The sequence below is a fragment of the Polaromonas sp. P4_F6 genome (assembly GCF_056401275.1).
Genome location: NZ_JBFUJQ010000003.1, coordinates 220429 through 275701 on the forward strand (window position 1 = coordinate 220429; position 55273 = coordinate 275701).

At 66.1% G+C, this 55273-nt stretch carries 52 protein-coding genes and 1 riboswitch (2 of these 53 running past the window's edge); of the genes, 26 read left to right on the forward strand and 26 right to left on the reverse strand.

Annotated elements, in window-relative coordinates; genetic code table 11:
* Together AC1DUN_RS10475 and radA are read right to left on the reverse strand one after the other, a co-directional pair.
* Nucleotides 1–256, reverse strand: partial view of a metallophosphoesterase family protein gene (locus AC1DUN_RS10475; RefSeq protein ID WP_477713885.1) — the beginning only. Its footprint begins 533 nt before the window's first position; only the first 256 of its 789 coding nucleotides appear in the window; its start codon is at nucleotides 254–256; its stop codon lies off the left edge, out of view.
* 20 nt (nucleotides 257–276) lie between these two features.
* Nucleotides 277–1656 carry a DNA repair protein RadA gene (radA, locus tag AC1DUN_RS10480; RefSeq protein ID WP_477713886.1) on the reverse strand — a complete coding sequence of 460 codons (1380 nt, stop codon included), beginning with the start codon at nucleotides 1654–1656 and terminating at the stop codon, nucleotides 277–279.
* Between the two features lie 195 nt (nucleotides 1657–1851).
* Between radA and AC1DUN_RS10485 the strand changes: the two genes are divergently transcribed.
* From AC1DUN_RS10485 to AC1DUN_RS10495, 3 genes are all read left to right on the forward strand, one after another.
* Nucleotides 1852–2838: a Bug family tripartite tricarboxylate transporter substrate binding protein gene (locus tag AC1DUN_RS10485; RefSeq protein ID WP_007873854.1), complete on the forward strand. Its 987-nt coding sequence runs from the start codon at nucleotides 1852–1854 to the stop codon at nucleotides 2836–2838.
* Between the two features lie 79 nt (nucleotides 2839–2917).
* On the forward strand, nucleotides 2918–3892 hold the full coding sequence (locus tag AC1DUN_RS10490; RefSeq protein ID WP_477713887.1) for a 2-dehydropantoate 2-reductase: 975 nt from the start codon (nucleotides 2918–2920) through the stop codon (nucleotides 3890–3892).
* A gap of 47 nt (nucleotides 3893–3939) precedes the next feature.
* Nucleotides 3940–4833, forward strand: coding sequence for an NAD(P)-dependent oxidoreductase (locus tag AC1DUN_RS10495; RefSeq protein ID WP_477713888.1), 894 nt, complete (start codon nucleotides 3940–3942; stop codon nucleotides 4831–4833).
* 13 nt (nucleotides 4834–4846) lie between these two features.
* Here the strand turns inward: AC1DUN_RS10495 and AC1DUN_RS10500 are convergent, their stop codons facing one another.
* Genes AC1DUN_RS10500 through alr form a run of 3 tightly spaced genes read right to left on the reverse strand, consistent with a single transcriptional unit; the run spans nucleotide 4847 to nucleotide 6903 of the window.
* Complete coding sequence (locus tag AC1DUN_RS10500; protein WP_477713889.1) at nucleotides 4847–5311, reverse strand: N-acetyltransferase family protein; 465 nt, start codon at nucleotides 5309–5311, stop codon at nucleotides 4847–4849.
* A gap of 10 nt (nucleotides 5312–5321) precedes the next feature.
* A complete protein-coding gene (locus AC1DUN_RS10505) occupies nucleotides 5322–5783 on the reverse strand; it encodes an RDD family protein (RefSeq protein ID WP_477713890.1) in 462 nt (153 codons plus the stop codon).
* A 25-nt stretch (nucleotides 5784–5808) separates the two neighbouring features.
* Nucleotides 5809–6903, reverse strand: a complete 1095-nt coding sequence (alr, locus tag AC1DUN_RS10510) for an alanine racemase (RefSeq protein WP_477713891.1) — start codon at nucleotides 6901–6903, stop codon at nucleotides 5809–5811.
* 188 nt (nucleotides 6904–7091) lie between these two features.
* Here alr and lplT point away from each other — a divergent pair, with 188 nt between their 5' ends.
* The 3 genes from lplT to AC1DUN_RS10525 are packed head-to-tail and all read left to right on the forward strand — an operon-like array spanning nucleotide 7092 to nucleotide 9842.
* A complete protein-coding gene (lplT, locus tag AC1DUN_RS10515; RefSeq protein WP_477713892.1) occupies nucleotides 7092–8372 on the forward strand; it encodes a lysophospholipid transporter LplT in 1281 nt (426 codons plus the stop codon).
* On the forward strand, nucleotides 8372–9307 hold the full coding sequence (locus AC1DUN_RS10520) for a DMT family transporter (RefSeq protein WP_477713893.1): 936 nt from the start codon (nucleotides 8372–8374) through the stop codon (nucleotides 9305–9307). The genes lplT and AC1DUN_RS10520 overlap by 1 nt, the downstream gene beginning before the upstream one ends.
* A 49-nt stretch (nucleotides 9308–9356) precedes the next feature.
* On the forward strand, nucleotides 9357–9842 hold the full coding sequence (locus AC1DUN_RS10525) for a glutathione peroxidase (protein ID WP_477664183.1): 486 nt from the start codon (nucleotides 9357–9359) through the stop codon (nucleotides 9840–9842).
* A gap of 23 nt (nucleotides 9843–9865) precedes the next feature.
* Here AC1DUN_RS10525 and AC1DUN_RS10530 read toward each other — a convergent pair whose 3' ends face one another.
* The gene (locus AC1DUN_RS10530; protein WP_477701137.1) at nucleotides 9866–10558 is read right to left on the reverse strand and encodes a helix-turn-helix transcriptional regulator; all 693 of its coding nucleotides are present in this window, start codon (nucleotides 10556–10558) and stop codon (nucleotides 9866–9868) included.
* 173 nt (nucleotides 10559–10731) lie between these two features.
* Here AC1DUN_RS10530 and AC1DUN_RS10535 point away from each other — a divergent pair, with 173 nt between their 5' ends.
* From AC1DUN_RS10535 to AC1DUN_RS10550, 4 genes are all read left to right on the forward strand, one after another.
* A complete protein-coding gene (locus AC1DUN_RS10535) occupies nucleotides 10732–11064 on the forward strand; it encodes a GNAT family N-acetyltransferase (protein ID WP_477713894.1) in 333 nt (110 codons plus the stop codon).
* Between the two features lie 50 nt (nucleotides 11065–11114).
* Nucleotides 11115–11933 carry a class I SAM-dependent methyltransferase gene (locus AC1DUN_RS10540; RefSeq protein WP_477713895.1) on the forward strand — a complete coding sequence of 273 codons (819 nt, stop codon included), beginning with the start codon at nucleotides 11115–11117 and terminating at the stop codon, nucleotides 11931–11933.
* 207 nt (nucleotides 11934–12140) lie between these two features.
* Nucleotides 12141–12734, forward strand: coding sequence for a helix-turn-helix domain-containing protein (locus AC1DUN_RS10545; protein ID WP_477713896.1), 594 nt, complete (start codon nucleotides 12141–12143; stop codon nucleotides 12732–12734).
* A gap of 5 nt (nucleotides 12735–12739) precedes the next feature.
* Nucleotides 12740–13270, forward strand: coding sequence for a GNAT family N-acetyltransferase (locus AC1DUN_RS10550; protein ID WP_477713897.1), 531 nt, complete (start codon nucleotides 12740–12742; stop codon nucleotides 13268–13270).
* A 69-nt stretch (nucleotides 13271–13339) separates the two neighbouring features.
* Here the strand turns inward: AC1DUN_RS10550 and AC1DUN_RS10555 are convergent, their stop codons facing one another.
* A complete protein-coding gene (locus tag AC1DUN_RS10555; RefSeq protein WP_477713898.1) occupies nucleotides 13340–13564 on the reverse strand; it encodes a DUF6356 family protein in 225 nt (74 codons plus the stop codon).
* A gap of 144 nt (nucleotides 13565–13708) precedes the next feature.
* Between AC1DUN_RS10555 and AC1DUN_RS10560 the strand changes: the two genes are divergently transcribed.
* A complete protein-coding gene (locus AC1DUN_RS10560) occupies nucleotides 13709–14176 on the forward strand; it encodes an Lrp/AsnC family transcriptional regulator (RefSeq protein ID WP_477664191.1) in 468 nt (155 codons plus the stop codon).
* 13 nt (nucleotides 14177–14189) lie between these two features.
* Here AC1DUN_RS10560 and AC1DUN_RS10565 read toward each other — a convergent pair whose 3' ends face one another.
* From AC1DUN_RS10565 to glnK, 8 genes are all read right to left on the reverse strand, one after another.
* On the reverse strand, nucleotides 14190–14639 hold the full coding sequence (locus AC1DUN_RS10565) for an EVE domain-containing protein (protein ID WP_477713899.1): 450 nt from the start codon (nucleotides 14637–14639) through the stop codon (nucleotides 14190–14192).
* The gene (locus AC1DUN_RS10570; RefSeq protein WP_477713900.1) at nucleotides 14636–15010 is read right to left on the reverse strand and encodes a VOC family protein; all 375 of its coding nucleotides are present in this window, start codon (nucleotides 15008–15010) and stop codon (nucleotides 14636–14638) included. Before AC1DUN_RS10570 ends, AC1DUN_RS10565 begins: the two co-directional genes overlap by 4 nt.
* Before the next feature lie 214 nt (nucleotides 15011–15224).
* Nucleotides 15225–16469 carry a glycolate oxidase subunit GlcF gene (gene glcF, locus AC1DUN_RS10575; protein WP_477713901.1) on the reverse strand — a complete coding sequence of 415 codons (1245 nt, stop codon included), beginning with the start codon at nucleotides 16467–16469 and terminating at the stop codon, nucleotides 15225–15227.
* Nucleotides 16470–16473: 4 nt separating this feature from the next.
* Nucleotides 16474–17244 carry a YoaK family protein gene (locus AC1DUN_RS10580; RefSeq protein ID WP_477713902.1) on the reverse strand — a complete coding sequence of 257 codons (771 nt, stop codon included), beginning with the start codon at nucleotides 17242–17244 and terminating at the stop codon, nucleotides 16474–16476.
* Nucleotides 17245–17251: 7 nt separating this feature from the next.
* On the reverse strand, nucleotides 17252–18346 hold the full coding sequence (gene glcE, locus AC1DUN_RS10585) for a glycolate oxidase subunit GlcE (protein ID WP_477713903.1): 1095 nt from the start codon (nucleotides 18344–18346) through the stop codon (nucleotides 17252–17254).
* A gap of 69 nt (nucleotides 18347–18415) precedes the next feature.
* Nucleotides 18416–19330, reverse strand: a complete 915-nt coding sequence (locus AC1DUN_RS10590) for an SMP-30/gluconolactonase/LRE family protein (RefSeq protein ID WP_477713904.1) — start codon at nucleotides 19328–19330, stop codon at nucleotides 18416–18418.
* Nucleotides 19331–19486: 156 nt separating this feature from the next.
* Nucleotides 19487–21040 (reverse strand): ammonium transporter, encoded by a 1554-nt coding sequence (locus tag AC1DUN_RS10595; RefSeq protein ID WP_477713905.1) that lies wholly within the window; start codon nucleotides 21038–21040, stop codon nucleotides 19487–19489.
* A gap of 31 nt (nucleotides 21041–21071) precedes the next feature.
* Nucleotides 21072–21410, reverse strand: a complete 339-nt coding sequence (gene glnK / locus AC1DUN_RS10600; protein WP_007873831.1) for a P-II family nitrogen regulator — start codon at nucleotides 21408–21410, stop codon at nucleotides 21072–21074.
* A 311-nt stretch (nucleotides 21411–21721) separates the two neighbouring features.
* Between glnK and AC1DUN_RS10605 the strand changes: the two genes are divergently transcribed.
* Nucleotides 21722–23272 carry a YifB family Mg chelatase-like AAA ATPase gene (locus AC1DUN_RS10605; protein ID WP_477713906.1) on the forward strand — a complete coding sequence of 517 codons (1551 nt, stop codon included), beginning with the start codon at nucleotides 21722–21724 and terminating at the stop codon, nucleotides 23270–23272.
* A gap of 12 nt (nucleotides 23273–23284) precedes the next feature.
* Here AC1DUN_RS10605 and AC1DUN_RS10610 read toward each other — a convergent pair whose 3' ends face one another.
* From AC1DUN_RS10610 to AC1DUN_RS10635, 6 genes are all read right to left on the reverse strand, one after another.
* Complete coding sequence (locus AC1DUN_RS10610) at nucleotides 23285–24613, reverse strand: HdeD family acid-resistance protein (RefSeq protein ID WP_477713907.1); 1329 nt, start codon at nucleotides 24611–24613, stop codon at nucleotides 23285–23287.
* 55 nt (nucleotides 24614–24668) lie between these two features.
* Nucleotides 24669–25886, reverse strand: coding sequence for a M23 family metallopeptidase (locus AC1DUN_RS10615; RefSeq protein WP_477713908.1), 1218 nt, complete (start codon nucleotides 25884–25886; stop codon nucleotides 24669–24671).
* A 157-nt stretch (nucleotides 25887–26043) separates the two neighbouring features.
* Nucleotides 26044–26859, reverse strand: coding sequence for a glycine zipper 2TM domain-containing protein (locus tag AC1DUN_RS10620; RefSeq protein ID WP_477713909.1), 816 nt, complete (start codon nucleotides 26857–26859; stop codon nucleotides 26044–26046).
* Between the two features lie 184 nt (nucleotides 26860–27043).
* On the reverse strand, nucleotides 27044–29797 hold the full coding sequence (metH, locus tag AC1DUN_RS10625) for a methionine synthase (protein WP_477713910.1): 2754 nt from the start codon (nucleotides 29795–29797) through the stop codon (nucleotides 27044–27046).
* 15 nt (nucleotides 29798–29812) lie between these two features.
* Nucleotides 29813–29904, reverse strand: a riboswitch (S-adenosyl-L-homocysteine riboswitch).
* 71 nt (nucleotides 29905–29975) lie between these two features.
* Complete coding sequence (locus AC1DUN_RS10630) at nucleotides 29976–30953, reverse strand: Bug family tripartite tricarboxylate transporter substrate binding protein (RefSeq protein ID WP_477713911.1); 978 nt, start codon at nucleotides 30951–30953, stop codon at nucleotides 29976–29978.
* Between the two features lie 178 nt (nucleotides 30954–31131).
* Complete coding sequence (locus AC1DUN_RS10635; RefSeq protein ID WP_477713912.1) at nucleotides 31132–32178, reverse strand: homocysteine S-methyltransferase family protein; 1047 nt, start codon at nucleotides 32176–32178, stop codon at nucleotides 31132–31134.
* Nucleotides 32179–32338: 160 nt separating this feature from the next.
* Between AC1DUN_RS10635 and AC1DUN_RS10640 the strand changes: the two genes are divergently transcribed.
* From AC1DUN_RS10640 to AC1DUN_RS10670, 7 genes are all read left to right on the forward strand, one after another.
* Nucleotides 32339–32731, forward strand: a complete 393-nt coding sequence (locus AC1DUN_RS10640; RefSeq protein WP_477713913.1) for a rhodanese-like domain-containing protein — start codon at nucleotides 32339–32341, stop codon at nucleotides 32729–32731.
* A 52-nt stretch (nucleotides 32732–32783) separates the two neighbouring features.
* Complete coding sequence (gene recQ, locus AC1DUN_RS10645) at nucleotides 32784–34667, forward strand: DNA helicase RecQ (RefSeq protein WP_477713914.1); 1884 nt, start codon at nucleotides 32784–32786, stop codon at nucleotides 34665–34667.
* Between the two features lie 386 nt (nucleotides 34668–35053).
* Nucleotides 35054–36028, forward strand: a complete 975-nt coding sequence (locus AC1DUN_RS10650) for an amino acid ABC transporter substrate-binding protein (RefSeq protein WP_413330019.1) — start codon at nucleotides 35054–35056, stop codon at nucleotides 36026–36028.
* A 96-nt stretch (nucleotides 36029–36124) separates the two neighbouring features.
* Entirely contained in the window at nucleotides 36125–37327 is a 1203-nt protein-coding gene (locus tag AC1DUN_RS10655; RefSeq protein WP_477713915.1) for an amino acid ABC transporter permease, read from the forward strand.
* 3 nt (nucleotides 37328–37330) lie between these two features.
* Nucleotides 37331–38434, forward strand: a complete 1104-nt coding sequence (locus AC1DUN_RS10660) for an amino acid ABC transporter permease (RefSeq protein WP_477713916.1) — start codon at nucleotides 37331–37333, stop codon at nucleotides 38432–38434.
* A gap of 14 nt (nucleotides 38435–38448) precedes the next feature.
* Nucleotides 38449–39192 (forward strand): amino acid ABC transporter ATP-binding protein, encoded by a 744-nt coding sequence (locus AC1DUN_RS10665; RefSeq protein WP_074578347.1) that lies wholly within the window; start codon nucleotides 38449–38451, stop codon nucleotides 39190–39192.
* Between the two features lie 9 nt (nucleotides 39193–39201).
* Nucleotides 39202–40035, forward strand: a complete 834-nt coding sequence (locus tag AC1DUN_RS10670) for a class II glutamine amidotransferase (protein WP_477664217.1) — start codon at nucleotides 39202–39204, stop codon at nucleotides 40033–40035.
* Nucleotides 40036–40065: 30 nt separating this feature from the next.
* Here the strand turns inward: AC1DUN_RS10670 and AC1DUN_RS10675 are convergent, their stop codons facing one another.
* Nucleotides 40066–42432 carry an ATP-binding protein gene (locus AC1DUN_RS10675; protein WP_477713917.1) on the reverse strand — a complete coding sequence of 789 codons (2367 nt, stop codon included), beginning with the start codon at nucleotides 42430–42432 and terminating at the stop codon, nucleotides 40066–40068.
* A gap of 267 nt (nucleotides 42433–42699) precedes the next feature.
* On the opposite strand from AC1DUN_RS10675, the gene AC1DUN_RS10680 reads away from it, so the two are divergent.
* On the forward strand, nucleotides 42700–43902 hold the full coding sequence (locus AC1DUN_RS10680; protein WP_477713918.1) for a threonine ammonia-lyase: 1203 nt from the start codon (nucleotides 42700–42702) through the stop codon (nucleotides 43900–43902).
* 19 nt (nucleotides 43903–43921) lie between these two features.
* Here the strand turns inward: AC1DUN_RS10680 and AC1DUN_RS10685 are convergent, their stop codons facing one another.
* Nucleotides 43922–44386, reverse strand: coding sequence for a glycine zipper family protein (locus AC1DUN_RS10685; protein ID WP_477713919.1), 465 nt, complete (start codon nucleotides 44384–44386; stop codon nucleotides 43922–43924).
* A gap of 135 nt (nucleotides 44387–44521) precedes the next feature.
* On the opposite strand from AC1DUN_RS10685, the gene AC1DUN_RS10690 reads away from it, so the two are divergent.
* Nucleotides 44522–44689, forward strand: a complete 168-nt coding sequence (locus AC1DUN_RS10690; protein WP_007873808.1) for a hypothetical protein — start codon at nucleotides 44522–44524, stop codon at nucleotides 44687–44689.
* A 510-nt stretch (nucleotides 44690–45199) separates the two neighbouring features.
* Nucleotides 45200–47062 carry a phosphoenolpyruvate carboxykinase (GTP) gene (locus tag AC1DUN_RS10695; protein WP_477713920.1) on the forward strand — a complete coding sequence of 621 codons (1863 nt, stop codon included), beginning with the start codon at nucleotides 45200–45202 and terminating at the stop codon, nucleotides 47060–47062.
* 145 nt (nucleotides 47063–47207) lie between these two features.
* Here the strand turns inward: AC1DUN_RS10695 and AC1DUN_RS10700 are convergent, their stop codons facing one another.
* Nucleotides 47208–47726: a hypothetical protein gene (locus AC1DUN_RS10700; RefSeq protein ID WP_477713921.1), complete on the reverse strand. Its 519-nt coding sequence runs from the start codon at nucleotides 47724–47726 to the stop codon at nucleotides 47208–47210.
* Between the two features lie 149 nt (nucleotides 47727–47875).
* On the opposite strand from AC1DUN_RS10700, the gene AC1DUN_RS10705 reads away from it, so the two are divergent.
* The 3 genes from AC1DUN_RS10705 (at nucleotide 47876) to AC1DUN_RS10715 (ending at nucleotide 52910) form a co-directional block, all read left to right on the forward strand.
* Nucleotides 47876–48847 (forward strand): LysR family transcriptional regulator, encoded by a 972-nt coding sequence (locus AC1DUN_RS10705; protein WP_477701139.1) that lies wholly within the window; start codon nucleotides 47876–47878, stop codon nucleotides 48845–48847.
* Between the two features lie 128 nt (nucleotides 48848–48975).
* Nucleotides 48976–51825, forward strand: a complete 2850-nt coding sequence (locus AC1DUN_RS10710) for an autotransporter outer membrane beta-barrel domain-containing protein (RefSeq protein ID WP_477713922.1) — start codon at nucleotides 48976–48978, stop codon at nucleotides 51823–51825.
* Nucleotides 51826–51923: 98 nt separating this feature from the next.
* Entirely contained in the window at nucleotides 51924–52910 is a 987-nt protein-coding gene (locus tag AC1DUN_RS10715) for a Bug family tripartite tricarboxylate transporter substrate binding protein (RefSeq protein ID WP_477713923.1), read from the forward strand.
* A 33-nt stretch (nucleotides 52911–52943) separates the two neighbouring features.
* On the opposite strand, the gene AC1DUN_RS10720 is transcribed toward AC1DUN_RS10715, so the two are convergent.
* Nucleotides 52944–53132: a hypothetical protein gene (locus AC1DUN_RS10720; RefSeq protein WP_139201030.1), complete on the reverse strand. Its 189-nt coding sequence runs from the start codon at nucleotides 53130–53132 to the stop codon at nucleotides 52944–52946.
* Between the two features lie 170 nt (nucleotides 53133–53302).
* Between AC1DUN_RS10720 and AC1DUN_RS10725 the strand changes: the two genes are divergently transcribed.
* Nucleotides 53303–54832, forward strand: coding sequence for a sensor histidine kinase (locus AC1DUN_RS10725; RefSeq protein ID WP_477713924.1), 1530 nt, complete (start codon nucleotides 53303–53305; stop codon nucleotides 54830–54832).
* A 24-nt stretch (nucleotides 54833–54856) separates the two neighbouring features.
* On the opposite strand, the gene AC1DUN_RS10730 is transcribed toward AC1DUN_RS10725, so the two are convergent.
* Nucleotides 54857–55273 carry the 3' portion of a VOC family protein gene (locus AC1DUN_RS10730; RefSeq protein ID WP_477713925.1) on the reverse strand. Its footprint extends 6 nt past the window's final position, so the window shows 417 of its 423 coding nt (coding positions 7–423); its start codon lies off the right edge, out of view; it ends in the stop codon at nucleotides 54857–54859.

A 55273-nucleotide genomic window follows, 5' to 3' on the forward strand; every position in this document is an offset into this window, starting at 1 on the left:
TGTAGCCGTCGGTGCCCAGGGGGTCCAGGTACTGGCCCTGGTCGATCAGCTCCAGCACCTGCCGTTCATGGTTGCCGCGAATCGTGGGAAAGCCGCGCGCCATCAGCAAATCAGCCGTTTCGGCCGGCTGCAGTGGCCCGCTGAGGATGTCGCCGAGGTTCACCACCTGGTCCACGCCCTGGCCTTCGATGTCGGCCAGCACGGCCTCAAGCGCCGGCAGGTTGCCGTGGATGTCGGAGATGGCGGCGAGTTTCATGCCACTGATTGTGCAACGCCTCAACCCAGGCCGCGCACCACGTTCATTGCCTCTTCCACCCGCTCCACCGCGTGGATGGTCAGGCCCTCGATGGGCTTTTTGGGCGCGTTGGCCTTGGGCACCACGGCCACGCTGAAGCCCAGCTTGGCGGCTTCTTTCAGGCGCTCCTGGCCGCGCGGGGCCGGCCGCACTTCGCCGGCCAGGCCCACTTCGCCAAAGGCGATAAAACCCTTGGGCAGCGGCTTGCCGCGCAGGGACGAGGTGATGGCCAGCATCACGGACAGGTCGGCGGCCGGCTCGCTGATGCGCACGCCGCCCACGGCGTTGACAAACACGTCCTGGTCCATGCAGGCCACGCCCGCATGGCGGTGCAGCACGGCCAGCAGCATGGCCAGGCGGTCGCGGTCCAGGCCCACCGAGAGGCGCCGCGGGCTGGGCCCGCCGTTGTCGACCAGCGCCTGGATTTCAACCAGCATGGGGCGCGTGCCTTCCAGCGTGACCAGCACGCAGCTGCCGGGCACCGGTTCGCTGTGCTGGCTCAAAAAGATGGCGCTCGGATTGGCCACGCCCTTGAGGCCTTTTTCGGTCATCGCGAACACGCCGATCTCGTTGACCGCACCGAAGCGGTTCTTGATGGCGCGCACCAGGCGAAAGCTCGAATGCGTGTCGCCTTCAAAGTAGAGCACGGTGTCCACCATGTGCTCGAGCACGCGCGGGCCGGCCAGCGCGCCCTCTTTGGTCACATGGCCCACCAGCACGATGCACACGCCGCTGGACTTGGCGGCGCGCGTGAGGTGGGCCGCGCATTCGCGCACCTGCGCGACCGAGCCGGGCGCGGAAGTCAGCTGGTCGGAATACACGGTCTGGATGGAGTCGATGACGGCGATCGCCGGCTGGGTGGCTTCCAGCGTGGCGAGGATTTTTTCAAGCTGGATCTCGGCCAGCACCTTGACCTGCGAACCGTCCAGCCCGAGCCGGCGCGAGCGCAGCGCGACCTGCGCGCCGCTTTCTTCACCGGTGACATACAAGGTGTTGAGCCCGGCGCGTTGCAGCGAATCAAGCGCCTGCAGCAGCAGCGTCGATTTGCCGATGCCCGGGTCGCCGCCTATCAGCACCACGCCGCCTTCCACGATGCCGCCGCCCAGCACGCGGTCCAGTTCTTCGTGGCCGGTGGGCGTGCGCTCCATGTCGGTGGCTTCGATATCGGACAGGGCGGTCACGTCGGAGGCCTTGGCCAGCGACTGGAACTGGCTGCTGTAGCGGTTCTTGCCCGGCGCGCCGCTCTCGGCGGCCGATTCGACCAGCGTGTTCCAGGCATTGCAGTGCGGGCATTTGCCCAGCCACTTGGGGCTGCTGCCGCCGCATTCGCTGCAGGTGTAAATCGTCTTGTCTTTGGCCATACCCGATATTACTGTACAAATAACCAGGTTTTGGGTTTTGATCATGATGCAGGTCGCGCCCGCCCAACCAGCCGGCCGCCTGCCTTGGTCCCGCCTGCTCAGCATAATTGCGCGCTTGCACAGACAATGGCTTTTTGCTTTTCGTGTATTTCCCCGCCGACCCGACTCCCATCGCCTTCTTGAGGACACCGCACCATGAACATCTCGCGCCGCCAGCTCATACAGTCTTCCAGCGCCGCCGCCCTGCTCGCCGGCATAGGCCGGCAGGCCTGGGCCCAGGCCCTTGACAGCACCAAGGTCATCGCCGGCTTCGCGCCCGGCGGCACCGCCGACATCGTCTCGCGCCGCGTGGCCGACAAGCTGCACCCCGGCTATGCCAAAAGCGCGGTGGTCGAGAACAAGACCGGCGCGGGCGGCCAGATCGCCGTGCAGTTCGTCAAGACGGCCGCGCCCGACGGCGCGACGGTGCTGCTCACGCCCATGTCCATGCTGGGTATCTACCCGCACACCTACAAGAAGCTGCCCTACGACCCGGTGGCGGACCTGACCCCGGTCTCGGCCGCGGCGATTTTTGACTACGGCTTTGCCGTCGGCCCCATGGTGCCGGCCAGCGTCAAGACCGTGCCCGACTTCCTCGCCTGGTGCAAGGCCAACCCCGGCCAGGCCAACTTCGGCTCGCCGGCGGCCGGCTCCTCGCCGCACTTCATAGGCGCGCTGCTGGGCCGTGCCGGCAACGTCGACCTGCGCCACGTCGCCTTCCGCGGCACCCAGCCCGCGGTACTCGACATGGTGGGCGGGCAGATCGCCGCCGTGTCGGGCCCCACCGGCGAATTCACCCAGCATGTGGCGGCCGGCAAATGCCGCCTGCTTTCCACCAGCGGCCCCAAACGCAGCCGCTTCACGCCCAACACGCCCACGCTCGTGGAGCAGGGCTTCAAGGACATGGCCTTCACCGAATGGTTTGGCTTTTTCCTGCCGGCCAAGGCGCCGCAGGATGTGGTGCAGCGCCTGAACGCCGGCATACGCGGCGCGCTGGCCTCGCAGGACGTGATCGACGGGCTGGCCGTGTCCTTCCTGGAGCCGGCGCCCACCTCGCCGGCCCAGCTCGCCGCCATGCTCAAGGCCGACACCGAGCTCTGGGGCCCGCTGGTCAAGGCCGTGGGCTTTACTCCGGAAGGCTAGGCCCCCCGCTAGTGGGCAGGTGCCGCCCTTTACGCCGGGCGGCCGTTTTGTTGTGATCAAGAGAACCATGGGCAACAGCATGAAGGTTTGTATTTACGGCGCGGGCGCCATAGGCGGCTGGATAGGCATGGGGCTGGCACGGGTCGGCTGCAGCGTCAGCGTGGTGGCGCGCGGCGGCACGCTCGAGGCCTTGCAGCTGCACGGCCTCAGGCTGAACCAGGGCGGCACGGTCAGCTCGCAGGCCGTGGCCTCCAGCGCCCGGCCGGCCGAGCTTGGCGTGCAGGACATGGTGGTGCTGGCCGTCAAGGCGCCCTCGCTGCCTGAGGTCGCGCGCCAGATCGCGCCGCTGTTGGGCCCGGACACCCTGGTGCTGACCGCCATGAACGGCGTGCCCTGGTGGTTTTTGCAAGGCTTTGGCGGCGCGCKGGCCGGCCAGCGCCTCAGCTCGGTGGACCCAGCGGGCGAGATCGCCGAGGCGATTCCGGCGCGGCACATCGTGGGCTGTGTGGTGCATGCGAGCTGCTCGCTCGACGAGCCCGGCCAGGTGCACCACCACTTCGGCAACAAACTCATCATTGGCGAGCCTTCGGGCGAGAAGACCGCCCGCGTGCTGCAACTGGCCGCGCTGCTCGAAAAAGCCGGCTTCGAGGCCCCGGTGTCGGACCAGATCCAGAAAGACATCTGGTTCAAGCTCTGGGGCAATATGACGGCCAACCCGATCAGCGCCCTGACCGGCGCGACCATGGACCGCGTGCTCGACGACGAACTGGTGACGGCCTTTACCCACAGCATCATGCTGGAGGCCAAGGAAATCGGCGCGCGCATAGGCATCCCCATCCACCAGACCCCCGAGGAGCGCCATGTCATCACCCGCAAGCTGGGCGCCTTCAAGACCTCCATGCTGCAGGACGTGGAGGCCGGCAAGCCTGTCGAGCTCGACGCACTGGTGAGCGCCGTGCGCGAACTGGGCCAGTTGACGGCCGTGCCCACGCCCTCTACCAACGCCCTGCTGGGCCTGGCGCGGCTGCAGGCGCGGGTCAAGGGCCTGTACTGAGGCCCGCCGCTTCATTCCATTCACCCCCCCTTTTTCCAGGAGACAACATGAAACACATAGGCGTCATAGGCGCATCGGGCATGATGGGCCACGGCATCGCGCGCAACCTGCTGGCCAAAGGCTTCACCCTCAGCCTGACCGTGCACCGCAACAGGGAGCGCGTAGCCGACCTGCTGGCCGCCGGCGCCAAACAGGCGTTCGGCCCGGCCGAACTCGGCACCTGCGACGCCGTCGTGATTTGCGTGACCGGCTCGCCCCAGGTAGAAGAAACCTTGCTGGGCCCCAACGGCGTGCTGTCCAAGGCCAGGGCCGGCCTGGTCGTGATCGACACCTCGACCAGCGAGCCCGAGTCCACGCGCCGCCTGGCCGCTTTGTGCGCGCAGCATGGCGCCATCCTGGTCGATGCGCCGCTGGCGCGCACGCCGGTGGAGGCCGAGCTCGGCAAGCTCAACACCATGGTGGGCGCCGAGCAGGCGGTGTTCGACAAGATCCGCCCGGTGCTGGCGGCTTACTGCGAAAACATCTTCCACGTGGGCGGCCCCAGCGCCGGCCATGTGGTCAAGCTGCTCAACAACTTCGTTGCCCAGGCCATCTGCACGGCCACGGCCGAAGCCTTTGCCGTGGGCGCGCTGGCCGGCATTGAGCCGCAAAAACTGGTCGACGTGGTGTCCGCCGGCGCGGTGAACTCGGGCCTGTTCCAGGCCATGGCCAAAACCCTGGGCGGCGATTTCGCCGGCCTCAAGTTCGAGCTCGACAACGCGCGCAAGGACTTGCGCTACTACACCCACCTGGCCGAACTCATGAAAGTGCCGTCCCTGGTCGGCGAGGCCGTGCACCAGAGCCTGGTGACCGCCAGCGCGCTGGGCTACGGCAAGGAGTTTGTTCCGGCGCTGGTGAAGGCGCAGGAAAAGCTGACCGGCGCGAAGATCACGCCGCAGTAAAGAGCGCAGCCCGCTACAAGGCCTTGGCGTACACCACAAAGCCGGATTTTTCGGCCACCTGGTCGTACAGCCGCATGGCCGTGGTGTTGGTTTCGTGGGTTTGCCAGTACACCCGGTCGCAGCCCGCCGCCCTGGCTTGTTCATAGACGGCCTCGATCAAGGCCTTGCCGACGCCGCGGCCGCGCACCGATTCGGCAGTGAACAAATCCTGCAGGTAGCAGACCGGAACAATGCGGGTGCTGCTGCGGTGATACAGGTAGTGCGTGAGGCCGACAAGCTCGCCATTCCCCGTTTCGGCGACCAGCGCATGCACCGGCTCATAGGCATCAAAAAACCGCGACCAGGTCATGGCGGTGATCTCATCAGCCAGCGCGGTCGGGCCGGAGCGGCCGTAAAAGCGGTTGTAGCCGGCCCAGAGCGGGAGCCAGGCGGTGAAGTCCGCTTTGCAGACGGGACGGATGGTGACAGCGGAAGTCATGGGTGATCGATCAGGCATTCAATTCCACGGACCGGGTGGTTCCGGATTTTTTGCGCACCACCACCGTGCCGGCCATCTTGTCGTGCCAGCCCTGCTTGCGCGCGTCAAAAGCCACCCAGAAAATGCCCAGGCCCAGCGGGATGCAGGAAACAAAGTAACCGAGGTAGCGGATCAGCAGCTGGCCGGTGCTCGGGTTGTGGCCGGTGTTGGCGTCAACTATGCGCGCGGCAATCGCCATCTTTCCGGGCGTGGCCTGGCGCGCCACCCAGAACGCGATCACCGCCGCCGCGGGCAGCACCCAGGAGATCAGGAAATCCAGGGGGCCGTGGACGAAGCTCGTGCCCGCCCAGTAGGCATCGCCGTAAATCGCCGTCAGCAGCGGGTACACCACGATGCCCAGCAGCAGGGTGTCGATGATGGACGCCCAGACGCGGATCCAGAAACCCGCGTATTCCAGTTCTTCCGATGCCATGGAAAACTCCAGTTGGAGAGGTTTTTCATTCGACCTGTACGGGCACGCGCTGCGCGAGCGCGCACATCAATTCATAGCCCACGGTGGCGCCGGCCTGCGCGACTTCGTCGATGGACAGCTCGGCGCCGCCTCCAGCGCGGCCCCACAGGGTGACTTCGCTGCCCATGCCCGCGGCGGGCACGGGCGTGAGGTCCACCGTGATCATGTCCATGCTGACGCGGCCCACCATGCGGGTGCGCACGCCGTTCACCAGCACGGGCGTGCCGGTGCTGCAGTGGCGCGGGTAGCCGTCGGCGTAGCCGCAGGCCACGATGCCTATGCGCAGCGGGCCGTCGGCGGTAAAGCTTGAGCCATAACCCACGGTGTCGCCGGCCTTGAGGTCCTGCACGCCGATGATTTTTGACGACAGCGTCATGGTGGGCTGCAAGCCCCAGCCGGCCGCCGTGTGTTCGGGGAAGTCGGGCGCGCTCCCGTAGACCAGGATGCCGGGCCGCACCCAGTCGGAGCGGCCGGCCAGTACGTCGCGGTGGCGCAGCGTGGCGGCGCTGTTGCTCAGCGTGCGCTCGCCGGGCAGGTCGTGCGTGACGGCATCGAAGGCTTGCAGCGCCGCGCTGATGCCCTTGGGGCCGTCGGCGTCGGAGAAGTGCGTCATCAGCGTGATCTCCTCGACCTGCGGCAGCGCATTGAGGCGCGTCCAGGCGGCGCGGTAGCGCTCAGGCGGAAAGCCCAGGCGGTTCATGCCCGAGTTCATCTTGAGGAACACGCGGTGCGGCAGCTGCGTCTTGTGGGCGGCCAGCATGTCGATTTGCTCATTGCAATGGATCGAGTGCCACAGGCCCAGGCGCGAGCACAGCTCCAGGTCGCGCGCGTCAAAGCAACCCTCCAGCAGCAGGATGGGGCCGCGCCAGTCGAGCGCGCGCAGGCGCTGGGCCTCGGCCAGGTCCAGCAGCGCGAAACCGTCGGCGCTGCGCAGCGCGTCGAAGACGCGTTCTATGCCGTGCCCGTAGGCGTTGGCCTTGACGACGGCCCAGACCTTGGCGTCGGGCGCGGCGGCGCGCGCAACGCCCAGGTTGTGGGCAAGCGCCGCGGTGTGGATGGTGGCAAGAATGGGACGTGGCATGGTGCAAAGAAGAAGTTGGTGCGGGCGGCGGCCTCAGCGGCCCGGTTGATGCGGTGAACCGGTTCTAAGGGCTTTCTGCATTCTGACACCGCCCCCCATGCTATAAACCGGAATCGTCCGGAGACATTCATCCATATCTTGCAGCATCAGATCGGCTGATGCAGTGCCGCAATGACCACAACAGTTTAATGAAGCGCGGTTTTTACACCATCATGGCGGCCCAGTTTTTCAGCTCGCTGGCTGATAACGCGCTGTTTGTGGCCGCCGTGGAGCTGCTCAAGACCAGCGGGGCGCCCAAGTGGCAGCCGGCGGCGCTGGTGCCCATGTTTGCCTTGTTTTACGTGGTGTTGGCGCCTTTTGTGGGCGCTTTCGCCGACGCGCGGCCCAAGGGCAACGTGATGTTCGTGAGCAATGCCATCAAGGTCATCGGCTGCCTCATGATGCTGTTCGGCTCGCACCCGCTGCTGGCCTACGCCATCGTCGGGCTGGGCGCCGCCGCTTATTCGCCGGCCAAATACGGCATCCTCACCGAACTGCTGCCGGCCTCGCAGCTCGTCAAGGCCAACGGCTGGATCGAGGGGCTGACGATTTCCTCCATCATCCTGGGCGTGCTGCTGGGCGGCCAGCTGGTCGGCCACACGGTGTCCAGCCTGCTGCTGTCGTTTGACTTCCCGGTTTTCGACACCGGCATAGACACCGCGCCCGAAGCGGCGATCGCCGTGCTGATCCTGCTGTACATCATCGCGGCCTGGTTCAACACCCGCATCCCCGACACCGGCGTCGAGATGCGGCCCATGCCGCGCAACAAGCTCGAGCTGCTGCCCGACTTCTGGAACTGCAATTCGGCGCTGTGGCGCGACAAGCTGGGCCAGATCTCGCTGTCCACCACCACCTTGTTCTGGGGCGTTTCCGGCAACCTGCGCTACATCGTGCTGGCCTGGAGCGCCGCGGCCCTGGGCTACAGCACCTCGCAGGCCTCCTCGCTGGTCGGCGTGGTGGCCATAGGCACGGCCGTGGGCGCCGTGATGGCCTCCATGCGCATGCGGCTGGACCAGGCCACCAGCGTGATGCCGCTGGGCATTGCCATGGGCCTGCTGGTCGTGCTGATGAATTTCATCGGCAGCGTCTGGGTGGCCGCCCCCTTCCTGATCCTGCTGGGCGGCCTGGGCGGCTTCCTGGTGGTGCCCATGAACGCGCTGCTGCAGCACCGCGGCCACAACCTGATGGGCGCGGGCCGCTCCATCGCGGTGCAGAACTTCAACGAACAGGCCTGCATCCTGAGCCTGGGCGCTTTCTACAGCCTGTCCACCGGCATGGGCCTGTCGGCCTTCGGCGCCATCACCGCCTTCGGCATCGTGGTGGCCGGCTTTATGTGGCTGATCCAGCGCTGGCACCAGCACAACCTTGTCAAACACAAGGAACAGGTCGACCACCTGCTGAGCATCGCCCGCAGCGATAAATCGCACTGATGGCGGCCGACGCAACAGGCGCCGCCGTGCGCAGCGGCACGCCCAAAGCCGTGCTGGCTCTTACATTCAATGCCTTCGTCTGGGGCGTGTCCTGGTGGCCGCTGCGCCAGCTGCAAAGCCTGGGCCTGCACCCGCTGTGGACCACGGCGCTGGTCTATGCGATTGTGGTGGCCGGGCTGCTGGTCTTGATGCCGAAAGCCTGGCGCGGCTTTGCCGCGCATCCGCAGCTGTGGCTCCTGGCGGCGGGCGCGGGCCTGACCAATGTCGGCTTCAACTGGGCCGTGACCGTCGGCGACGTGGTGCGTGTGGTGCTGCTGTTCTACCTGATGCCGGCCTGGTCGGTGCTGGTGGCCTGGGCCATGCTGGGCGAAAAACCCACGCCGGCCTCGCTGCTGCGCCTGCTGCTGGCCATGGCCGGCGTATTGATTGTGCTCAAGACGCCCGACTCCCCCTGGCCCGTGCCGCAAGGCGGGGCCGACTGGCTGGCCATCATGGGCGGCTTCAGCTTCGCGCTGACCAACGCCATGCTGCGCAAATCCAGGCACACGCTCGGTGAATCGCGCATGCTGGCCATGTTCGGCGGCAGCGGCCTGATGGCGGCTTGCGCCGCATTGGTCGGCATGTCGCAAGCCGCGGTGCCCGCGCCGGCTTTGGCGCTGGCGGGCATTCCGGTGGCGCTGGGGCTGGCGCTGGCTTTCATGGCCAGCAACGCCTGCCTGCAGTACGGCGCGGCGCGCCTGGCCGCCGGCACCACGGCCATCGTGATGCTGACCGAAATCCTGTTCGCCAGCCTGTCCTCGGCCGCGCTGGGCGCCGCCGAGCTCACGCCGCGCATCCTGCTGGGCGGCAGCCTGATCGTGCTGGCCGCGCTGCTGGCGGCCATGGCGCCATCGGCGTCTGCCCAAACCGCGCCGGGCGGTGCAGAATCGCGGTAAACCGGCAACCGGGACGGCGCCGGCAACAACCGCACCAGGAGACACCCCCATGAGCACCGTCTACGATTTCGAAGCACGCCAGATCAACGGCCAGGACATCTCGCTGGCCGGGTTCAAGGGCAAGGTCATGCTGATCGTCAACACCGCCAGCAAGTGCGGCTTCACGCCGCAGTTCGGCGGCCTCGAAGAGCTGCACAAGCAATACGCCGGCAAGGGCCTGGCGGTGCTGGGTTTTCCCTGCAACCAGTTCGGCTCGCAGGACCCGGGCGCCGACGGCGAGATCGAGTCTTTCTGCCAGGTCAACTACGGCGTGAGCTTTCCCATGATGTCCAAGATCGATGTCAACGGCCCGGCCGCGCATCCGCTCTACAAATGGCTGTCGGCCGAGGCGCCCGGCCTGCTGGGCAGCAAATCCATCAAATGGAACTTCACCAAATTCCTGGTCGGCAAGGACGGCAAGGTGATCCGGCGCTACGCGCCCACCGACAAACCGGCCGACCTGGCCAAGGATATCGAGGCCGCACTAGCCGCCTGAGGCAGAGCCGCCCTGCGTGTAACTCAAGGAGGCTTGGGGCCGGCTTTGACGGTGCGCAAATAATCCGCCAGCGTGCGGCCCGCCTCGTGGCCCACGCGCTCGTCCAGCACGTCGATCTCTGCCATGCGGTCCACGCGAAAGCTGCGAAAGTCCTGCCGGGTCTCGCACCAGGCGCCCAGCGTCCAGACGCTGCCCCAGTAAAAACAGCCCAGCGGCCAGAGCACGCGCCGGCTTTCGCGCCCGGCCGCATCGAGGTAACGCACATCCACCTTGCAGCGCGCATGCACCGCCTCGCGCAGCAGCTGCAGGCTGCGCTGCGTGGCTTCATCGGGATTGATCACCACCGCATACAGCGGCACACCTTCGGCCGCCGCACGCGCCGTGGGCGGCAGCACCGAAAAAATCTTGCTCCAGGCCGCCTCCGCATCGCCCGCCATGGCCGGGTCCAGCCAGGCCTGGGCCAGGCGCACCGAGGCGGCCAGTGCATTGGCTTCCTTTTGCGTGAACATCAGCGGCGGCAGGTCAAAGCCCGCGCCCAGCCGGTAACCCACACCGGCCTCGCCTTCAATCGGCACCCCCTGGTGCTGCAGGTCGGCCACATCGCGGTAAATGGTGCGCTCAGACACCTCCAGCCGCTTGGCCAGGAATTCCGCCGTGCTCAGGCGGCGGCCGCGAATCAGCTGGACTAGATGGAAAAGGCGGTCGGCGCGGCGCATGGTGTGTTGAGTGATTTGAATGACCGCAGCTTAACGCGTGTCGAAATGGCCAACATACGCGATGCGCGGCTATAGTGCAGGCATCCATCTGCGCGCGTATTGCCCTCCGACAAACTGAGGAGACATCGTGGTGTTTCGTGGAACTTCCATACCCGTATAAATGAGTCGGCTGGGTGTCGCTGGGGCCGCGCGAGGACTACGCAAAGCTCCAGCGCTCACCGGTGATGAAGCCGGTCGATGACAAGCCCGTCTGGTCCATCATCTGTTTTGTCGTGCCCGCGGAGCATCGCGGCCAGGGCGTCGCGCGGGCGCTGCTGGACGGGGCGATTGCCTACGCCAAAAAACAGGGCGTGACGCTGCTGGAGGCCTACCCGGTGGACAAGCCCGGCCGCGCCCAGGACGACACCATGTGGTTCGGCGCCAAGTCCATGTACGACGACGCCGGCTTTGAAGAGGTCGCGCGCCGCAAGCCGCAGCGGCCCGTGGTGCGCATCAAGCCCGTCTGAGCTGCCGATAAGCGTTGGCGCACAATGATGCCGAAGCGGGGGCAAATACCATGAGCAATCCCAACGGCGATAAAGTCTTCAGCGGCTCGATTCCTAAGCTCTATGAAACGTATCTGGTTCCGCTGATCTTCGAGCCCTACGCGGCAGATCTGGTGGCGCGGCTTGCGTCGAGGCCTTTGACGCGTGTTCTCGAGATCGCGGCCGGCACCGGTGTCGTGACGCGCGCGTTGACAAGCGTGCTGCCCGAAAGGGTCTCCATCGTGGCCACGGATTTGAATCAGTCGATGCTGGACCAGGCCTCTGCGGTTGGGACCGTGCGCCCGGTGGAGTGGCGGCAGGCAGATGCCATGCAACTGCCTTTTCCGGACGCGAGTTTTGACGCGGTGGTGTGCCAATTCGGAGCCATGTTCTTCCCCGAAAGGTCAAAAGCGTTTGCAGAAACACGCCGGGTGCTCAGGCCGGGAGGTATTTTCATTTTTAATGTATGGGACCGGATTGAGGAAAACGAATTCGCCGACACCGTGATCACGGCGCTGGAATCCGTCTTTCCTCAAGACCCGCCGCGCTTCCTGGCCCGCACGCCGCACGGCTATTACGAGCACCGGAGCATCGAGCAAGATCTTGCAAACGGCGGATTTATGGCGCCACCTCAAATCAGCACGGTTGCAGCGCGAAGCCGGGCGGAATCTGCCCGGGTTCCAGCGATCGCCTACTGCCAGGGCACGCCGCTGCGAAACGAGATCGAAACGCGCGACGCTTCGCGGCTTCTGGAAGCCACCGACGTTGCGGCGGAAGCGATTGCCCGGCGCTTCGGACGCGGGCCGGTGGACGGCAAAATCCAGGCGCATGTTGTCACCATTGAAAACTGAGCGCGCGAACTGTGCGTGCCGCGCCCTGGCAAGCCGTTCGAGGCGGATGGCCGCCTGTTCGGCCGCACCCAGATGGATGCTGGCTGCCTTTTACCGCCACCTCTGGGACAACGAGGACAGCATAGGCGCCTGAGCCGCGCCATTTCCACGCCGCAGCCGTTGAGGCGCTGGACAGTATTTCCAATATGATGGAAAATAAATTCCATCATGACAGAAATTCCCTCCGACCTGAACCAGCGCATCGCCGAACGCGTGCGTGAGTTGCGCGCCGCCAAAAGCCTGTCGCTGGAAGCGCTGGCCGCGAAAAGCGGCGTAAGCCGTTCCATGATCTCATTGATAGAGCGCGGCGAGAGCAGCCCCACAGCCGTTGTGCTGGAGCGCCTGGCCACCGGCCTGGGCGTGATGCTGGCTTCGCTGTTTGACGCACCCGCCGCCCAGGCACCCGCCAGCCCCATCAGCCCTGTTGCGCGCCATGCGGACCAAGTGCAGTGGCAGGACCCGGCCTCGGGCTATGTGCGGCGCAACATCTCGCCGCCCGGCGTGCCGCAGCCCATGCAGATCGTCGAAGTGCATTTCCCGCCGGGCGGGCGCGTGGCCTTTGAGACCGGCGCGCGCGACGCGCGTGTGCACCAGCAGGTGTGGGTGCTCGAAGGCGCGATCGACATCACCGTGGGCGAGGCACGCCACGCGCTGCGCGAAGGCGACTGCCTGGCCATGCAGCTGGACCGCCCCACGATGTTCCACAACCCCACGCGAAAACCCGCGCGCTATGCGGTGGTGATCGCCACTGAACCCGCATGAACACCATGACGAACACCCCACTTTGGTCGCTGCGGCGCCTGCATGAAGTGAATGAGGCGCAGATCAACGAACTCGCCGGTGTGCTGATCGACTGCGTGGAAGGCGACGCCTCGGTGAGTTTTATGCACCCGCTGCCGCGCGACCGCGCTGAAACCTTCTGGCGCGGCGTGGCCGAAGGCGTGGCGGCGGGCGACCGCGCGCTGCTGGTGGCCGAGGATGGCCAAGGCATTTGCGGCACGGTGCAATTGGTGCTGGCCCAGCCCGAGAACCAGCCGCACCGCGCCGACCTGGCCAAGATGCTGGTGCACCGCCGCTGCCGCCGCCAGGGCCTGGGCGAGGCCTTGATGCGGGCCGCCGAATCCATGGCGCGCGACTGCGGCAAGACGCTGCTGGTGCTGGACACCGTGACCGGCGACAACGGCGAGCGCCTGTACCAGCGCCTGGGCTGGCAGCGCGTCGGCGTGATTCCCGGCTACGCGCTGCTGCCGCGCGGCGGGCTGGTGGGCACAACGGTGTTTTACCGCGAGCTGGCCTGACGGAAGTTGTTGTGGGCTGTTGGCGTGCCGGCGGCAGGCGCAAGCCCCGCGGCGCGTGCGCCGCTGTTCTCAGGCTTTTTTAGCGGCGCGATGAACCACCATGCGCTCATGCAGGCGTGTGACGATGCGGCTTCCCGTCCTGACGAAGAAGAAGGGGAACACGCCGTGGATGAACGCGGCGACGGCGGCCGACAGCAGCGGCACGGCAAATGAAAAGGAAGCCGACATGTGCTCGAAATAGCTCTCCCCTACGGAGTCAGGGTGTTCCTTGAACAGCTGGAGAATTTTTTCCATGGTCGTATCCGTCGGTTTTCGGGGTTTGCGCCCCGTTTGCATCAATGCCTGCCAGGAATCATAGGCCTGCGGATCGGAAAATAAGTTGCAAGTTCGGCTAGAAATCCTTCCATAATTAGAATTATTTTCTAATAATCTGGCCACATGGACAAAAAAGATATCCGGATCCTGGAGCTGTTGCAAGACGATGCTTCGATGGGGCTCAATGAGCTGGCCCACGCCGTCAGTCTGTCGCCGACACCTTGCTGGCGGCGAATCCAGAAGCTGCGCGACGAAGGCGTGATCAAACAGCAGGTCACCTTGTGCGACCCAGTCAAGCTCAATCTGGGCCTGACGGCTTTTGTGAGCATCCGTGCCAGCCTGCACAACGACGCATGGACCCAGCGCTTCATCAAAGGCATCGTCGCCATCCGCGAGGTGGTGGAGGTCTACCGGATGACGGGCGATATCGACTACCTGCTGAAGGTCGTCGTGCCCGACATTGCCGGTTACGACAGCGTGTACAAACGCCTGATCAAGGTCGCCGAACTGCAGGACGTGAGTTCGGGCTTTGTGATGGAGGTGGTCAAGCACACCACCGCCCTCCCCACGGATTACGCGCTGCCGGCCTGAGGGGCTGAAAGCGTTAAAACCCCAGCACCGCGCCATCGGCCCGCATGGCCTGCGCGATCAGCCGCATGTCGTGGTCGCTGATATCGAACAAGCCGAAACGGAACTTGTAGCCCCAGCGCTGGCGGTCTTCCACAAACTCGAAGTCATCGAGCAGCGGCAGGATGGACGCCTCCTGCGCGGCCACATAGGCCACGTCGCGGCGAAAAGGCACAAAACCGCCGCCCATGTCAAAGGCGTAGGGCTCGCCGGCCCGCACCAGGCCTATGGAGACAAAGCGCTGGAGTTTGTCCTTGCCGCCCATGGTCAGCGCGGGCGAATAGTAGACCACCCGGTCGCCGGCCGACATGCGCCTGAGCGGCGCGCTTTTGCCGTGGCAGACCTGCATATAGCCGGTGTCCGGCGTCGCGCAGCCGCGCCGGGCGTGCTCGGCGCTGGCGACGGCTATCCAGTTCCTGCGGTTCATGCGAGGGCGTGCAGGCCGACGCGGTTGCCGTCCAGGTCGGTGATGTGGGCGAAAAACCCCAGGCCGGGCGGCAGCGCCTGGCGTGGCAGCGCGACCTTGCCGCCGGCCTTGACGGCGCGCGCCAATGCGGCGTCCAGCGAGGGCGAGGCATCGAGGTAAATCAGGGTTCCATTCGATGCCGGCGCCGACGCGGTGGGGCCTGCCAACAGGGCGCCGCCCACACCTTCCTCGCGCTCATAGGGAAACACCGCGCCTTCCGACGGGCCCATGGGCTCGCGGCGCATCTTGCACTCGAGCACGGCTTCGTAAAAGGCCTGGGCTTTGTCCAGTTGGGTGCTGGGGATTTCAAACCAGGTGACGGCGTTTTTCATGGGAGGCTCCTTGTGTGTTGAAGAAGCCTTGATGATGCGGACCTGCTACTGACAACGTCATGTCAGGAGGATGTTGGCCCCCACGCTTCCCGCTTCGCGAGCCTACGGCGTTGCGCTGCCCCTTTCCTCACATAACGGGGCGCTGCGCCTGCGGCCTGGCAAAGCCAGTTCCGCGGCCCTGGCTTGCACGGATGTTTCGGGCGTTTCGCTCGACTCAGAACCTCAACCCCTCATCCAGCACTTCCACCCAATGCCGCACCGGCGTTGCCGTGCCGCTTTGCAGGTGGGTGATGCAGCCGATGTTGGCCGAGATGATGGTGCCGGGCGCCGAGGCCTGCAGATTGCCCAGCTTGCGGTCGCGCAGCTGGCAGGCGATCTCCGGGTTGAGCACCGAGTAAGTGCCGGCCGAGCCGCAGCACAGGTGGGATTCAGAGGCCGCCAGCGTTACCTGGAAACCCAGCGCGCCCATCAGCGTCTCCACTCCGCCGCGCAGCTGCTGGCCGTGCTGCAGGGTGCAGGGCGGGTGGAACACCAGCGCGCCGGCCTGGGCCTTGACCTTGCCCTGCAGCTCACCGACCAGTTCGGGCATCAGCTCGCTGAGGTCGCGCGTGAGTTCGCTGATGCGCGCGGCCTTGGCCGCATAGGCCGGGTCGTCCTTGAGCAGGTGGCCGTAGTCCTTGACGGTGACGCCACAGCCCGAGGCATTCATGACGATGGCTTCCACGCCTCCGCCCTCACCCGCTCCACCCGCCGCCACATGCGGCCACCAGGCATCGATGTTGCGCCGCATCTGGTCCTTGCCGCCTTCCTGGTCGTTGAGGTGGAATTTGACCGCACCGCAGCAGCCGGCCTTGGACGCCAGCACAGTTTCTATGCCGGCCGCGTCCAGCACGCGCGCGGTCGCGGCATTGATGTTGGGCATCATGGCCGGCTGCACGCAGCCTTCAAGCATCAGCATCTTGCGCGCATGCGCGCGCCGCGGCCAGGCACCGGCCTCCTGTTTGGGCGGCACCTTGTTTTTGAGGGCCTCAGGCAGCAGGCCGCGCACGGCCTGGCCGGCCTTCATGGCGGGCGCGAACAGCGGCGAGGGCAAACCTTCCTTCAGGGCCCAGCGCAAGGCCTTCTCGCTGGCCGGACGCGGCACACGCTCATCGACCAGCTTGCGGCCTATGTCAACCAGGTGGCCGTATTCGACGCCGCTGGGGCAGGTGCTTTCGCAGTTGCGGCAGGTGAGGCAGCGGTCAAGGTGCAGCTGGGTCTTGCGCGTGGGCGCCTCGCCTTCGAGCACCTGCTTGATCAGGTAGATGCGGCCGCGCGGACCGTCGAGCTCGTCGCCCAGCAGCTGGTAGGTCGGGCAGGTGGCTGTGCAGAAGCCGCAGTGCACACATTTGCGCAAAATGGCTTCGGCCTCGCGGCCCTCGGCGCTGTCCTTGAATTCGGGGGAAAGATGGGTTTGCATAAAGTCAGCGCGCCTCTTTCAGGGCCAGTGCCCTGCGGCGGCGCACACGCCGGAAGTCCGCATACAGGGGCGGCAAGGACAGCGCCAGCAGCATGAGCGCCAGCGGCACGACCCAGATAAAGCCGATGTACTTGAAGCCGGCCGCGCCCACCACGCCGCCGGCGATGAACATCGCCAGCAAGGTGCCGAACAGCCGCAGTTTGATGCGGTTGGCGCGCACGCGCGACTCGGGCGGGCTGGCCGTGCGGTTCCAGTAAAACATCTTGCCGAGCTCTATGCCCAGGTCGGTGATCACGCCGGTCATATGGGTGGTGCGGATCTGCGAGGACGAGATCTTGCTGACCAGCGCGTTCTGCAGGCCCATGGTGAAGGCCAGCACCAGCACGGTCAGCGGCACGGCGAAAGGGGTCTGGCGATTCAGCGTCGCGCCCAGCAGCCCGAACAGCAGCATCAGCAAGGCCTCCAGCAGCAGGGGCAGCGCGTATTCGCTGCGCAGGTGGCTCTGGCGCGCCCAGTTCACCAGCACGGCGGTCGCGGCGGCGCCGGTGGTAAAGGCCAGCAGCGCCCCGACGGCGCCCAGCACCAGCGCCATGTGGCCCAGGACCAGATTGTCGGCCAGCAGGGAGGCGAAGCCCGTCATGTGCGAGGTGTACATGCCGACCACCAGAAAACCGCCGGCATTGATGGCGCCGGCATTGAACGCCAGCAAGCCGCCCAGCAGGCGGTTCATATAGGGCGTGCGGTGCTGCCCGGTCAGGTGGCGAAGGCGTCGCATGGCTTGTTTACCAGCCTGCGTACATGCGGCCGGGGTTGAACACGCCGGCCGGGTCGAACTGCTTTTTGAGTTCGCGGTGTATGCGGTCCAGCGGCGGCTTGAGCGCGGAGAACACCGGCACGGATTTGCCGGCCGAACGGAACAAGGTGGCATGGCCATGAGCCCCGGCCGCCGCTTCGCGTAGCAGCGCCGCATCGCCGTCAGGCCGCTTGACCCAGCGCTGCGCGCCACCCCACTCCAGCAGCGTCTCGCCCAAGTCAAGCGGCGGCGCCGTGTCGGGCAGGCTGAGCCGCCACAGCGATTCACCGCCCTGCAAGGCAAAGAAGGGCTGGGCCTGCTCGCGCAGCGCAGTCCAATGGCGGGCCGCGTCGCTGTCCAGAACTTCTCCACCCATGGATTTTTGCGCGGCGGCGACGGCGGCTTTCGCGCCGCGCAGGCGCACCCACAGGCGGCCCTCTCGCCAGCAGGAGGCGTTGACAGGCAAGGGCATGGCGCCCCAGCGATTGAGTTGTTGCAACGCCGCGGCCTCATCCATGTCAAAGACCAGCGTGGCCTCTTGCGGCGCCAGCGGCAAGACCTTGAGGGAAACCTCCAGCAGCACACCCAGGGTACCCAGCGAGCCGGCCATCAGGCGCGAGACGTCGTAGCCGGCCACATTCTTCATGACCTGGCCGCCGAAGACCAGGCGCTCGCCCTTGCCGTTGAGCAACACCACGCCCAGCATGTAGTCGCGCACGGCGCCCACGCTGGCACGCGCCGGGCCGCTCAGGCCGCTGGCCACCATGCCGCCCACGGTGGCTTTGGCTTGCGCGCCGTCGAAATGCGGTGGCTCAAAGGGCAGGCACTGGCCTTGGTCGGCCAGCAGCGCTTCAAGTTCTGCCAGCGGGGTGCCGGCGCGCGCGGTGACCACCAGTTCACTGGGCTCGTAGCTCGTGATGCCGCTGTGCGGCCGGATGTCCAGGATCTCGCCCCTGAGGGTCTGGCCGAAAAAATCTTTGCTGCCGCCGCCGCGCAGGCGCAGCGGCGTGCCGGCAGCGGCCGCGCTGCGCACGCGCTCAGCCAATGCGGCGCTCATATCAATATCTACAAGCATGGCGCTCATGGTAAGCCGCGCGGGCTGGGGCCATATTGATTTTTTTGAACGCGGCCTGTTCGGTTTTTTCCGTCGGCCTCAATCCTGGAAGAAGTTCACCGGCAGGCCGGGCACCTCAACCTGCATGGAAAACACGCAGCCCGAATCGGGATAGTGCTGCAGTTCCTGCGCGGGCCGGTTGTAGCGCGCGGTGGTGAGGTACAGGGTTTTGAGGTCGTCGCCGCCGAAGCAGGGCATGGTGGGGCAGCGCGCCGGCACGGCGAACTCGGCCAACAACGCACCGGCGGGCGAGAGCTTGAGCATGCGCCCGCCTTCAAACATCGCGACGTAGTAATTGCCCTCGCGGTCCACGGCGGCGCCGTCGGGCCGGCCACCATAGCCGGCCATGCCGGGCAGCCAGCCTTCGGGCTTGCCGGGCCACTGCGCGAACACGCGGGGCTCGGTCATGGTGTTGCGTTCGGCGTCCCAGTTCCATGCCCGGATGATGTGGCGCGGCGTGTCGGACCAGTAAACCGTGGCCGCATCGGGCGACCAGGCCAGGCCGTTGGCGATGATGGCGTCGCCCGCCTTGCGCTCGACCACAGGGGCGCGGCCGCCGCGGCAGTCCAGCGAAAACAGCTCGGCCGTGGACTTGTCGCGCGGCTCGTACATGGTGCCGGCCCAGAAGCGCCCCAGCGGGTCGGCCTTGCCGTCGTTAAAGCGCGTGGTCGCCGTGTCGTGGCCGGCCCGCATGAGCTGGTGCAGTTCACCGCCCCACTCTTTCGCGCGGTAAATGCCGTCGCGCAGCGCGACCACCAGGCCCCCGCTGCGCGCCGGCGCGATGCTGCCGGGTTCGGAGGGCATGGCCCAGCTTTCCACCGTGCCCATAAAGACGTTGCAGCGGTGCAGCTGCCGGCCGGGAATATCTATCCAGTACAGCATCTGCTCGTCGGGGTGCCAGAACGGCGATTCGCCGAGTCCGCTGGGCGGTGCAGCAAGGGTTTGCCAGGTCATCACGCTACCTTTGTTTGTGTGTGGACAGCCGCCACTGTAACGCCCCCCCAAAAAAAACAGCCCACCGGTTTGCACCGGCGGGCTGAACATCCAAAGGAGACTCTCAGTAAATATCTGGCAGGACTGGGCCGCCTGCGGGGCAGCCCGTCCGATGTATCAGCGGTTGTAAGCAGTTTCGCCGTGGGACGTGATGTCCAGGCCTTCGCGCTCGTCTTCTTCGCTGACACGCAGGCCTATGGTCAGGTCCACCACCTTGTAGGCGATGAAGGAGACCACGCCGGACCAGACGATGGTGATCAGCACGGCCTTGGCCTGGATCCAGAGCTGGCCGGCGATGGTGTAGGCGTCGGGCGTGACGGCCGTGGCGGTCACCCAGTCACCCACGAAGCTTGGGCCACCCAGTGCAGGCGAGTTGAAGACGCCGGTGAGCAATGCGCCCAGGATACCGCCCACGCCGTGCACGCCGAACACGTCCAGCGAGTCGTCGGCACCCAGCAGTTTCTTCAGGCCGTTCACACCCCAGAGGCAGGCGAAGCCGGCAACCAGGCCGATGACCAGGCCGCCGCCGATGCCGACGTTGCCGGCTGCGGGGGTGATGGCCACCAGGCCGGCGACGGCGCCGGAGGCTGCACCCAGCATCGAAGCCTTGCCGCGCATCAGTGCTTCACCGACGCACCATGCCAGCACGGCGGCAGCGGTGGCGCCCAGTGTGTTGATAAAGGCCAGGGCGGCGAAACCGTTCGCTTCCAGGGCGGAGCCGGCGTTGAAGCCGAACCAGCCCACCCACAGCAGTGCGGAGCCGACCATGGTCAGGGTCAGGCTGTGAGGTGCCATGGCTTCCTTGCCGTAGCCGATGCGCTTGCCGATGCAGAAGGCGCCGACCAGGCCGGCGACGGCGGCGTTGATGTGCACCACGGTGCCGCCCGCGAAGTCCAGGGCGCCCATCTGCCAGATGTAGCCGCCCTTGCCGTTCATCGCGTCGACCACTTCCTTGCCGGTGTAGGCGTCAGGGCCCATCCAGAACCAGACCATGTGGGCGATAGGCGCATAGCTGAAGGTGAACCAGATGGCCATGAACAGCAGCACGGCGGAGAACTTGATGCGTTCGGCGAAGGCGCCGACGATCAGCGCGCAGGTGATGCCGGCGAAGGTGGCCTGGAAGGCGGCGAACACGATCTCGGGGATCACGACACCCTTGCTGAAGGTCGCGCCGTTGGCGAAGGTGCCCGCGACGTTGTCCCAGATGCCCTTCATGAAGAGCCGGTCGAAACCGCCGAAGAAGGCATTGCCCTCGGTAAACGCCAGGCTGTAGCCGTAGATGAACCACAGCACGACGATCATCGAGAAGGTGACCATGACCTGCATCAACACGGACAGCATGTTCTTGCTGCGGACCAGGCCGCCGTAGAACAGCGCCAGGCCGGGCACGGTCATCATGATGACCAGCAGCGTGGAGACCATCATCCAGGCGGTGTCACCCTTGTTGGGAACCGGTGCGGGGGCTGCCGACGCGGCGGCTGCAGGTGCGGAAGCGGCGGCGGCCGGGGCGGCAGCAGCCGAGGCTGCGGGCGCGGCGGCTGAAGCGGCCGCTTCAGCCGGTTTGGCTTCGGCTGCGGAAGCGGCGGGCGCGGCGGCCGGGGCTTGCGCCATGACGGCGCCTGTTGTCATCAGGCTCAGTCCCAATACAAGGGAAGCAAGTATTTTTTTCATGTCGATGTTCTCTTTTTGTGTGGATTGAGCCTTACAGCGCTTCCTTGCCGGTTTCACCGGTACGGATGCGCACGACCTGCTCGAGGTTGTAGACAAAGACCTTGCCGTCGCCGATCTTGCCGGTGCGGGCCGCGCCTTCGACCGCTTCGATCACGCGGTCCACCAGGTCGTCGGAGACAGCCGCCTCGATCTTGACCTTGGGCAGGAAGTCGACGACATATTCCGCACCGCGGTACAGCTCGGTGTGGCCTTTCTGGCGGCCGAAGCCCTTGACTTCAGTGACCGTGATGCCTTGCACGCCAATACCGGACAGCGCTTCCCGCACTTCGTCCAGCTTGAACGGTTTGATGATGGCCGTTACGAGTTTCATGTTCAGGTTTCCTCCAAGGATGAATAAAGAAGCGGCCCCTCGGTGCGCCACTCCAGCTGCTTTACGGTTTTTCTGAGCGTAAAGGTCAGGCGCTCTGATTCAGGGATTTCGACGGTTGCGGAAAGGGTCCTATTCCCGGATTCCACGAAGTCTTCGTAGCACGTACCGTGCCAAAGCAAGCCCCTTGACCGGGCGCAGTCCACCCGCTTCGCGCTTGCCACGTTGAACATGGGAATCCAAAAAAACACGATAAGCACCAGATTGGGGCGTTCATCACGCACAACTTTGGAGCATCACCAGGGAGTTAGTTCATGAGCCTGTCTTTAGTGCACAGCCGCGCCTTGCTGGGGCTGGAAGCGCGGCCCGTCCGCGTCGAGGTCCACCTGGCCAACGGCCTGCCCAGCTTCACGCTGGTCGGCCTGGCCGAAACCGAGGTCAAGGAGGCCCGCGAACGCGTGCGCTCCGCCATCCAGAACACCGGCCTGGAGTTTCCCGCCAATAAGCGGATCACCGTCAACCTCGCGCCGGCCGACCTGCCCAAGGATTCCGGCCGCTTCGACCTGCCGATTGCCCTGGGCATCCTGGCGGCCAGCGGCCAGGTCGATGCCCGCAAGCTGGAAGGCTATGAGTTCGCGGGCGAGCTGTCCCTGGGTGGCGACCTGCGGCCTGTGCGCGGCGCGCTGGCCATGAGCCTGGCGCTGGCCCGCCCCGGGCGCGACGCTGCTGGCGCCGGAAAACTGCCCAAATTGGTGCTGCCGGACGCCAGCGCCCAGGAAGCGGCCCTGGTGCCCGGTGCGGAAATCTTCCGGGCGCTGCATTTACTCGACGTGGTCAGGCAGTTTTTGCCGGGGGATGCCCCCGTGGAGGCGCTGGACGGCTGGTCGCGGGTGAAGCCGGCACCGCCGCCGCCGCAGTCGGCCTACCCGGACCTGGCCGACGTGAAAGGCCAGGCCGCCGCCCGTCGCGCGCTGGAAATCGCGGCCGCCGGCGGCCATAGCGTGCTCATGATGGGCGCGCCCGGCTCCGGCAAGTCCATGCTGGCGCAGCGTTTTGCCGGCCTGCTGCCGGCCATGAGCACCGAAGAAGCGCTGGAAAGCGCCGCGGTGGCCTCCCTGGGCGGCCGTTTCTCCCTGGATAAATGGGCGCTGCGCCCGACCTGCGCGCCCCACCATACCGCCAGTGCCGTGGCCCTGGTCGGCGGCGGCTCGCCGCCACGGCCCGGCGAGATCTCGCTGGCGCACCGCGGCGTGCTGTTTCTTGACGAGCTGCCCGAGTTTCCGCGCGCGGCGCTGGAGGCGCTGCGCGAGCCGCTGGAGTCCGGCAGCATCACCATCTCGCGGGCCGCCCAGCGCGCCGAGTTCCCGGCCCGCTTCCAGCTGGTCGCGGCCATGAACCCCTGCCCCTGCGGCTACCTGGGCTCCAGCCTGCGGGCCTGCCGCTGCTCGCCCGAGCAGGTCTCGCGCTACCAGGGCAAACTCAGCGGCCCGCTGCTGGACCGCATAGACCTGCATGTGGAAGTCGGCGCCCTGGCGGCCGATGAGCTGGTGAACGCGCCGCCCGGTGAGGCCACGGCCGATATCCGGCGCCGCGTCGTCGCGGCGCGCGAGCGCGCCCTGGCCCGCCAAGGCAGCACCAACCAGGCGCTGGCGGGCCAGGCCATAGACGCGCAATGCCAGCTCGACGACGACGCCGCGAAATTCCTCAACACCGCGGCCGCCCGCCTGGGCTGGTCGGGCCGCAGCATCCACCGCTGCCTGAAAGTCGCCAGGACGATTGCCGACCTGGCCGGCGCGCAGGTGGTGCAAACGATGCATGTCGCGGAGGCGGTGCAATACCGGCGGGCGCTCAAGGCCGCCCCGTGAAGGCCTGACTCTTCAGTCCACGCGCAGCCTGCGCGCCTTGCGGGCCTTCCACCAGCGTGAAAGATGCACCTTCAAATCATGGCGCGGATGCGTGATGCGCCGGATCGCGCTCACGTAATCAAGCGCCAGCCCCGGCGTCCAGGCCATGGACTCGGCGCGCACCCGGGCGCCGCCGGCCATCCAGACGTCGGGATGCAAGGTAAGCCGCAGCAGGGTCCGCCAGAAGGGCTTGTCCGCGAAGACGCCTTCCATGGCCGCATCCACGGCCTGCGTGACCACAACGGAGCAATTGCGATGGGTGAGGTTGTAGGTGTCGTCCTGGCGGTACACGTCCCAGAAGGCCTGGAGGTAGCGGCGGTTGTAGACGCGGAAATGCAGCTTGTGCGTGGAAGGACGGGTCGCCGCGGCCTCTTCTGCGTAGGAGGGCAGCCAGACGCCGGGATGGTCGTTGCCGGAGGTGGCACGCAGGTGGTCTACCAGGTTGGTCTGTGTGATGGCCAGGCGGACCCGCGGGTGGTGGCTGATGTAAAGGCCGTCCTCGCATTCAAGCGCGATATGGCCTGTCGATACACGGCCCTTCTTTGTCATGGAGGCGATGTAGCGCTCGATCAGCGGAAGGCGTATGCGGTCCTTGTCGTCGTCCACCGCATCGACCGCCGTCCAGACATGCACGATCATGTGCCCGGCGGCGGCATTCGCGGCCAGCGTCTCGGCCGTGGCCGGCGCCGCATCGGGTTGCAGCACCCGGGTGCCGCTGTAAAGCTCGACGGCCGCCAGCCGCGAGCCGCGCGGCAGGCGCCTGAGCCGCCAGGCCCCGCGCATCAGGATGTGGCCGCCCGCGATCAGCGCCAGGCCCGTGCACAGCGACACATTCATGCTCGAGGGCACCGGCCAGTTGGTCAGCATCAGCAGCGCCATGACCAGGTAGGCCCAGCCTATCAGGTTGGACTTGCGCCAACTCGGGTAGCGGATCAGCCAGCTGGAGGCGATGCGGACCAGGCCGTTGAAGGTGAAGGCGGCACCGAACAGGATGCCGGCGGCAATCGAGTTGTCCCAGGGGAAATCCAGCACCAGACAGGCGAACACCACCATGGCCGCGCCGCGCAGCATCTCAAAGCGGCGCCGCTCCCGCGCGTGGGTGGCGCCCACCACCAGCTCGACCACCCCCTGGGCCAGCAGCACCGCGCCCAGCACCCAGGTGGCCACGTCGGCCACGCCATCGACCAGGTCGACCAGAAGCAGGATGCCGAAAAGGGCGGTCAGCACACCCGCCGCCATGAAAATTTTCCAGCGCTTGACCAGCGCGTCGCCGCCAAAAAGAATCAACGCAAGTCTGAACATATTCTTCTGTTTTGCCGCCACGCCGGCGCCCCAAGGCGGCCGGCGCGGCCGGGCTTCACTTCAAGGCCGGGAAATCCACCACATAGGCATCCATGGGCAGGGCCGCACGCTGCGGGCCCTGCTGCGGCAGCGGCTGGACGACCACCTTGCCCTGCTCCGTGGCGTCGGCGGCCAGCCCCTTGACGACAAAAGCGTCGATCACATAAGGCAGGCCCTGGGACGACAGCGGGCCCATGCCGTCCGACACATGGAAATGCAGGTGCGGCGCCGTGGTGTTGCCCGAATTGCCCAGCAGCGCCAGCACCTGGCCGCGCCTCACGCGGTCGCCGATGCGCACCTTGAGCGAGCCGGGCTGCAGGTGGGCGTAAAACGCGTAGTAGCCGCGGCCCAGGTCCAGGACCACGTGGTTGCCGGTGACGTTCTGCATGGTGGTGTCGGGCGGCAAGGCATTGGGCACGCGCTCGGGCAGGCCGTCGAGCACGGACACCACCTTGGCATCCGCCACGGCAATGGCTTTTTGCCCGTAGGTGGGCCAGTTCTCGTTCTTGTTGCTGTCGCCGTTGCTTTGCTGCGAGTTCGCGTCCAGCTTGATCCAGTCGATGGCAAAGCGCTGGCTCACATACAACACGCCGTTGACGGGAATGCCGGCGCGCCGGTGCGGGACTTCCTTGCAGCAGCCGTTGAAAGCGACCCAGCCCGTGCCCTCCAGCGGCGGGCCTATCAGCGGCGCGGGCCGGGTGCTCAGGGCCACCGCGCCGCCGGTCTGCGTGGTCTGGACTGTGCCTTCGCTTGCGGGTTTGACGGCGGCCGTGAGCTTGACCTCGGCGCCGGCCGTCACCACGCGGTGCGACAGCGTTTTGGGCAGGGGCTGGCCGGGCTCCAACACCACGTCGATCCAGAAGAAGCCGGCCTGGGCCGCGTCCAGGCTGTCGGTGGCGGCGCCGCCCAGCAGCGAGAAAGTGCGCGCCACGTCGGCGCCGGACACGCTGGCCAGCACTTTGGCGGAGCCGGCGTCCAGCACTTCCAGCGACACCAGCTTGACCGGCACGGCGCGCGCATTGATCACCTGCAGCTCGTAGTCGATGTGCACGCGCCCGTCGGCGCCGAGAAAGGGCACGGGGCGCGAGGCGGCACTGAGCAGCACAGGAGTGTTCTGGTCGCGCGCGCCGGCAAATTCGAGCTGGTCCAGGCCCACCCCGGGCCCAGCCGCCATCGCCTGAAAACTGCCGGCAAACATGAGCGGGGCCAGCAGGAGCATGAAAAGACGCTGCATGCGATCCTCCTTGTGATGGGCCGGGCCATCATAGCGCCAAGTCCCGGGGACGGCACCCCTTCGCGCGCGGCTTGCGGCCAGCAAAAAACCCCGCAACGCGGCGGGCGTTGCGGGGTTTTCTGGGAGTCCGTTGAAGGGGCGATGCCCCCCGGGAAGCCTAGCGGCCGTAGTAAGGCGAAGTTTCCTGCGGCTGCGCGGCCACGGGCGCGGGCGGCGGCTTGGGACCATAAACGGCGCCGTCGTTGGTGCGCAGCACATTGCCTTCCACCGTCACGCGGCTGCCCACGCTGGGGGCGCGCGCCACTTCCACCATGCGCTGCGAGCCGTCTTCCATGCGCACGCCGACCTGGTAGACGGTTTCCTTGCGCATATGGCCTTCGATCGCGTTGCCGGCAAAACCGCCGCCGACCGCGCCCAGGATGGTGGCCGCGGTACGGCCGCCGCCATGGCCGATCTGGTTGCCGAGCACGGCGCCCAGCACGCCACCGGCGACGGCACCCGCGCCGACACCGGCGGGTTTGGTGGAGCGTTCGACGGGCGTGACCGATTCAACGGCGCCGCACACATGGCAGACCGCGGCCACGGCCACCGGTGCGGGCGTGGGGCCGGGGGCGGGCGAAATACCGGCGTAGCTGGGCGCGGGCGCCGGTTTGGGCGTGGGCTTGGCCACCTTCTTGGCGGGAACGGGTGCGGGTTTGGCGGGGGCTGCGGCTGGTTTTTCGGCCAGGTCGTCCGCGGCGGTGGCGGCTGCGGTGGCGGGCGGTGTGGCCGCCGGAGCGGTCGTTTGCGGCGTTGCCTGCGGGGTGGCCAGTGCCACCGGCGGCGTGGCGCCGGCCGGGTTGCGCATCTGGTAAATCATGGTGCCGCCCATGGCCAGGACGGCGACGCCCAGAATGCCGACGGCGGCCCACAAGGGCTTGCTGGCCGACGAGGCCTGCTGGCCGGGCTGGAGGTTTTCAGTGGATGTGTTCATGGCAATTCCCTCAAGTGAGATCAGATCGCTTGTTCAACGTTTCCCATGCCGTGAAAGTAAACACGCTTTGGCAAGCGGCTGTGTATTTATGTAAACGCCGCTTATTCTGCGGCAAAGTCGCCGTAAACGCGAATAGCGGCGGCCATCCTGGAAGTTGTTGTTCCAGGAGGGTTTTTGAGCAGCTCTAGAGATTGGGCGCCAGCAGGCGCTGCAACTCGTCCGCCTTGAGGCCGCGCCGCTGCGCCAGGTCCTGCAGCTGGTCGTCGCCTATCTTGCCGACGTTGAAATAAGTGCTTTGCGGGTGGCTCAGGTAAAAGCCGCTGACGCTGGCCGCCGGCGTCATGGCCAGGCTTTCGGTCAGGGCCATGCCGATCTCACCGGCCTTGAGCAGCTCGAACATCTCTTTTTTGACGCTGTGGTCCGGGCAGGCCGGGTAGCCCGGCGCCGGGCGTATGCCCTGGTATTTTTCGGCGATCAGCGCCTCGCCGTCCAGCGATTCGGCCGGCGCATAGCCCCACAGGTCCTTGCGCACGCGCTGGTGCAGGCTTTCGGCGAAAGCCTCGGCCAGGCGGTCGGCCAGCGCCTTGAGCATGATGGACGAGTAGTCGTCGTGGTCGTCGAGGAAGTATTTTTCCTTCTTCTCGGCGCCTATGCCGGCGGTCACGGCGAAGACGCCGATGTAGTCGGAAACGCCCTTGGGCGCGACAAAATCGGCGAGGCAGCGGCTGGGCCGCATCACGCCGTCGATCGCGGTCTTTTCGGTCTGCTGGCGCAGGCCGTACCAGGTCATGGCCACTTCGCTACGCGTCGCGTCGGTGTAGATCTCGATGTCGTCGCCCACGCTGTTGGCCGGGTACAGCGCCATCACGCCATTGGCGGTCAGCCAGCGGCCTTCGATGAGGCGCTTGAGCATGCGCTGCGCGTCGCCGTACACGCGCACGGCCTCGGTGCCCACCACCTCGTCTTTCAGGATGGCCGGGAAGGGGCCGGCCAGGTCCCAGGTCTGGAAGAAGGGGCCCCAATCGATGTAGTGCGCAAGCTCGGCCAGGTCGAAGTTCTTGAAGACGCGCCGGCCTGTGAACTTGGGCACGGGCGGCGTGTAGCCGGCCCAGTCCATGGGTGTGGCATTGGCGCGCGCCTTGGCCAGCGGCCACATGGGCACCTGCTTTTTGTTGGCGTGCTGGGTGCGCACCTTGTCGTAGTCGGCGTAGAGCTCGTCGATGTATTTGGCCGCCTGGTCGGACAGCAGGCTTTGCGCCACGCTGACGCTGCGCGAGGCGTCGGGCACATAGACCACCGGGCCTTCGTAGTGCGGCGAGATCTTGACGGCCGTATGCACTCGGCTGGTGGTGGCGCCGCCTATCAGCAGCGGGATTTTTTTGATGCGGAAATGCTCGTCCTTCTGCATCTCGGCGGCCACATACTGCATTTCCTCCAGGCTGGGCGTGATCAGGCCGGACAGCCCGACGATGTCGGCGCCCTCGACCTTGGCGCGCGCCAGGATCTCGTGGCAGGGCACCATCACGCCCATGTTGACGACCTCGAAGTTGTTGCACTGCAGGACCACCGTGACGATGTTCTTGCCGATGTCGTGCACATCGCCCTTGACGGTGGCGATGATGATCTTGCCCTTGGTCTTGACGTCGCCGCCGGCGGCTTCGAGCTGCAGCTTTTCGGCCTCGATGTAGGGCAGCAGGTGGGCCACGGCCTGTTTCATCACGCGGGCACTCTTGACCACCTGGGGCAGGAACATCTTGCCCTGGCCGAACAGGTCGCCGACCACGTTCATGCCGTCCATCAACGGGCCTTCGATGACGTGCAGCGGCCGGCCGCCTTCGGCCAGGATTTCCCGGTACACCTCTTCGGTGTCGGTCACGATATGCTCGTTCATGCCGTGGACCAGCGCGTGCGACAGGCGCTGGCGCACCGGCAGGGCGCGCCATTCGTTTTTCTTGCTGTCGTCCTTGGCGCCGCTCTTCGCGGTTTCGGCCACTTCGATCAGGCGCTCGCTGGGCGTGAGCTCGGGCTCGCCAGGTTTGTAGACGGGCGTGCGATTCAGCACCACATCCTCGACGCGCTCGCGCAGCACCGGGTCCAGGTCGTCGTAGACGCCGACCATGCCGGCGTTGACGATGCCCATGTCCATGCCGGCCTGGATCGCGTGATAGAGGAACACGGTGTGGATGGCTTCGCGCACCGGGTCGTTGCCGCGAAAGCTGAAGGACACATTGGACACGCCGCCCGAAACCTTGGCGCCGGGCAGGTTCTGCTTGATCCAGCGCGTGGCGTTGATGAAGTCGACCGCGTAGTTGTTGTGCTCCTCGATGCCGGTGGCAATGGCGAAGATGTTGGGGTCGAAGATGATGTCCTCGGGCGGGAAGTCGAGTTCGTCGACCAGCACGCGGTAGGCGCGCTCGCAGATTTCGATCTTGCGCTCGTAGGTATCGGCCTGGCCTTTTTCGTCGAAGGCCATCACCACGGCCGCCGCGCCGTAGCGCTTGAGCAGCTTGGCCTGCTGCTTGAAGGGTTCCAGGCCCTCTTTCATGGAAATCGAATTGACGATGCCCTTGCCCTGGATGCAGCGCAGGCCGGCCTCGATGACGCTCCATTTGGAACTGTCGATCATGATGGGCACACGCGCGATGTCGGGTTCGCTGGCGATCAGGTTCAGGAAGCGCACCATGGCGGCCTGGCTGTCCAGCATGGCCTCGTCCATGTTGATGTCGATGATCTGCGCGCCGTTTTCCACCTGCTGGCGGGCCACCGCCAGGGCCTGTTCGTATTCGCCGTTCAGAATCATCCGGGCGAAGGCCTTGGAGCCGGTGACGTTGGTGCGCTCGCCGATGTTGACGAACAGGGTGCCCGCGCCTATGTCGACCGGCTCCAGGCCGGACAGCTTCATGGGGGGAACGGAGACGGAATTTTCGGTTTCGGACACGGACTCACCTTGGGGCTAAGGTGAGCGTCGTTGCAAAAGGCCGCCGCCGGCGGCCTGTAACCCAAGCCTGACGGACGCTAAGGTCCGCTGCAACGCTCCTTGGGTAGCCGGTATTTTAAGCGCTGAAGCCCTGTTGCGCCATTTCCCGGTGCGAAGCCCCGGGAAATGGGGCGCATGCTCAATCCAGCTTGATCTTGGCCACCTTGATCAGGCGGCCATAGTCGGCATGCTCTTTCATCACCATATAAGCAAAATCCGCCGAGGTCATGGGGCTGGGCGTGGCGCTCATGCGGGCGAACTTTTCGGCCGTGTCGGGCGTGTTGAGCGCGGCGGCAAAAGCCTTTTGCAGCTGGTCCGTCGTGGCCTTGGGCAGATTGGCCGGGCCGAAGATACCGAACCAGGTGCTGATGTGGAACCCGGGCAGCACGTCGTTGATGGTGGGGATCTCGGTGAAGCTGCTGGAGCGGTTGATGGTGGTCACGCCGAAGGCCACCAGCTTGCCCGACTTGATGTTGGCGCTGGCCGAGGCCAGGTTGTCGAACATCAGGTCGGTCTGGCCGGACAGCAGGCTGGCCTGTGCCTGGGCCGAGCCGCTGGAAGGCAGGTGCACCACGCTGATTTTGGCCAGGCTTTTGAACAGCTCGCCGGCGAGGTGGCCGGCGCTGCCGTTGCCGCCCGAGGCATAGTTCAGCCGGCCGGGGTTCTTGCGCGCATAGGCGATCAGGTCCTTGGTGTCCTTGATGTTCAGGCGCTTGGCCGTCTCGGCGTTCATGACCAGCACATTGGGCACACGGGCCACCAGCGTGATGGGCGTGAAGTCCTTGAGCGCGTCATAAGGCATGTTGGGGTAGAGCCAGGGGTTGATGGCATGGGTGGCCACCGCGCCCATGACCAGCGTGTGGCCGTCGGCCGGCGCCTTGGCGACCAGCGCGGCGCCCACATTGCCGCCCGAGCCGGGCCGGTTGTCGACCACTACTTCGGTCTTGAGCAGGGGGCGCAGCTTGTCGGCCAGGATGTGCGCGGCATTGTCCAGCGGGCCGCCGGCCGGATAGGGAACGACGATGGTGACGGGCTTTTGCGGCGCCAGCTGCGCCTGGGCCGCCAGGGTGACGGTGGCCACGGCGAATGCCGCGGCGATCTTGATGAATGAACGCACGTTCAGGGTTTCCTTTGTGATGATGGGTTGTCAGGCCGCGGGCGGCTGCGGGACACAGCGCCGGAAAGTGAAAAGCCAGGCCGGACAAGCGGGCCTGACTATAGCCGCGAAACGTGACGCGCCGTGGGCATACCCCGACTGGATGCCGGGGAAACAGACAAATGGCCGCGTTGGCCGTTCAGGCGGCTTCCTGGTAAAAAGCGCCGCGCTGCCGCGAGCGCGCGGCCACGGGGGCCACGGCGTGCGCGATGGCGCCTATATGGTCCGGCGTGGTGCCGCAGCAGCCGCCCACGATGTTGACCAGGCCTTCGTCGGCGAACTCGCGCAGCAGGCGCGAGGTGACGTCGGGCGTCTCGTCAAAGCCGGTGTCGCTCATGGGATTGGGCAGGCCGGCGTTCGGGTAGCAGCTGATGAAGGTGTCGCCGGCCACGCGGGCCAGTTCCTGGATGTAGGGGCGCATCAGGGTGGCGCCCAGCGCGCAATTGAGGCCTATGGCCAGCGGCGCGGCATGGCGCACGCTGTGCCAGAAGGCGGTCACGGTTTGCCCGCTCAGGATGCGGCCCGAGGCGTCGGTCACGGTGCCGCTGATGATCAGGGGCAGGCGCTCGCCGGAGTTGTCGAAGTACTCGTCGATGGCGAACAGCGCCGCCTTGGCGTTGAGCGTGTCGAAGATGGTCTCGACCAGCAGCACGTCGCTGCCGCCCTTGACCAGGGCCTCGGTCTGTTCGTAGTAGGCTTTGCGCAGCTCCTCAAAGCTGGTGTTGCGCGCGCCGGGGTCGTTCACGTCGGGGCTGATGCTGGCCGTCTTGGGCGTGGGGCCCAGGGCGCCGACCACAAAACGCGGTTTGTCGGGGGTCGAAAACTTGTCGCAGGCGGCGCGGGCGATGCGGGCCGATTCGTAGTTCATCTCGACGGCCAGGTCGGCCATGTCGTAGTCGGCCTGGGCCACCGTGGTCGCGCCGAAGGTGTTGGTTTCAATCATGTCGGCGCCCGCGGCCAGGTAACCCTCGTGGATGTCCTGGATCACGTCGGGGCGCGTGAGGCTCAGCAATTCGTTGTTGCCCTTGACGTCCTTGTGGAAGTCCTTGAAGCGCTCGCCGCGGTACTGGGCTTCGCTGAGCTTGAAGCGCTGGATCATGGTGCCCATGGCGCCGTCAAGGATGGCGATGCGTTGCTCCAGGATGGCCGGCAGCTGCTGCCCGCGGGTGTAGGTGATTGGCTTCATGCCCCAATTTTAAGGTGCGGCGGTTTTTTCGACAGGCTCCGAAGCGGCCACGCCGGTTTTACGCCGGGCCGCCCACAAAAACGCGCGCGCCCAGAGAGGAAGGCAAAACGCGGCATGTCGCGCAGACACCATCGGCCACAATAGGGGTATTAGCCCGATCATGAAAAACTTTCAACCCAAAGAAGCCTGGACCTGGCTGCAGTCGCATCCCGACGCGCTGTTTGTGGACGTGCGCATGGAAATCGAGTCGCTGTACGTGGGCCGCCCGCCGGGCGTGGTCAATGTGCCGTGGTACGAATACCCCGACCTGCAGCCCGACCCGCAGAAGTTCGCCGAGGCCGTGGCGCGCGAGGCGACCGGCAAGGCGCAGCCGGTGCTGCTGATCTGCCGATCCGGCAAACGCACGCTGGACGCGGGCAAGGCGCTGGAGGCGGCCGGCTTTACCGACGTGCAGCATGTGGTGCACGGCTTCGAGGGCGAGCTCGACGAGCAGTTCCAGCGCTCCACGCTCTCGGGCTGGCGCTTTGACGGCCTGCCCTGGGAGCAGATGTAGGCCCCGCTGTCCCGGCTCTCACACGCTACCCGTCTTCATCTTCATTTCGACCTTGTCCTCACTCCCCGTTTCTTCCCCTTCCACCCCGCTGCACGTGCTGGCCGAGGTCTTCGGCTACGACAGCTTCCGGGGCCCGCAGCAGGCCATCGTGGACCACGTGGTGCGCGGCGGCGATGCGCTGGTGCTGATGCCCACGGGCGGCGGCAAGTCGCTGTGCTACCAGATACCGGCCATCGTGCGGCAGCAGGCCGGCCACGGCGTGACCGTGGTGATCTCGCCGCTGATCGCCCTGATGCACGACCAGGTCGGCGCGCTGCACGAGGCCGGCGTGTCGGCGGCCTTCCTCAATTCCACGCAAAGCTTCGACGAAAGCAGCCAGCTTGAAAAGCAGCTGCTGCGCAACGAGCTGACGCTGCTTTACGCCGCGCCCGAGCGCATCAACACGCCGCGCATGAAGGGCCTGCTGGCCTCGCTGCACGAGCGCGGGCTGCTGAGCCTGTTCGCCATCGACGAAGCGCATTGCGTGAGCCAGTGGGGCCACGATTTCCGGCCCGAGTACCGCTCGCTGAGCCTGCTGCACGAGACCTTTCCCGACGTGCCGCGCATCGCGCTGACGGCCACGGCCGACGCGCTGACGCGCCAGGACATGATCGAGCGCCTCAAGCTCGAGGACGCGCGCCAGTTCGTCAGCAGCTTCGACCGGCCCAACATCCGCTACACCATCGTCGAAAAAACCGACCCGACGCGCCAGCTGCTGCGCTTCATCGAAGCCGAACACGAGGGCGAGGCCGGCATCGTCTACTGCCAGTCGCGCAAGCGCGTGGAGGAAATCGCCGGCATGCTGCAGGACGCGGGCCTCAAGGCGCTGGCCTACCACGCGGGCCTCGACTCGGCCCTGCGCCAGCAGCGGCAGGACCGCTTCCTGCGCGAGGACGGCATCGTCATGGTGGCGACGATCGCCTTCGGCATGGGCATAGACAAACCCGACGTGCGTTTTGTCGCCCACCTGGACATGCCCAAGAACATCGAGGGCTATTACCAGGAGACCGGCCGCGCCGGCCGCGACGGCCAGAGCGCCGACGCCTGGATGGCCTACGGCCTGCAGGACGTGGTGAACCAGCGCCGCATGATTGACACCAGCGAGGCGGCCAGCGAGGAGTTCAAGCAGGTGATGCGCGGCAAACTCGACGCCCTGCTGACGCTGGCCGAGGACACGCGCTGCCGCCGCGTCAGCCTGCTGGGCTATTTCGGTGAGGACAGCCAGCCCTGTGGAAATTGCGATAACTGTTTGAACCCGCCGGCCGTCTGGGACGCGACCGAGGCCGCGCGCAAGATGCTCAGCTGCATTTACCGCGTGCAGCAGGCCAGCGGCATCAGCTTCGGCGCCGGCCACATCATGGACATCCTGCGCGGCAAGATGACCGACAAGATGGCCCAGTACGGCCACGACAAGCTCAGCACCTTCGGCATAGGCGCGGACCTGGCCGAGGCGCAGTGGCGCGGCGTGCTGCGCCAGCTGATCGCGCGCAACATGGTGCGCGTGGACGCCGAGGCCTTCAGCACGCTGCAGCTGCTGCCGGACGCGCGCCAGGTGCTCAAGGGCGAGGTCAGCGTGGTGCTGCGCGAACAGGCGGCAGGCGCCAAGGCCGGCGGGCGCGGCAAGCGCGTGACCAAGACCTCGGTCAAGGGCCTGGCCGAGGCCGCCCTCAATGCCGGCGCGCTGGAACGCCTGGCGCGCCTCAAAGCCTGGCGCGCCGAAGTCGCCCGCGAGCACAACCTGCCGGCTTTTGTGATTTTTCACGACGCCACGCTGCGCGCCATCGCCGAACGGGCGCCGCAAAGCCTGGACGAGCTGGACGGCATCAGCGGCATAGGCGTCAAAAAGCGCGAAGCCTACGGCGCCGAGGTGCTGCGGGTGTGCGCGGCGCCGGACTAATAAGAAGAAGCATCACGCCCCATCAGGGTTATCCCTTGGCGGCGGGGAGCCCGCCTGGGTTTGGCGCACAAGGTTGTTCCAGGGGCATGGTGCGCCCGGTTTTGGGGCGGCCGGGACCGGAAATTCCGCGGCCGGTGTCCATGCGCCATGCATGGCCTGCATACCAACCCGTGGTTAAGCTCATGACGCATTTTTCGCAAGGGTTTATCCCGAGCGAATAGGCCTTTGCGCCCCCTCGGCGTGCGCAATGCTTGGGTTAGCATTTCGGCGCTGGCACGCATCGTGCTGGACTACAAAAGTTTCACTGACTGGAGAACCCCGTGATCAAAATCGCCAAAAAACATGGTCTTGCCACGCTGGCTGCCGCCGGCCTCACCCTTGCTGCGATGGCACCCGCCCACGCCGGCAAGACACTGGACACCATCAAGTCGCGCGGCCAGGTGATTTGCGGCGTCAACGTCGGCCTGGCGGGCTTTTCCTCCGCCGACAGCAACGGCGCCTGGACCGGCCTTGACGTGGACACCTGCAAGGCCATCGCCGCCAGCGTGCTGGGCGATGCCAGCAAGGTCAAATGGGTTCCCCTGAATGCCCAGCAGCGCTTTACCGCGCTGCAGTCCGGCGAAGTCGACGTGCTCGCGCGCAACACCACCTTTTCGCTGACCCGCGACGCTTCGCTGGGCCTGCACATGACCGCCGTGACTTACTACGACGGCCAGGGTTTCATGGTCCCCGTGAAGAGCAAGATCAAGAGCGCCAAGGCACTGAAGAACGCCACGGTCTGCGTGCAGTCCGGTACCACGACCGAAAAAAACCTGACCGACTTCTCCAAGGCCAACAACCTGAACATGAAGCCGGTGGTGTTTGAAAAGCAGGAGGCCGTCAACGCCGCCTACTTCTCGGGCCGCTGCCAGGCTTACACCACGGACGCCTCGGGCCTGGCCTCGGTGCGCAACAAGGAAGCCAAGGTTCCCGCCGACCACCTGATCCTGCCCGAGCTGATCTCCAAGGAGCCGCTGGGGCCCATGGTGCGCCGCGGTGACGACGAGTGGTTCGCCATTGTCAAGTGGGTGGTCTACGGCCTGATCGAAGCCGAAGAGTACGGCGTGACCCAGGCCAACGTCGACGCCATGACCAAGGACAGCAAGGACCCCGTGGTCATGCGCCTGACCGGCAGCGGCGAGGACACCGGCAAGCTGCTGGGCCTGGACAAGGAATGGCTGGTGCGCGCCGTCAAGGCCGTCGGCAACTACGGCGAGATTTTCGAGCGCAACGTCGGCCCCAAGACGCCCCTGGCGCTGCCGCGCGGCCAGAACAACCAGTGGAACAAGGGCGGCCAGATGTACGCCATGCCGGTGCGCTGATCATCCCTGATCGCCTGATTCCGATGCGTTGAACGCAAGCGGGCCGCTCGCAACCCTCCGTTGTCGAGCGGCCCGTTTTTTTTGGGTACACCGTTTATGTCCGAGCACTCCCTGATCCCACCGCGCGCGGCACCCGCCCTGCGGCGCAAGGTTTTTTCCTGGCGCAGCAAGCAGGCGCGCGCCATCGTTTACCAGGTGCTGGCCGTCAGCCTGATCGTCTTCCTGATCTGGCTGCTGGTCAGCAACACCATGGCCAATATGAAGACCCGCGGCATCCAGAGCGGCTTCGACTTCCTGATGCAGCCGGCCGGCTTCGACATCGGCGAAGGCTGGCTCAGCTACGACTCCATAAACCCCTACTGGAAGGCCTTCCTGGTCGGGCTGGTCAACACGTTGCGCGTGGCGGTGGTCGGCATCGTGCTGACCTCCATCCTGGGCACCCTGCTGGGCGTGGGGCGCTTTTCGCGCAACGCCCTGGTGCGGGCGCTGTGCTACGGCTACGTCGAGACCTTCCGCAACATTCCGGTGCTGCTGCAGCTGCTGATGTGGTACCTGCTGTTCACCGAATACCTGCCGGCCGTCGACCAGGCCCTGCACATCGGCAAATGGGTTTACGTCAGCAAGAACGGCATCTCCTACCCCTCGCCGGTGTGGGGGCTGGGCCAGACCCTGGCGCTGGCCGGCGCGTTGCTGGGTGTCGTGGCCAGCGTGCTGTATGCGCGCAGCGCGCGCAAGCAGTTTGACCTGACCGGCAAACCGCGGCCGGTGTTCTGGGTATCGCTGGCGCTGATCGTCGGCGGTGCGCTCGTCGGCTGGCTGGCCGGCGGCGCGCCCAACGAATGGAACATGCCGCTGCTGACCGAATCGCAGGTCGAAGGCGGCGGCGCGCTGTCGCCCGAATACCTCGCGGTGCTGCTGGGCCTGGTGCTCTACACCTCCGCCTTTGTGGCCGAGGTGGTGCGCGCCGGCATCGCCTCGGTGTCGCTCGGCCAGCATGAGGCCAGCGCCTCGCTGGGCCTGTCGCGCGGCCACTCGATGCGGCTGGTGGTGCTGCCGCAGGCGCTGCGGGTCATCATCCCGCCGCTGACCAACCAGTACCTCAACCTGACCAAGAACTCCTCGCTGGCCGTGGCCGTCGGCTACCCCGACCTGGTTTCCATCGCCAACACCTCGCTGAACCAGACCGGCCGGGCCGTGGAGTGCATCGCCATCATCATGCTGATCTACCTGAGCACCTCGCTGGCGACGTCCGGCCTGATGAACTGGTTCAACAGCCGTGCCGCCATCAAGGAGCGCTGAACGATGAGCAAGACTTTTGTCCCAATCGCAGCCCGCCCCGCCCCCATCAAGATGGAGGGCTTTGTGCCCTGGCTGCGGAGCAACCTGTTTTCCAGCATCGGCAATTCACTGGTGTCCCTCCTCGTGCTGGCGCTGCTGCTGTGGGCCGCTTCGGGCATCGCGCAGTGGGGCATCATCCATGCCGTCACCGCGGCGGAGCCGGACGCCTGCCAGGCAGCGCGCGGCGTGGGCGCCTGCTGGGGCGTGATCCGCGAAAAAGGCCGCATCATCCTGCTGGGCCGCTACCCGCAGCCCGAGCACTGGCGCGCCGAACTCGCGACCCTGCTGCTGCTGGGCCTGGTGGTCGCCAGCTGCATACGCTGGTTCTGGAAGCCCTGGCTGGCGCTGCTGTGGGTGGTGGTGCTGGCCGCCTTCTTCACGCTGATGAGCGGCGGTGTCCTGGGCCTGGCCAAGGTGACGACCGACCAATGGGGCGGACTGCCGCTGACGGTGATGCTCACGGTGATCTCGATGACGATTGCCTTCCCCATCGCCGTGATGGTGGCGCTTGGGCGCCGCGCCAACATGCCGGCCATACGCACGCTGTGCGTTATCTATGTGGAGCTGATACGCGGCGTGCCGCTGATCTCGGTGCTGTTCATGGCCAGTTTCATGTTTCCGCTGTTCATGCCCATAGGCCAGTCGCCCGACGTGCTGGTGCGTGTCATCGTCGGCATCACGCTGTTCGCGGCGGCCTATATGGCCGAGATCGTGCGCGGCGGCCTGCAGTCGCTCTCCAAGGGCCAGACCGAGGCGGCGGCCAGCCTGGGCCTGGGCTACTGGCAGACGCAGGTCAAGATCGTGCTGCCGCAGGCCCTGGGCACGGTGGTGCCCAGCATCATGAACAACTTCATCTCGCTCTTCAAGGACACCTCGCTGGTGACCATCGTGTCGCTGTATGAACTCACGGGCGCACTGTCGCTGGCCGTGGGCTCGGACCCGAACTGGCGGCCCTTCAAGATCGAGGCCTATATTTTCATCGCCGCGATTTATTTCACCTGCTGCTTCGCCATGTCGCGCTACAGCCTGTGGATTGAACGACGGCTCGCCGTGGGCAAAGCCCGTTGAACAGGAACAAAAAAATGAGTGAACCCACCATCCACTTCGACAAGGTCAACAAATGGTACGGCAACAATTTCCACGTGTTGCGCGACATAGACCTGGAAGTCAGGCCGGGCGAGCGCCTGGTGATCTGCGGGCCTTCGGGCTCGGGCAAGTCCACCATGATCCGCTGCATCAACGCACTGGAGGACTACCAGGAAGGCAAGCTCACCGTCGCGGGCTCGCTGCTGGGCGACGACATCAAGGCGATTGACGCGGTACGCCGACAGGTCGGCATGGTGTTCCAGCAGTTCAACCTGTTCCCGCACCTGACGGTGCTGGAAAACCTCACGCTCTCACCGACCTGGGTGGCGGGCCTGTCCAAAAAAGACGCGATCGAGCGCGCCATGCACCAGCTCGAACGCGTGCGCATCGCCGAGCAGGCGCAAAAATACCCGCTGCAGCTCTCGGGCGGCCAGCAGCAGCGCGTGGCGATTGCCCGGGCGCTGTGCCTGACGCCCAAGATCATGCTGTTCGACGAGCCGACCTCGGCGCTGGACCCGGAAATGATCAAGGAAGTGCTGGACGTGATGATGGAGCTGGCCAACCAGGGCATGACCATGCTGTGCGTGACGCACGAAATGGGCTTTGCCAAGGCGGTGGCCGACCGCGTGATCTTCATGGACCAGGGCCAGATCGTCGAAGAGAACACGCCCACGGAGTTCTTCAACCATCCGCAGACCGACCGGGCCAAGGATTTCCTGTCCAAAATTCTGGGGCATTAAACTACGCGCATGTGTCAGCTATTGGGAATGAATTCGGCCAAGCCGGCGGACCTCAGGTTCTCGCTGACCGGTTTCGCCGCGCGCGGCGGCCTGACCGACCACCACGCGGACGGCTTCGGCATCGGCTTTTTTGAAGACAAGGCCTGCCGCCTGTTTGTCGACGCCCAGCCGGCGGCGACCTCGCCGGTGGCCGAGATGCTCAAGCACTACGCCATCAAGTCGCGCAACGTGGTCTCGCACATCCGCAAGGCCACGCAGGGCGACCCGATGCGGCTGGAGAACTGCCATCCCTTCACGCGCGAACTCTGGGGCCGGCACTGGCTGTTCGCCCACAACGGCGACCTGATCGACTACCAGCCGGAGTCCGCCGGCAACTACCAGCCCGTGGGCACCACCGACAGCGAACGGGCTTTCTGCGCGCTGATGGAAGAACTCAAACGCATCAGCCCGCGCGAACCCTGCTCGGCCGACGTCGTGTTCGACACGCTGTGCGCCATGAGCGAGCGCACGGCCGAGTTCGGTGTCTTCAACTACCTGCTGTCCAACGGCCAGTCGCTTTTTGCGCACTGCTCAACCCGGCTGTGGTACCTGGTGCGCGAATGGCCTTTCTCGAATGCCAGCCTGGTGGATGCCGACCTCAGCATGGACTTTGCGCAGACCAACGACCCGGAAGACCGGCTTTGCGTGGTCGCCACCCAGCCGCTGACGCACAACGAAAACTGGCAGCAGATGCAGCCGGGCCAGCTGCTGTGGATGCAAGAAGGCCGCATCGTGCGGCAGGCGCAGCTGGAGGTCAGCGAGGCCATACGGAAGAAATACGAGGCCAGCCTGGCCTGCGTCTAGCCTCAAGCAACAGCCGCCACCCGGCGGGCCTTACTGCAGAAAGCCCATGCTGCGGCCTTCGCGCACCTCGGGTTTGATGCGATGCTCGGCTTCCAGCTGCGCGAGGAATTCCTCGGCCGAGAACTCAGCCGCGAGGATGTCCACCTGGCGTTTGACGGCCGCGAAATCGCCGGGGCACAGCTGGGTGAGCTTGCCCAGGCGCTCGCGCAGCTCGCCGGCCAGCAAGGTTGCGTCGCCGGCCAGCGCCTCGACCACAAACATGGTTTCGCGCTGCTCGCGCGTCAGTGGCATGAACCTGATCTTGAAAGTGAAGCGGCGCAGCGCCGCCTGGTCCAGGCTGTCGAACAGGTTGGTGGTGCAGATGAAAATGCCGGCGTGGCGCTCCATGCCCTGCAGCATCTCGTTGACCTCGGTCACCTCGTAGGTGCGCTGGGCGCCGCGCCTGTCCTGCAGAAAGCTGTCGGCCTCGTCTAGCAGCAGCACGGCTTTTTCGGACTCGGCCTCGCGGAACATGGCGGCCATGTTCTGCTCGGTCTCGCCGACGTACTTGCTCATGAGGTCGCTGGCCTGCTTGATGATCAGGGGCAGGTCCAGCGCCCTGGCGATGTGTTCGGCCAACGCGGTCTTGCCGGTGCCGGGCGGGCCGTAAAAACACAGGCTGCCGTGGCCCCGGCTTTTGAGGGCCTCCACGATGCGCGGCACTTCAAAGCGCGACTCGACATTCAGCATGGACAGGTCGTAGGTGGTGACGCTGCGCCGCCCCGCCGCCTCCGATTTGTTGCCCAGGGCCACGTCGGCGTTCTTGAGCTGCCGCTCTATCAGCGACTCCATCAGCAGCGGCCGGCCGCCGGTCAGGACCGCCTGCATGGCCTGGCCGTCGACCTGCGCGTCCATCTTTTCCTCGGGCGCGCTGGCCAGGCGGGCGAAACGAACGGCCGTGCGTATCTGCGCGGGCGTGAGGCCCTTGCGCGCGGTGAGCTTGGCCACAAAGGCGTCGCTGACCTGCACGCCCTCCAGCGTCTTGCGCACCACACCCTCGCGCGCGCCGGGCGGCGGCGAGCGCAGCTCCAGGTGGTAGGCAAAGCGGCGGCGGAAGGCCGGGTCTATCTGCTCGATGCGGTTGGTGACCCACAGCGTGGGCACGGTGTTGGATTCGAGGATCTGGTTGACCCAGGCCTTGCCGCTGACCGAGCCGCTGGCCGGCACTGGCAGCTGTTCGGAACGCGCCATGAGCTGCGCGGCTTCGCTGGAGATGGGCGGGAACACGTCTTCGACCTCATCGAAGAGCAAGGCCGAATGTGTGCTGCCCTTGAGGAAGACCTGCGCGATCTGCAGCGAGCGGTAGCGGTCGCGCCCGCTCAGCGAATTACCGTCGCGGTCGGCGTATTCCACCTCGAACAGGTCCAGCCCGGCCGCCTGCGACACGACCTTGGCGAGTTCGGTCTTGCCGGTGCCGGGCGGGCCGTAAAGCAGCACGTTGACGCCCTGCTCCTTGGTGGCCACGGCATTGCGCAGCAGGGACACCAGCACCTGCGCGTCCTCCTGCACAAAGGCGAAATCGGCCAGGCCCAGGCTGCTGTGCGCGGCGGGCCGGGTGAAGACGGCCATGAGTTCGTTCTGGTCGCGGTACTCGCGCATCAGCACGGGCGGCAGTTTTTCGCTGACCTTCATGAGGTCGGCCAGGTCGGTGATGTTGTGCTCGGAGATCAGGTTCTCGACCATGCCTATGCGCTCCAGGCGCGAACCGGCGCGCAAGGCTTCGGCGACTTCGGGTGCCTTGACGCCGGCCACGTCGGCGATGGCGGCATAGGCTTCGGGCGCGTTGTTGACCTTGAACTCCACCAGCAGGGAGCGCAGGTCGCGCTGGTAGCGCGCCAGCGTGCCGTAGAGCAGCAGCGCGCGCTCGGCGCGGTTGAGCTGCAGCAGGTTGGCCAGCGCGTCGATGTTTTTTTCGACCAGGGTGGATTGTTTCTTGAGCGCGTGCGTGAGCCAGTCGCCGGTAGCGGCCAGCACCGAGAGCAGATCCCTGGGCTGGTCCTTGGCGTGTTCGTCGAGGTAGAAAAACAGCGTGCCCTCTTCGTAGGGGCCGCGCCATGCGCCGTGGCGCGCCATGAACTCGGCGTCGGTCAGGCTTTCGTGGCCGCGCCAGAATTCGTTGTCCTTGCAGCGGCGAACCAGGAATTCACGCAGGCGCTGCAGCGCGGGCAGCGGCCAGACCAGGTGCCGGCCGGACAGCGAGAGCAAGCTGTTGAGGTCGCGCCTGACGTTGAACTTGGCGCCCTGGCGCGCCGCCAGCGTCAGCACAAAATGCGAACACATCAGGTCCAGCACCGGCGCTTCCTTCAGCCCGGGGGACAGCAGCCATTGCTGCTGCTCGCTAACGGAACGCTTGCTCATGGACAAACCTCCCAATCGCATCTAATGCACCGAATGCAACTACACCGCTGGTTGACATGCCTCTGGACCTTGCCTGTTTGACTGGATGCACCACCCTGGCTATGAGCGCCTTGGCGCCACGGGGTTCAACGAGACTCCACCATAACGCAGCTTGAAGCATCATGGAAGACACTACTTGAACACCCCCGTGTGGAATGCGCCACAGAAACGCGAACGAACGCACGGAAAATGTAGCGGCACAATCTCACCATCGCCACAGAGGACATCATGCTCAGCCTTAACGACATCGAACAGGCCGCCCAGCGCCTGCAGGGCCATTTGCTGGACACGCCCTGCGTGGAATCCCGGACGCTGTCGCAGCTGACGGGCGCGCAGATTTTCCTGAAGTTCGAAAACCTCCAGTACACCGCATCCTTCAAGGAGCGTGGCGCTTGTAACAAGCTCGCGCAACTGTCAGCCGACGAACGGCGCCGCGGCGTGATCGCCATGAGCGCGGGTAACCATGCCCAGGGTGTGGCCTACCATGCGCAGCGCCTGGGCCTGCGGGCGGTGATCGTGATGCCGCGCTTCACGCCGGGCGTGAAGATAGAGCGCACCCGCGGCTTTGGCGCCGAGGTGGTGCTGCACGGCGACTCGCTGGACGAGTCGCGCGCCCACGCCCTGCAGCTGGCCGAACGCGAAGGCCTGGTCTTTGTGCATCCCTATGACGACGAAGCCATCGTCGCGGGCCAGGGCACCGTCGGGCTGGAGATGCTGCATGCCGTGCCCGAACTGGACACCCTGGTGATTGCCGTGGGCGGCGGCGGCCTGATCGCGGGCATGGCCACGGCGGCCAAGGCGCTCAAGCCCGGCATTGAAATCATCGGTGTGCAGACCTCCCGCTTCCCGGGCATGGTCAACGCCATCAAGGGCACCAAGCACCCGCAGGGCACCAGCACCATCGCCGAGGGCATCGCCGTCGGCACGCCGGGCCTTATCCCGCAGGCCATCATCGCCAAGCTGGTGGACGACCTGGTGCTGGTCGACGAGGGCGACATCGAGCAGGCCATGGTCATGCTGCTCGAGATCGAAAAGACACTGGTGGAAGGCGCGGGCGCGGCCGGGCTGGCGGCGCTGCTCAAGTACCCGGCGCGTTTTGCCGGCAAGAAGGTCGGCCTGGTGCTGTGCGGCGGCAACATCGATCCGCTGCTGCTGGCCGCCATCATCGAGCGCGGCATGGTGCGCGCCGGGCGCCTGGCGCGCATCAAGGTCAGCGTGCGCGATATTCCGGGCTCCCTGGCGAAGATCACCGCCACCGTGGCCGACGCCGGGGCCAACATCGACGAGGTGCACCACCAGCGCGCCTTCACCATGCTTTCAGCCCAGAACGTGGAGCTCGAGCTGGTGATACAGACGCGCGGGCGCGACCATATCCAGCAGGTGCTGGCGGCGCTCAACGCGGCCGGTTACGAAGCCTCGGAGCAGCACTGAGCGCGGCGGGAGGCCACGCTCAGTTCCAGCCAATCACCTCAAAACCGCGTTCGCTGAGGCAGCGCTGCACAAAGCTGCGGTAGGTGCTGTTGGGTTTGTCGTTGTGAAACGCCCCCGACACCGCGCCGGCCGAGCCGCCCACGGCAGCCCCCGCGGCACCGGCGCGCAGCACGCCTTCCCCGCCGCGCCCGGTGATCAGGGCGCCCACGGCCGAGGCCACGCCGCCAACGGCCGCGCCCTCACCGGCGCGGCGGCCCACTTCATTGCCGCTTTGCGAGGGGCTGAGCCCGGCGGCCGAGGCCCGCGACATGCAGGCATTGACCTCGGCCTGGCCCTGGGCATCGCCCACGCGGTTGAGCGTGGCATTGGGATACAGCACCGGCCTGGCCGAGGCGCTGTTGGGCCCGCCGGTGGCGCAGGCCGATAGCAGGGCCAGCGCGGACACGGCGGCCGGCAAGAGTCGAAATGAAGTCGGGTATTTCATGCGTTCCTTCCGCAAACAAGCATGGGTAAAGGGTAACGCAACCGGGTAACGAACTGGCGATGGCGGCCTGTTTGCCGCCGGGGCGCCGCATGCGGCTAAAATCTGCCCAGACTTTCAAGCAATTCAGGAACCCCCATGTCCAGTTCAGCCAACCACACCACCAATGCCGCCCACGACAGCCCCACGTCCGCCCAGGAGCAGGAAGCCGTTGACGCCATCGTCCCCGTGATCCCAATCGTTCTGCCCGTGGTCGGCGGCGTGCTGATGTTCCTGCTGGCCTTTATCGCCATCTACATGGCCTGACACTCCTCCGCTTCCCCTAAAAAGTCCGCAGCCTGCGGACTTTTTTGTTTCCGGCCCCGGCGCCCGCCGCCGGCCTGGTTCACCGCAAAACCGCCGTGAAACCGCAGCCCAGGCGCCCTTCGCGGCATTCCATACCCCCATGTCAGGGCTGCCTGAACCCCCGCGCATGGTATGCATAACCTCATGCAAGTTCTGCATAACTTTTGACGGTAACTGCAAGGTAACCAGCGCCTATCTTCTTAAAATGAATTCTCTGGCCGACCCGTGGAAGGCGAAAAAGCAGGCCTTCCGGCTGCTTTTTTGACCTTGCGCCGCAGCACCTCCGGGTTTGCGGCCCCGCCCGCCGACCAGGACCCGGTTGTTGCGTGAGCTGCCCTGTTTCAGGCCCTTGAAGGCCCGGTTCGGAAAAGCCCCCAAGCCTTATTTCGACAGTCGTTTCGATGTCGCAACCTCTCCGGTTGCCGCGCGACGCCTCTCGAAATAACGCTTTTTAACTTTGGAGTTTTTTCGATGAACCAACCTGTGATGCAAGGCCTGCAGCTCAACACACCGAGCTACGTCAAGAACGCGAAACTGATCGCCTGGGTCGCCGACATGGTGGCCCTGTGCAAGCCCGACAATGTGTATTGGTGCGACGGCAGCGAGGCCGAATACCAGCGCCTGTGCCAGCAACTGGTCGACGCCGGCACCTTCAAGAAACTCAACGAGGCCAAGCGCCCCAACAGCTTCCTGGCCCAGAGCGACCCCAGCGACGTGGCCCGCGTGGAAGACCGCACCTATATCTGCTCAGCCAAAAAGGAAGACGCCGGTCCGACCAACAACTGGATGGCGCCCGCCGAAATGCGCCAGACGCTGCAGCCCCTGTTTGACGGCTGCATGAAGGGCCGCACCATGTACGTCGTGCCGTTCAGCATGGGCCCGCTGGGCTCGCCGATCGCGCACATCGGCATCGAGCTGTCCGACAGCCCTTACGTGGCCGTCAACATGAAGATCATGACGCGCATGGGCCAGGCCGTGTTCGGCGTGCTGGGCGTGGACGGCGACTTCGTGCCCTGCGTGCACACCGTGGGCGCGCCGCTGGCCGAAGGCCAGCAGGACGTGAAGTGGCCCTGCAACAAGACCAAGTACATCGTGCACTACCCCGAGACCCGCGAGATCTGGTCTTACGGCTCCGGCTACGGCGGCAACGCGCTGCTGGGCAAGAAGTGCTTTGCGCTGCGCATCGCCTCCAACATGGGCCGCGACGAAGGCTGGCTGGCCGAACACATGCTGATCCTCGGCGTGACCAACCCCCAGGGCAAGAAATACCACGTGGCGGCCGCTTTCCCCAGCGCCTGCGGCAAGACCAATTTCTCCATGCTGGTGCCGCCCGCCGGTTTTGACGGCTGGAAAGTCACCACCATAGGCGACGACATCGCCTGGATCAAGCCCAGCGCCGACGGCAAGCTCTACGCCATCAACCCCGAAGCCGGTTATTTCGGCGTGGCCCCGGGCACCAACTTCCACACCAACCCGAACTGCATGGCGAGCCTGGACAAGAACGTGATCTTCACGAACGTGGCCCTCACCGACGACGGCGACGTGTGGTGGGAAGGCATGGAAAAAGACACCGGCGGCCAGCCCGCGCACCTGATCGACTGGCAAGGCAAGGACTGGACGCCGCAGATCGCCAAGGAAACCGGCGCCAAGGCCGCCCACCCCAATGCCCGCTTCACCGTGGCCGCCACCAACAACCCGGCGCTCGACAGCGCCTGGGACGACCCGAAGGGCGTGGCGATTGACGCCTTCATCTTCGGCGGCCGCCGCTCCACCACCGTGCCCCTGGTGACCGAGGCGCGCAACTGGGTCGAAGGCGTTTACATGGCCGCGACCATGGGTTCGGAAACCACGGCAGCCGCCACCGGCCAGGCCGGTGTGGTGCGCCGCGACCCCTTCGCCATGCTGCCCTTCATGGGCTACAACATGAGCGATTACTTCCAGCACTGGCTCAACGTCGGCAAAAAGCTGGAAGCCACGGGCGCCAAGATCCCCAAGATCTACACCACCAACTGGTTCCGCAAGGGCGAGGACGGCAAGTTCGTCTGGCCCGGCTACGGCGAGAACATGCGCGTGCTCAAGTGGATGATCGACCGCATCGAAGGCACGGGCAAAGGCTCGGAGCACATCACCGGCATCAGCCCCGCCTATGAAGACCTGAACTGGACCGGCCTGAACTTCAGCGCCGAGCAGTTCAAGACCGTGACCAGCATCGACAAGGCCGCCTGGCTCAAAGAGCTGGAGCTGCACGCCGAACTGTTCAAGCAACTCGAACATCACCTGCCGAAAGAGCTGGGGGAGACCAAAGCCGCGATCGAGCGCCGCCTGGCTGCCTGACCGGCGGACCCAAGCGGGCACGGCGCACGACCTGCGCCGCGCCTCACGCCCCGAGGCCTCCCGGCCGGGGCAAAAAAAAGCCACCTGACAAGGTGGCTTTTTTTGTGGGCCGCCGCTGCGGGCGGCCGGGCATCCGGCGGGATGCTTAGATGTAGCTGCGGTGGTAGGCGCGCAGTACCGAGGCGCCGCTGGCGGCTTCGGCGCGCTCTGCCTTGGCGACAGGAGTGGCGGGTGCTCCCACTTCAGCGTCGGCGGCGCGTTGCAGGGCCATCTGCAGGTCGGCCATCACGCGGGGGTCGTTCTTGGCGGCTTGCCACAGGCGCTGGTCGGCGCGGGCTTCAGCCAGGCTGCGCGACCAGTCGTCCAGGCCGGCTTTGACACGGGCGGCCAGGTTGCGCGCGGTGCCGGCGAACAGCGCCAGGACGGCAAAGGCGACAGCCCACAAGGCGATCCACATCACCAGGAGGTGGCCTTCGGTGACGCTGTCCATCACCTGGTAAGCCACCACCATGATGGCGGCCGCCACGGCGGACAACAGCAGCGTGGCGAGGCCGCGGGTGCCGGTGAAGGCCTGGCCCAGCTGGCGTACGGCACCAAAGGCCGACTCAGCGCGGACAACGCCGGGGTGCTGTGTGGAATGTTTGATATTGACGAAGCTGGTCATGATGAACTCCCGTTATGGCTAATCCCCGCCAGGACAAGATATCTCGGCGGGTACAGGGATATTAGGGTTATCACTGATGCTATTCAACTTTATCTTTATGATGAGATTCATTCACACTAGTGATAACCTTGCCGCCTGCCCCTAAACCCATGGCTTCCGACACCTTCAATCCCCTCAATTTCCGGACACTGGACCTGAACCTGCTCCGTGTGTTCGACGAAGTGATGGCAGAGCGCAGCCTGACGCGGGCCGCGCGCAACCTGTCGCTGACCCAGCCCGCCGTCAGCAATGCGCTGCGCCGGCTGCGCGAGACCCTGGGCGACGAGCTGGTGCAGCGCAGCGGCCAGGGCATGGCTCCCACACCGCGCGCCCTGGCCATCTGGCCGGCCGTGCGCGAGGCGCTGCAGCAGCTGCAGGAGTCGCTGGTTCCCAACGAATTTGTGCCCGGCGAGGCGAACACCACCTTTGTGCTGGCCATGGCCGACGCCACCGCGGCCGAGCTCATGCCCGGCCTGGTCGAAACGCTGGAGCGCGAAGCCCCGGGCGTGTCGATACGGGTGGTGCCGCTCACCACCCGCGACCCACGGCGCCTGCTGGACGAGGAAACCTGCGACCTGGCCATAGGCTACTTTCCCTCGCTGCTGGCCGACCTGACGGCCAGCGAGCAAAGCGGCGAGCCGCTGCCGTTTTCGCACCAGCGGCTCTACGACGGCGAATATGTCTGCGTGATGCGCAAGGACCATGCGCTGGCCACCGGCCCCTTCACGCTCAACCGCTTTTGCGCCGCGCGCCACATGCTGGTGAGCTTTTCGGGCCGGCCCTACGGGTTTATCGACGAAGCCCTGGCCTCGCTGGGACGCAAGCGGCAGGTCGTGCTCACCGTCAACCAGTTTTTCACCGCCGGCCGGGTGGTGGCCAACTCGAACCTGCTGACGGTGTTGCCGCGCCACTTTGTGCGCGTAACCGGCATTGCCGAGCAGCTGGTGTTGCGCCCCTTGCCTTTTGACGTCTCGCCGGTGCATGTGGATGCGGTGTGGCACCGCCGTTCCCGCCAGCGCAGCGCCCACATGTGGCTGAGGCAGGCGGTGGTGCGCGCCGCCGACCAGGCGTTCTCGGCCTGAGCGCCTCTCCCTGTATTACAGATGACATGGGGAAGCGCTTGCGCGCCCGGCGGTACATCCGCTAAGCTGGCCCCGCCCGTTCCAGGACCAGGGCCACAACAACCATGCAAGCCCGAGGGACCCCTTCCGTGACAACACGCCCGAATTTCCGCCTGCGCCCGCTGAGCGCATCCCTTGTCCTGCTCGGCCTGCTCGCGGCGCCCGGCAGCGGCATCGCCCAAAGCACAGACTGGAACGCCGGCGCCGGGGGCAACTGGAGCACCGGCGGCAACTGGACCAGCGGCGTGCCCACCGGGGCCACCGCCGCGCGCCTGACCAATGCGGGCGACCAGACAACCCTGAACGCAGGCGGCACAGCGCAGTCGCTGGAAGTGCAAGGCAGCGGCGAGGTCATCGTCGACACGGGCGGGTCGCTGGCCGTCGGCGACCTCATCAGCCTTGGAACGACCACCGTCGGCGCCGCCGGCCCCGCCAGGCTCACGATACAGGGTGGCGGCACGGTGAGCGCCGCCCACCTTTTCGCGGGTGACGCAGCCCGCCAGGGCATTGTCACGGTCACCGGCACCGGCTCCAGCCTGACGCTTGCGCCGGTCGGGCTGGGGCAGGCGCAGCGCTTTGAGATAGGCGGCAACGGCGCGGGTGAGCTGCACATTGATGCCGGCGCCAACGTCACGGTCAACGGCACGCGCACCCTGCATGTGGGCGACACGGCCAACGGCACGCTCTTCATAGGCAGCGGCGCGGGCGCCGGCACGCTCACGGCCGACAGCGTGATCCTCGGCACGGCGGGCTCCTCCGTGCAGTTCAACCACACCGGCACCACAACGTTTTCAGCAGCTGTTTCCGGCAACGGCTCTCTGACCAAGTCGGGCGGCAGCGGCACCACCATCCTCACGGGCGCCAATACCTATACCGGCGGCACCACCGTGGGAGCCGGCATACTGCTGGGCAACACCACCAGCCTGCAGGGCAATATCACCAACAACGCGGGCGTGACCTTTAACCAGGCCGGCAATGGCACCTACGCCGGCACAATGACCGGCACGGGCATCCTCGCCAAAAGCGGCGTGGGCACCGTGGTGCTGACGGGCGCCAACAATTATTCCGGCGGCACCAGCGTGACGAACGGCACCCTGCAGGGCAACACCACCAGCCTGCAGGGCAACATCACCAACAACGCTGCCCTCATCTTCGACCAGGCGGCCACAGGTACCTACTCCGGCGCCATGACCGGCACCGGCACCCTCACCAAAATGGGCGCCGGCAACCTGGTGCTCGCCGGCGTCAACGGCTACAACGGCGCCACCGCCGTCAATGCCGGCACGCTGTCGGTCAACGGCAGCATCGCCAACTCGGCCGTCACCGTCAACAACGGCGGCACGCTGGGCGGCAGCGGTACGGTGGGCACCACCACCATCGCCGCGGGCGGCGTGCTGGCGCCGGGCAACTCCATAGGCACGCTGACGGTCAACGGCAACGTGACGTTTGCAGTGGGGTCGATCTACCGTGTTGAAGTCGACCCGGCCGGCAATAGCGACCGCATCAACGCCACCGGCACCGCGACGATCAACGGCGGCACAGTCGATGTGCAGGCCGGCGCCGGCACCTATGCCGCCAGCACGCAGTACACCATCCTTACCGCTGCGGGCGGGCGCACCGGCAACTTTGCCGGCGTCACATCCAACCTGGCGTTCCTGACGCCGACGCTGGGCTATGACGCCAACAACGTTTTCCTCACGCTGGCGCGCAATCAAACGCCCTTCGCCTCGGTTGCCATCACGCCGAACCAGATCGCCGCATCGACCGCGCTGCAGAACGCCGGCAATGCGGGCGACATGGGCACGGTGCAAACCGCGCTGACGGGGCTGTCGGCCGTGCAGGCGCGTGCCGCCTATGACGCAGCCGGAGGCGCGGGTATCGTTGAGCTGCGCCGCGCCTCCGCCGGCTTTGCCGCCAGCCTCGGCAACCAGCTGCAGGCTCGCCTGGCCGCGGTGCAAGGCCGGGGCACCGGCACACTGGCCAATTCCTTTACCGACCGGCCGCTTCTGCTGGCCGCCAATGACACGCTGTCCGGCCTGATGGCGCCGGTGTCCGATACGCCCCCGCGCAAGTTTTCGCTCGCCGGCAACGCGCCGGCGCTGCCCGCCGCTTCGGATGCGGGCCAGGGCCTCTGGGCGCGCGGTTACGGCGGCCACAGCACCACCGACGCCGACGGCAACGCGGCAGCCAGCCGCCTGCGCGGTTCGGGACTGAGCATTGGCTTTGATGCGGAGGCCAGCGAAGGCTTGCGTTTAGGCGTGGCCGTAAGCACCGGCACCGCCCGCCTGTCCACCGACAACAACGAGACCGGCAAGACACGCGGCACCGCGCTTGCGGTGTATGGCGGCTACACCAGCGGTGCCTGGAGCTTCAGCGGCTCGGCCGGCATGAGCTGGGGCAAGAACCACATGGACCGCGGCATCGCCTTCGGAACGCTGAGCCGCACGGCCAGCGGCGACTTCGACAGCGACACGCTCTCGGCCTACGGCGAGGCCACCTATTCACTCGCCATGGACGGCTGGACACTGCAGCCGCTGGCTGGGCTTTCGCTTAGCAAGAACAAGGCGAACGGCTTTACGGAAACGGGGGCCGGCGCGCTGAACCTGCAAGTGGCGAGCCAAACCACCCACTCATCCAGATCAATCCTGGGCGCCAGGGCCTTCTTTGACGTGGGCCGCATCCGCCTGGAGCCCCGCGTGGTCTGGGCCCATGAGTTCGGCGACCTGAACACGCCGATGACGGCGCAGTTCCAGGGCGCGGCCACGGCTTCGCCTTTCCAGATTTCGGGCGCGGCACTGAAGCGGGACACGCTGATCCTCGGGCTGGGCGCGACCGGCAGCATAGGCAAGGGAGTTGATCTCTTCGCGGACGTGCAAGCCGAATTCAACGCGGCCCAGCGCAACGTGGCAATGCTGGTGGGATTGCGCAGCCGCTGGTAAACGGCAAGCCGCCGCGGCCCGGATCCAGGCTCTGGGTTCTTTCCAGGGCATGCTTTTTGCGTACGGCTCTGCACACACATTGTCTGCAGGAGCCCCGAATGTCCCAGCCTGAATTTCCCTTGCTCCGCCGCCGCGGCACGTTGAAGTGGCTCGCCGGCGGCGCGGCCTGCCTCGCCCTGCCCGCTTTCGCGGCCTGGCCTGACAAACCCATCAAGATCATCGTGACCTTCCCGGCCGGCGGCGCCAGCGACATCGTCGCGCGCCTCATGGCCGAGCAACTCGGCAAAAAGCTGGGCCAGGCGGTGGTGGTGGACAACCGCCCCGGGGCGGGCGGCAGTGTGGGCGGGCTGGTGGTGGCGCAGGCGCCCGCTGACGGCTACACCTTGATGCTCAGCAATTCGACGCCGGTGTCCATAGGGCCGTTCGCGCTGGAGAAGCAACCCTATGACCCGGTGGAAGGCTTTACCCATATCGCGCTGATCGGCAACGCGCCCTGTGTGGTCATGGCCAACCCGCACGCGCCCATCAAGACCATCACGGATGTGGAATCGCAGGCACGCAAGGCGGGCCGGCTGGATTTCGGTTCGGGCGGGCCGGCGTCCATAGGTCACATCTACGGCGAGCTGATGAAAAAAGCCATGGGCGTGAACCTGCAGCACATTCCCTACCGCGGCGGCGCGCCCATGGCGACCGACCTGATCGCCGGCGTGATTCCGATCGGTATTGATGTGCTGACGGCGTTTGTGCCCTACTTCAAGAGCGGGCAGCTCGTGCCGCTGGCGGTGACCTCGGCGGCGCGTTCACCGCTGGTGCCCGAGGTGCCCAGCGTGCTCGAGTTCGGCTACCGCAAGCTGGTGCTGGACAACTTCTTCGGCCTGAGCGGGCCGGCGCACATGCCGGCCGACATGGTGGCGCGGCTGAACGCCGCGTGCAACGAGATCCTCGCCACACCGGAAGTCAAAAAGAAGATGCTGGAGTTGGGCATCACCACCCAGGCCATGAGCCCGGCCGCGTTTGGCGGCTTCGTCAAGGAGCAGGTGGCGGTGCTGGCACCCGCCGTGAAGGGCGCGGGGGTGAAGCTTTGAAAAACGGCGCGACGCGTTCGGCGGCCGAACGCGTCAGCGAACCACGCTGAGGTAGGCGTAGGCGGCCGTGCGCAGTTCCTGAGCTTGCTGCGGGTTGCGGCCGGCACGGGCTTCAGCGCGTTCCATCAGGTTGTGGGCCACGCCGTTGATGGGGGCCACGCCAGCGGCGGAAGGCAGGAAACGGGCGATTTGGGCAAACAGGCTGTACATGTCGAAAGTCACCCACGGGTGGGTGAAAAGTTACGGTGAATCAAGAATAAGGGTTTTCCCTAGGGTTTCAAGCCTAAGATGGATCCACAACCATGCAAAACATGCATAGTTTGATCCACAGGCCCACATAGCCGGGGTTTTATGGGAGGAATTCACGCTCGCGATACGGCTATGCTCCCAGCATGTCCGCCCCCTCCTCCGCATCGACGACGGCCGTGACGCCTGTTTCGCTGCCGGGCGAGGAATTGCTGCGGCAAATCGCCGCCAACATCGACGCCATGCTCTGGTCCTGGGACCCGGCCGGCGGCCGCATCACCTACACCAACCCGGCTTTCGAGATGTTCTGGGGCCAGTCTGCCGACAAACTGGCGGGCGACCCCTGGCAGTGGCTGGAGCAGGTCGACCCGGCGGACCGCGACCGGGTGCGGCAGCTGCAGCTGGCCGCCGTCAAGCGCAGCGAGGAATACCGCGTGCGCAGGCCCAACGGCGACGCTGCCCGGCTGAGCCAGCGCGCGCTGCCCATCCACAGCCCCTCGGGGCAGCTGTTGCGCGTCATCCACCTGGCCAACAACATCACCTGGCAGCTCGACACCTCCAAGCAGCTGCGCGTGGAAATCGGCCGGCGCACCGACTCCGAGGCCAAATACCGCGCGGTGGTGGAAAACGTCAGCGAGGGCATCCTGGTCACCGCGGGCGGGCGCATCCTCTATGCCAATCCCAAGGCGCTGAAACTAACCGCGCTGGACGAAGCCACCGCCAAGTCGCGGCCCTTCATCGAATTCATCCACCCCGACGACCGCGAGCGGGTGCTGGCCAACCACTTGAGGCGCCTGCGCGGCGAGACGGTGGAGAACCACTACCAGTTCCGCGTGCAGCACAGCCAGAGCGTCACGCGCTGGCTGGAAATCAGCGCGGTGATGTTCGAGTGGGAGGGCACGCCGGCCACGCTGAACTTCCTGACCGACGTGACGCTCAAGCGCCAGGCCGAGGAAGACATGCTCAAGGCGCTGGCGCACGAGCGCGAGCTGTCGGAGCTCAAGTCGCGCTTTGTCGCCGTCACCTCGCACGAATTCCGCACGCCGCTGGCCGCCATCCTGTCGTCGGTGGAGCTGCTCGACGCCTACGGCGCGAGTTTTCCGGCCGAGGAGCGCCGCGAATTGCTGGGCCAGATCAAGACCGCCGTCGCGCGCATGAGCAACATGGTGGAACAGGTGCTGCTGACCAGCCGCCTGGAACTGGGCAAGTTCAGGTTTGAACCCGCGCCGCTGCTGGTGCCCGACTGGCTGGTGCAGGTGGTGGCCGAGCTCGAGCGCGGCAACCCGCAGGCCGCGCGCGTGTCCCTCACTTGCGACGGGCTGGACGCGCCGCGCACGGCGGACCAGCAGCTGCTGCGCCACATTGTGGTCAACCTGCTGGGCAACGCGCTCAAGTATTCGGACCCGGACACGCCGGTGAGGTTTGCGGTGCGCGGCGTGGGCGAGCAGATCCACTTGCGCATCAGCGACCAGGGCATAGGCATTCCGGAGGCCGACCTGCCGCGCCTGTTCGGCAGCTTTCACCGCGGCACCAACGTCGGCAATATTTCCGGCACCGGCATAGGCTTGCACATCGTCAAGGAGTGCGTGGACCTGCACCGCGGCGAGATCGAAGTCAGCAGCCGGCCCGGACAAGGCACCAGCTTCACGGTGCGGCTGGCGGCTCCGCCGGCCTGACAAGCCGTGCCCGAGCTGGCGGGGCTAATCGGCTATCTCGAACTGCGGGTTCCACGCCACCTCCCAGAGATGGCCGTCCGGGTCCTGGAAGTAGCCCGCATAACCGCCGTAAAAAGTCGCGCCCGCCGGCTTGATGATCACGGCACCGGCTGCTCCCGCCTCGGCCATCACGGCGTCGACCTCTTGCCGCGAGGCCACGTTGTGCGCCAGTGAAAACGCCGGCGCCCCGCGCCGCGATCCCGGCAAGCCCGTGTCGTGCGCCAGGCTGGCGCGCGGCCACAGGGCCAGCTTGAGGCCCGGCTGCAACTCGATGAAGACCACGGCGCCGTGCTCGAACTCTTCACCCACGATGCCGGGCGTTGCCAGCCCCAGGCCCTCACGGTAAAAAGCCAGCGAGCGCTGAAGGTCGTCAACGCCCAGGGTGATCAAGGTGATACGGGG

Excerpts from the sequence above, each read along its gene's own strand:
- radA (WP_477713886.1), bottom strand. The coding sequence starts at position 1,656 with ATGGCCAAAGACAAGACGATTTACACCTGCAGCGAATGCGGCGGCAGC.
- AC1DUN_RS10485 (WP_007873854.1), top strand. The coding sequence starts at position 1,852 with ATGAACATCTCGCGCCGCCAGCTCATACAGTCTTCCAGCGCCGCCGCC.
- AC1DUN_RS10495 (WP_477713888.1), top strand. The coding sequence starts at position 3,940 with ATGAAACACATAGGCGTCATAGGCGCATCGGGCATGATGGGCCACGGC.
- AC1DUN_RS10500 (WP_477713889.1), bottom strand. The coding sequence starts at position 5,311 with ATGACTTCCGCTGTCACCATCCGTCCCGTCTGCAAAGCGGACTTCACC.
- AC1DUN_RS10505 (WP_477713890.1), bottom strand. The coding sequence starts at position 5,783 with ATGGCATCGGAAGAACTGGAATACGCGGGTTTCTGGATCCGCGTCTGG.
- alr (WP_477713891.1), bottom strand. The coding sequence starts at position 6,903 with ATGCCACGTCCCATTCTTGCCACCATCCACACCGCGGCGCTTGCCCAC.
- lplT (WP_477713892.1), top strand. The coding sequence starts at position 7,092 with ATGAAGCGCGGTTTTTACACCATCATGGCGGCCCAGTTTTTCAGCTCG.
- AC1DUN_RS10520 (WP_477713893.1), top strand. The coding sequence starts at position 8,372 with ATGGCGGCCGACGCAACAGGCGCCGCCGTGCGCAGCGGCACGCCCAAA.
- AC1DUN_RS10525 (WP_477664183.1), top strand. The coding sequence starts at position 9,357 with ATGAGCACCGTCTACGATTTCGAAGCACGCCAGATCAACGGCCAGGAC.
- AC1DUN_RS10530 (WP_477701137.1), bottom strand. The coding sequence starts at position 10,558 with ATGCGCCGCGCCGACCGCCTTTTCCATCTAGTCCAGCTGATTCGCGGC.
- AC1DUN_RS10540 (WP_477713895.1), top strand. The coding sequence starts at position 11,115 with ATGAGCAATCCCAACGGCGATAAAGTCTTCAGCGGCTCGATTCCTAAG.
- AC1DUN_RS10545 (WP_477713896.1), top strand. The coding sequence starts at position 12,141 with ATGACAGAAATTCCCTCCGACCTGAACCAGCGCATCGCCGAACGCGTG.
- AC1DUN_RS10550 (WP_477713897.1), top strand. The coding sequence starts at position 12,740 with ATGACGAACACCCCACTTTGGTCGCTGCGGCGCCTGCATGAAGTGAAT.
- AC1DUN_RS10555 (WP_477713898.1), bottom strand. The coding sequence starts at position 13,564 with ATGGAAAAAATTCTCCAGCTGTTCAAGGAACACCCTGACTCCGTAGGG.
- AC1DUN_RS10560 (WP_477664191.1), top strand. The coding sequence starts at position 13,709 with ATGGACAAAAAAGATATCCGGATCCTGGAGCTGTTGCAAGACGATGCT.
- AC1DUN_RS10565 (WP_477713899.1), bottom strand. The coding sequence starts at position 14,639 with ATGAACCGCAGGAACTGGATAGCCGTCGCCAGCGCCGAGCACGCCCGG.
- AC1DUN_RS10570 (WP_477713900.1), bottom strand. The coding sequence starts at position 15,010 with ATGAAAAACGCCGTCACCTGGTTTGAAATCCCCAGCACCCAACTGGAC.
- glcF (WP_477713901.1), bottom strand. The coding sequence starts at position 16,469 with ATGCAAACCCATCTTTCCCCCGAATTCAAGGACAGCGCCGAGGGCCGC.
- AC1DUN_RS10580 (WP_477713902.1), bottom strand. The coding sequence starts at position 17,244 with ATGCGACGCCTTCGCCACCTGACCGGGCAGCACCGCACGCCCTATATG.
- glcE (WP_477713903.1), bottom strand. The coding sequence starts at position 18,346 with ATGAGCGCCATGCTTGTAGATATTGATATGAGCGCCGCATTGGCTGAG.
- AC1DUN_RS10590 (WP_477713904.1), bottom strand. The coding sequence starts at position 19,330 with ATGACCTGGCAAACCCTTGCTGCACCGCCCAGCGGACTCGGCGAATCG.
- AC1DUN_RS10595 (WP_477713905.1), bottom strand. The coding sequence starts at position 21,040 with ATGAAAAAAATACTTGCTTCCCTTGTATTGGGACTGAGCCTGATGACA.
- glnK (WP_007873831.1), bottom strand. The coding sequence starts at position 21,410 with ATGAAACTCGTAACGGCCATCATCAAACCGTTCAAGCTGGACGAAGTG.
- AC1DUN_RS10605 (WP_477713906.1), top strand. The coding sequence starts at position 21,722 with ATGAGCCTGTCTTTAGTGCACAGCCGCGCCTTGCTGGGGCTGGAAGCG.
- AC1DUN_RS10610 (WP_477713907.1), bottom strand. The coding sequence starts at position 24,613 with ATGTTCAGACTTGCGTTGATTCTTTTTGGCGGCGACGCGCTGGTCAAG.
- AC1DUN_RS10615 (WP_477713908.1), bottom strand. The coding sequence starts at position 25,886 with ATGCAGCGTCTTTTCATGCTCCTGCTGGCCCCGCTCATGTTTGCCGGC.
- AC1DUN_RS10620 (WP_477713909.1), bottom strand. The coding sequence starts at position 26,859 with ATGAACACATCCACTGAAAACCTCCAGCCCGGCCAGCAGGCCTCGTCG.
- AC1DUN_RS10635 (WP_477713912.1), bottom strand. The coding sequence starts at position 32,178 with ATGAAGCCAATCACCTACACCCGCGGGCAGCAGCTGCCGGCCATCCTG.
- AC1DUN_RS10640 (WP_477713913.1), top strand. The coding sequence starts at position 32,339 with ATGAAAAACTTTCAACCCAAAGAAGCCTGGACCTGGCTGCAGTCGCAT.
- AC1DUN_RS10650 (WP_413330019.1), top strand. The coding sequence starts at position 35,054 with ATGGCACCCGCCCACGCCGGCAAGACACTGGACACCATCAAGTCGCGC.
- AC1DUN_RS10655 (WP_477713915.1), top strand. The coding sequence starts at position 36,125 with ATGTCCGAGCACTCCCTGATCCCACCGCGCGCGGCACCCGCCCTGCGG.
- AC1DUN_RS10660 (WP_477713916.1), top strand. The coding sequence starts at position 37,331 with ATGAGCAAGACTTTTGTCCCAATCGCAGCCCGCCCCGCCCCCATCAAG.
- AC1DUN_RS10665 (WP_074578347.1), top strand. The coding sequence starts at position 38,449 with ATGAGTGAACCCACCATCCACTTCGACAAGGTCAACAAATGGTACGGC.
- AC1DUN_RS10670 (WP_477664217.1), top strand. The coding sequence starts at position 39,202 with ATGTGTCAGCTATTGGGAATGAATTCGGCCAAGCCGGCGGACCTCAGG.
- AC1DUN_RS10675 (WP_477713917.1), bottom strand. The coding sequence starts at position 42,432 with ATGAGCAAGCGTTCCGTTAGCGAGCAGCAGCAATGGCTGCTGTCCCCC.
- AC1DUN_RS10680 (WP_477713918.1), top strand. The coding sequence starts at position 42,700 with ATGCTCAGCCTTAACGACATCGAACAGGCCGCCCAGCGCCTGCAGGGC.
- AC1DUN_RS10685 (WP_477713919.1), bottom strand. The coding sequence starts at position 44,386 with ATGAAATACCCGACTTCATTTCGACTCTTGCCGGCCGCCGTGTCCGCG.
- AC1DUN_RS10690 (WP_007873808.1), top strand. The coding sequence starts at position 44,522 with ATGTCCAGTTCAGCCAACCACACCACCAATGCCGCCCACGACAGCCCC.
- AC1DUN_RS10695 (WP_477713920.1), top strand. The coding sequence starts at position 45,200 with ATGAACCAACCTGTGATGCAAGGCCTGCAGCTCAACACACCGAGCTAC.
- AC1DUN_RS10700 (WP_477713921.1), bottom strand. The coding sequence starts at position 47,726 with ATGACCAGCTTCGTCAATATCAAACATTCCACACAGCACCCCGGCGTT.
- AC1DUN_RS10705 (WP_477701139.1), top strand. The coding sequence starts at position 47,876 with ATGGCTTCCGACACCTTCAATCCCCTCAATTTCCGGACACTGGACCTG.
- AC1DUN_RS10715 (WP_477713923.1), top strand. The coding sequence starts at position 51,924 with ATGTCCCAGCCTGAATTTCCCTTGCTCCGCCGCCGCGGCACGTTGAAG.
- AC1DUN_RS10725 (WP_477713924.1), top strand. The coding sequence starts at position 53,303 with ATGTCCGCCCCCTCCTCCGCATCGACGACGGCCGTGACGCCTGTTTCG.